The organism is Paenibacillus sp. FSL R7-0333 (genome assembly GCF_038000365.1).
GTDB lineage: Bacteria > Bacillota > Bacilli > Paenibacillales > Paenibacillaceae > Paenibacillus_AQ > Paenibacillus_AQ silagei.
The window spans coordinates 807,400-865,070 of the sequence record NZ_JBBOBZ010000001.1; the positions used below are offsets into that span (position 1 = coordinate 807,400).

The 57,671-nt window shown below is 53.4% G+C and carries 46 protein-coding genes, 1 pseudogene and 1 riboswitch (2 of these 48 only partly in view); of the genes and pseudogenes, 37 read left to right on the plus strand and 10 right to left on the minus strand.

Going from position 1 to position 57,671, the window contains the following annotated elements; all coding sequences use genetic code 11:
* On the minus strand, window positions 1-1,459 hold the 5' portion of the coding sequence (locus MKY86_RS03380; protein ID WP_076078979.1) for a beta-N-acetylhexosaminidase. It extends 473 nt beyond the left edge of the window; the window shows 1,459 of its 1,932 coding nt (coding positions 1-1,459); its start codon is at window positions 1,457-1,459; its stop codon lies off the left edge, out of view.
* Between the two features lie 84 nt (window positions 1,460-1,543).
* Here MKY86_RS03380 and MKY86_RS03385 point away from each other — a divergent pair, with 84 nt between their 5' ends.
* The 23 genes from MKY86_RS03385 (at window position 1,544) to MKY86_RS03495 (ending at window position 33,241) form a co-directional block, all read left to right on the plus strand.
* Entirely contained in the window at window positions 1,544-2,398 is an 855-nt protein-coding gene (locus tag MKY86_RS03385) for a helix-turn-helix transcriptional regulator (protein ID WP_076078980.1), read from the plus strand.
* Between the two features lie 840 nt (window positions 2,399-3,238).
* Entirely contained in the window at window positions 3,239-4,684 is a 1,446-nt protein-coding gene (locus tag MKY86_RS03390; protein ID WP_340826137.1) for a sensor histidine kinase, read from the plus strand.
* A gap of 23 nt (window positions 4,685-4,707) precedes the next feature.
* Window positions 4,708-5,343, plus strand: a complete 636-nt coding sequence (locus MKY86_RS03395) for a response regulator (protein ID WP_036693598.1) — start codon at window positions 4,708-4,710, stop codon at window positions 5,341-5,343.
* Window positions 5,344-6,124: 781 nt separating this feature from the next.
* The gene (locus MKY86_RS03400; RefSeq protein WP_076078982.1) at window positions 6,125-6,865 is read left to right on the plus strand and encodes a YveK family protein; all 741 of its coding nucleotides are present in this window, start codon (window positions 6,125-6,127) and stop codon (window positions 6,863-6,865) included.
* Window positions 6,849-7,490: a CpsD/CapB family tyrosine-protein kinase gene (locus MKY86_RS03405; protein WP_036723430.1), complete on the plus strand. Its 642-nt coding sequence runs from the start codon at window positions 6,849-6,851 to the stop codon at window positions 7,488-7,490. The genes MKY86_RS03400 and MKY86_RS03405 overlap by 17 nt, the downstream gene beginning before the upstream one ends.
* A gap of 46 nt (window positions 7,491-7,536) precedes the next feature.
* Window positions 7,537-8,427: a UTP--glucose-1-phosphate uridylyltransferase GalU gene (gene galU, locus MKY86_RS03410; protein WP_036723429.1), complete on the plus strand. Its 891-nt coding sequence runs from the start codon at window positions 7,537-7,539 to the stop codon at window positions 8,425-8,427.
* A 79-nt stretch (window positions 8,428-8,506) separates the two neighbouring features.
* Window positions 8,507-9,199: a sugar transferase gene (locus MKY86_RS03415; RefSeq protein ID WP_076078983.1), complete on the plus strand. Its 693-nt coding sequence runs from the start codon at window positions 8,507-8,509 to the stop codon at window positions 9,197-9,199.
* A gap of 24 nt (window positions 9,200-9,223) precedes the next feature.
* Window positions 9,224-10,159, plus strand: coding sequence for a glycosyltransferase (locus MKY86_RS03420; RefSeq protein ID WP_036723428.1), 936 nt, complete (start codon window positions 9,224-9,226; stop codon window positions 10,157-10,159).
* Between the two features lie 15 nt (window positions 10,160-10,174).
* A complete protein-coding gene (locus tag MKY86_RS03425; RefSeq protein WP_076078984.1) occupies window positions 10,175-11,521 on the plus strand; it encodes an O-antigen ligase family protein in 1,347 nt (448 codons plus the stop codon).
* Complete coding sequence (locus MKY86_RS03430; protein WP_076078985.1) at window positions 11,518-12,291, plus strand: WecB/TagA/CpsF family glycosyltransferase; 774 nt, start codon at window positions 11,518-11,520, stop codon at window positions 12,289-12,291. The genes MKY86_RS03425 and MKY86_RS03430 overlap by 4 nt, the downstream gene beginning before the upstream one ends.
* A 98-nt stretch (window positions 12,292-12,389) precedes the next feature.
* Window positions 12,390-13,820 carry an O-antigen ligase family protein gene (locus MKY86_RS03435; protein ID WP_143803708.1) on the plus strand — a complete coding sequence of 477 codons (1,431 nt, stop codon included), beginning with the start codon at window positions 12,390-12,392 and terminating at the stop codon, window positions 13,818-13,820.
* Complete coding sequence (locus tag MKY86_RS03440) at window positions 13,786-15,165, plus strand: oligosaccharide flippase family protein (protein WP_076078987.1); 1,380 nt, start codon at window positions 13,786-13,788, stop codon at window positions 15,163-15,165. The genes MKY86_RS03435 and MKY86_RS03440 overlap by 35 nt, the downstream gene beginning before the upstream one ends.
* Window positions 15,166-15,507: 342 nt before the next feature.
* On the plus strand, window positions 15,508-16,362 hold the full coding sequence (locus MKY86_RS03445; RefSeq protein WP_076078988.1) for a glycosyltransferase family 2 protein: 855 nt from the start codon (window positions 15,508-15,510) through the stop codon (window positions 16,360-16,362).
* The gene (locus MKY86_RS03450) at window positions 16,349-17,539 is read left to right on the plus strand and encodes a glycosyltransferase family 4 protein (protein WP_076078989.1); all 1,191 of its coding nucleotides are present in this window, start codon (window positions 16,349-16,351) and stop codon (window positions 17,537-17,539) included. Before MKY86_RS03445 ends, MKY86_RS03450 begins: the two co-directional genes overlap by 14 nt.
* Window positions 17,536-18,675, plus strand: a complete 1,140-nt coding sequence (locus tag MKY86_RS03455) for a glycosyltransferase family 4 protein (RefSeq protein WP_076078990.1) — start codon at window positions 17,536-17,538, stop codon at window positions 18,673-18,675. Before MKY86_RS03450 ends, MKY86_RS03455 begins: the two co-directional genes overlap by 4 nt.
* A gap of 101 nt (window positions 18,676-18,776) precedes the next feature.
* On the plus strand, window positions 18,777-19,877 hold the full coding sequence (locus MKY86_RS03460) for a glycosyltransferase (protein ID WP_076078991.1): 1,101 nt from the start codon (window positions 18,777-18,779) through the stop codon (window positions 19,875-19,877).
* A 4-nt stretch (window positions 19,878-19,881) separates the two neighbouring features.
* Window positions 19,882-21,222 (plus strand): UDP-glucose dehydrogenase family protein, encoded by a 1,341-nt coding sequence (locus MKY86_RS03465; protein WP_076078992.1) that lies wholly within the window; start codon window positions 19,882-19,884, stop codon window positions 21,220-21,222.
* Window positions 21,223-22,528: 1,306 nt separating this feature from the next.
* Window positions 22,529-23,902 (plus strand): sugar phosphate nucleotidyltransferase, encoded by a 1,374-nt coding sequence (locus MKY86_RS03470; RefSeq protein WP_076078995.1) that lies wholly within the window; start codon window positions 22,529-22,531, stop codon window positions 23,900-23,902.
* A 137-nt stretch (window positions 23,903-24,039) separates the two neighbouring features.
* A riboswitch (cyclic di-GMP riboswitch) is annotated at window positions 24,040-24,120 on the plus strand.
* Window positions 24,121-24,134: 14 nt separating this feature from the next.
* Complete coding sequence (locus tag MKY86_RS03475; RefSeq protein WP_340826156.1) at window positions 24,135-26,456, plus strand: PA14 domain-containing protein; 2,322 nt, start codon at window positions 24,135-24,137, stop codon at window positions 26,454-26,456.
* A gap of 195 nt (window positions 26,457-26,651) precedes the next feature.
* Window positions 26,652-28,172 (plus strand): glycosyl hydrolase, encoded by a 1,521-nt coding sequence (locus MKY86_RS03480; RefSeq protein ID WP_076078996.1) that lies wholly within the window; start codon window positions 26,652-26,654, stop codon window positions 28,170-28,172.
* Between the two features lie 72 nt (window positions 28,173-28,244).
* Window positions 28,245-30,929: a discoidin domain-containing protein gene (locus tag MKY86_RS03485; protein WP_083684965.1), complete on the plus strand. Its 2,685-nt coding sequence runs from the start codon at window positions 28,245-28,247 to the stop codon at window positions 30,927-30,929.
* A 130-nt stretch (window positions 30,930-31,059) separates the two neighbouring features.
* Window positions 31,060-32,538, plus strand: coding sequence for a potassium/proton antiporter (locus MKY86_RS03490; RefSeq protein ID WP_076078997.1), 1,479 nt, complete (start codon window positions 31,060-31,062; stop codon window positions 32,536-32,538).
* A gap of 247 nt (window positions 32,539-32,785) precedes the next feature.
* Window positions 32,786-33,241 (plus strand): Dps family protein, encoded by a 456-nt coding sequence (locus MKY86_RS03495; RefSeq protein ID WP_076078998.1) that lies wholly within the window; start codon window positions 32,786-32,788, stop codon window positions 33,239-33,241.
* 158 nt (window positions 33,242-33,399) lie between these two features.
* On the opposite strand, the gene MKY86_RS03500 is transcribed toward MKY86_RS03495, so the two are convergent.
* The 3 genes from MKY86_RS03500 to MKY86_RS03510 form a co-directional block, all read right to left on the minus strand.
* Window positions 33,400-34,851 (minus strand): IS1182 family transposase, encoded by a 1,452-nt coding sequence (locus tag MKY86_RS03500; protein ID WP_036726139.1) that lies wholly within the window; start codon window positions 34,849-34,851, stop codon window positions 33,400-33,402.
* 230 nt (window positions 34,852-35,081) lie between these two features.
* Window positions 35,082-35,786 (minus strand): AIM24 family protein, encoded by a 705-nt coding sequence (locus MKY86_RS03505; protein WP_076081008.1) that lies wholly within the window; start codon window positions 35,784-35,786, stop codon window positions 35,082-35,084.
* Window positions 35,787-35,798: 12 nt separating this feature from the next.
* Complete coding sequence (locus MKY86_RS03510) at window positions 35,799-36,290, minus strand: hypothetical protein (RefSeq protein WP_143803785.1); 492 nt, start codon at window positions 36,288-36,290, stop codon at window positions 35,799-35,801.
* Window positions 36,291-36,498: 208 nt separating this feature from the next.
* Between MKY86_RS03510 and MKY86_RS03515 the strand changes: the two genes are divergently transcribed.
* The 10 genes and pseudogenes from MKY86_RS03515 (at window position 36,499) to modB (ending at window position 43,877) form a co-directional block, all read left to right on the plus strand.
* Window positions 36,499-37,185 (plus strand): M50 family metallopeptidase, encoded by a 687-nt coding sequence (locus MKY86_RS03515; RefSeq protein WP_076081013.1) that lies wholly within the window; start codon window positions 36,499-36,501, stop codon window positions 37,183-37,185.
* A gap of 187 nt (window positions 37,186-37,372) precedes the next feature.
* Complete coding sequence (locus tag MKY86_RS03520; protein WP_076081015.1) at window positions 37,373-38,056, plus strand: hypothetical protein; 684 nt, start codon at window positions 37,373-37,375, stop codon at window positions 38,054-38,056.
* 233 nt (window positions 38,057-38,289) lie between these two features.
* On the plus strand, window positions 38,290-39,255 hold the full coding sequence (locus tag MKY86_RS03525) for a helix-turn-helix transcriptional regulator (protein ID WP_076081017.1): 966 nt from the start codon (window positions 38,290-38,292) through the stop codon (window positions 39,253-39,255).
* A 339-nt stretch (window positions 39,256-39,594) separates the two neighbouring features.
* Window positions 39,595-40,005, plus strand: a pseudogene (locus tag MKY86_RS03530) (ABC transporter permease); the annotation flags it as partial.
* A gap of 463 nt (window positions 40,006-40,468) precedes the next feature.
* Entirely contained in the window at window positions 40,469-41,023 is a 555-nt protein-coding gene (locus tag MKY86_RS03535) for an RNA polymerase sigma factor (RefSeq protein ID WP_083685401.1), read from the plus strand.
* Window positions 41,024-41,344 (plus strand): hypothetical protein, encoded by a 321-nt coding sequence (locus MKY86_RS03540; RefSeq protein ID WP_076081021.1) that lies wholly within the window; start codon window positions 41,024-41,026, stop codon window positions 41,342-41,344.
* Entirely contained in the window at window positions 41,322-41,699 is a 378-nt protein-coding gene (locus tag MKY86_RS03545; RefSeq protein ID WP_076081023.1) for a PLDc N-terminal domain-containing protein, read from the plus strand. The genes MKY86_RS03540 and MKY86_RS03545 overlap by 23 nt, the downstream gene beginning before the upstream one ends.
* A gap of 19 nt (window positions 41,700-41,718) precedes the next feature.
* Entirely contained in the window at window positions 41,719-42,099 is a 381-nt protein-coding gene (locus MKY86_RS03550) for a hypothetical protein (RefSeq protein ID WP_076081025.1), read from the plus strand.
* A 342-nt stretch (window positions 42,100-42,441) separates the two neighbouring features.
* Window positions 42,442-43,185 (plus strand): molybdate ABC transporter substrate-binding protein, encoded by a 744-nt coding sequence (modA, locus tag MKY86_RS03555; protein ID WP_340827762.1) that lies wholly within the window; start codon window positions 42,442-42,444, stop codon window positions 43,183-43,185.
* 29 nt (window positions 43,186-43,214) lie between these two features.
* Window positions 43,215-43,877 carry a molybdate ABC transporter permease subunit gene (gene modB, locus MKY86_RS03560; protein WP_076081029.1) on the plus strand — a complete coding sequence of 221 codons (663 nt, stop codon included), beginning with the start codon at window positions 43,215-43,217 and terminating at the stop codon, window positions 43,875-43,877.
* Window positions 43,878-44,246: 369 nt separating this feature from the next.
* On the opposite strand, the gene MKY86_RS03565 is transcribed toward modB, so the two are convergent.
* Together MKY86_RS03565 and MKY86_RS03570 are read right to left on the minus strand one after the other, a co-directional pair.
* Window positions 44,247-45,863: a helix-turn-helix domain-containing protein gene (locus tag MKY86_RS03565; RefSeq protein WP_076081031.1), complete on the minus strand. Its 1,617-nt coding sequence runs from the start codon at window positions 45,861-45,863 to the stop codon at window positions 44,247-44,249.
* Entirely contained in the window at window positions 45,850-47,655 is a 1,806-nt protein-coding gene (locus MKY86_RS03570; protein ID WP_076081033.1) for a sensor histidine kinase, read from the minus strand. The genes MKY86_RS03565 and MKY86_RS03570 overlap by 14 nt, the downstream gene beginning before the upstream one ends.
* 222 nt (window positions 47,656-47,877) lie before the next feature.
* Between MKY86_RS03570 and MKY86_RS03575 the strand changes: the two genes are divergently transcribed.
* From MKY86_RS03575 to MKY86_RS03590, 4 genes are all read left to right on the plus strand, one after another.
* On the plus strand, window positions 47,878-49,449 hold the full coding sequence (locus MKY86_RS03575; protein WP_340826172.1) for an extracellular solute-binding protein: 1,572 nt from the start codon (window positions 47,878-47,880) through the stop codon (window positions 49,447-49,449).
* A gap of 77 nt (window positions 49,450-49,526) precedes the next feature.
* Entirely contained in the window at window positions 49,527-50,435 is a 909-nt protein-coding gene (locus MKY86_RS03580; RefSeq protein WP_036723142.1) for an ABC transporter permease, read from the plus strand.
* A gap of 24 nt (window positions 50,436-50,459) precedes the next feature.
* Window positions 50,460-51,329, plus strand: a complete 870-nt coding sequence (locus MKY86_RS03585; RefSeq protein WP_076081038.1) for a carbohydrate ABC transporter permease — start codon at window positions 50,460-50,462, stop codon at window positions 51,327-51,329.
* Between the two features lie 49 nt (window positions 51,330-51,378).
* Window positions 51,379-53,583, plus strand: coding sequence for an alginate lyase family protein (locus tag MKY86_RS03590; protein ID WP_076081041.1), 2,205 nt, complete (start codon window positions 51,379-51,381; stop codon window positions 53,581-53,583).
* Between the two features lie 48 nt (window positions 53,584-53,631).
* Here MKY86_RS03590 and MKY86_RS03595 read toward each other — a convergent pair whose 3' ends face one another.
* From MKY86_RS03595 to MKY86_RS03610, 4 genes are all read right to left on the minus strand, one after another.
* Window positions 53,632-54,435: a (2Fe-2S)-binding protein gene (locus MKY86_RS03595; protein WP_143803790.1), complete on the minus strand. Its 804-nt coding sequence runs from the start codon at window positions 54,433-54,435 to the stop codon at window positions 53,632-53,634.
* Window positions 54,420-55,421, minus strand: a complete 1,002-nt coding sequence (locus MKY86_RS03600; protein ID WP_076081047.1) for an ABC transporter substrate-binding protein — start codon at window positions 55,419-55,421, stop codon at window positions 54,420-54,422. The genes MKY86_RS03595 and MKY86_RS03600 overlap by 16 nt, the downstream gene beginning before the upstream one ends.
* A gap of 81 nt (window positions 55,422-55,502) precedes the next feature.
* Complete coding sequence (locus MKY86_RS03605; RefSeq protein ID WP_076081050.1) at window positions 55,503-57,140, minus strand: AraC family transcriptional regulator; 1,638 nt, start codon at window positions 57,138-57,140, stop codon at window positions 55,503-55,505.
* Window positions 57,141-57,157: 17 nt separating this feature from the next.
* Window positions 57,158-57,671, minus strand: partial view of a substrate-binding domain-containing protein gene (locus tag MKY86_RS03610; RefSeq protein WP_076081053.1) — the 3' portion only. It continues 512 nt past the right edge of the window; only the last 514 of its 1,026 coding nucleotides appear in the window; the start codon falls outside the window, past its right edge; it ends in the stop codon at window positions 57,158-57,160.

Sequence of the window (57,671 nt, forward strand, 5' to 3'; positions counted from 1 at the left end):
CCAGATCTAGCAGCAATTGTCCGATGGTTCCTGAGCGGTCTTGGAAGACCGCCGTGTTCAGATAATGCGCCACATCCGCCTCCAGATTCCCCTCTACATTCCAGGCCAGTGCTGCCCCGTAGGCGAATCCGGCATAGCTGACCGGCAGCTGCTGCCAATGGCCGAAATCACCCCAGTCGGTAATCAGGTAGCCGATAGCGCCGTTTCTCTTGCCATGCACCGCAGCGCTGCGCAGATTGGCGAGCATGTTGTCGGTCCTGCCGGTGAGCGAGTTCCAGGAACTGGTTCCCGGACAGACATAGAACGGGATGCCTGCTTCTTTGAATTTGCGGGTATCCGCTTCAAAAGGATGAGCCGCGCTGTACCCCCATTCCATGGCGATGATATCCTTCGGCAGCCGGGGGATCAGCCCGGGATGCTGGATGATGATATCGCCCCAGAACTGCATGGTTTTGCCGCGCTGCTTGACCAGTCCGTGAATCTTCTGCAGGAAGGAGAGATACAGCTCGCCTTTGCCGGAAGACTCCGCCAGCGCCTGGCTTGCGCCAAGTCCCAGTTCATAAGTCTCATCGCAGCCGACATTGAACATCTCTGAGCTGAAGTAGGGAAGGAGGTCGTCATACATCGTGCCCAGAAGCTGCAATACCTCAGGGTCCTCCGTATGGAAGGTGCCGGGATGCATGAACAATCCTTCCGGGTATAAATCGCTATCATACATCTGATCCGGAAGCATGAAGCCTGCGGGGATCTCTGCCAGATGGTTGAACTCCGGCCGGGTCAGCCAGCCTTCCATATGGCCGAAGCTATTTTGATTAGGCACCAGCTCAATATACCGCTCGCGGCAGTAGGCATCCAGCAGCAGGATTTCATCGCCGGTGAGCGGAGTTTCCAGCTCCCATACCTGCGGGAAGGACTCGTAAGCAAACGGAGCTCCTTCTATATATAGCTGCAGCTGATTCAGCTTGAGGTCCGCCATGAGATCAATGATCCGGTATAGGGTATCCAGCGTGGGGATTTTGTTGCGGCTGATATCAAGCATGAGTCCTCTGGCCGCGAAATCCGGCTGATCGCAGATATGCAGATAAGGCAGCGTCCGGCCGCACTGCTGCAGGAGCTGCTTCAGCGTCGCCGCTGCATAATAAGCGCCTTGCGGGGAACCGTAAGCGGCAATTAGGCCTTCTTCGTTAATGTGCAGCTCATAAGCTCCTTCTGTAAGCTGTGCGTTATAGCGGAAGGTGCAAGCCGGAACTGTGGCAGACCGCTGCCCTATGGACAGAGGCAGACTGAGACGGACCACCTCGGAAGCGGTCTGTTGAAGCCTGCGGGCTGCGGGAAGGGCGGACAACTGGTCCTCACCGGTCAGCACAATGCTGCCCCGGGATGGAAGGTGGAACTGTCCTGCGGATACCGTGAGCATATGCGGCCGGGGAAAAAGCTGTAAGTGAACAACATCAGACATAGCGTGGACACCTCTTATTCATGTAGAATATGATCATCTTCATTATCAACATATCACTCCTGAACACATGGAGGAATGCAGTGTATGCCCAAGCTCATGGATTATATGATCAGCCCGTATCCAGTAAGAATTATTGATCCGAAGGTGGAGGCCGCCAGGCTGCGCCTGAAGTCGATCCGTGTCGGGCAAGCCGGCCATCTGCCGGGAAGAACGCTGTTTCGTTCGGGCGTCACCTTTGAACACTGGGCACTTGTATATATAGTCGCAGGAGGCGGAACTTATACGGAGAACGGAGGACCAGAGCAGCAGGTCCATGAGGGAAGCCTGTTTTTTTTCAGACCCGGTTATAGCTACAGCTTCGGACCGCCCCCAGGCGGGTATTGGGATGAATATTATATTAATTTTAGCGGAAGCCGTGTCACCGAATGGCTGGAAGCCGGAATGATTGCGGGTGGAGAGGTAACCCGGGGGGATAAGGCGGAAGGGCTGAAAGCGTCCTTTGAAAAGGTTCTGGCGTACATGGCCGGAGATGTTCCCGGTGATGCGGACCGGGCTGCGCTGCTGCTGGAGGAGATGCTGCTGGAATGCTCGCTGCAGCTCCAGGGCAGCCGCCGCCCGTGGCAGCAGGAAGCCATGCCGCTGATCCGGGAGGCGCTGAATGCCTGCATCTATGAGCAGCCGGATCTGCCGGGGATGGCTGAGCGCCTGCACCTGTCCATGTCTACACTCCGCCGCACCGTGCGGCGGAGCAGCGGGTACCCGCTGCATGAATATATCCACCGGCTGAAGATGGCCGAGGCCAAGCATTTGCTGCTGAATACCTCCCTGCAGGTGCAGGAGATAGCGGGAATGCTTCATTATAGGGATAGTTTTTATTTTTCAAGGCTATTCAAGAAATATATGGGCCTCTCCCCGCAGACCTGCCGGAATCATCTGTGACATAATAAACGACATAATTCTACTTTTTATCTTAAAAGTGTCTCTGAATAATGTCGTTTTTTGCAGATTTTTGTTGACACGCAGAAAAAAACAGTGCTATGCTCTAGATAATATTAGCAGTTCTAGAATAGTTCTTCTAGACTATGCCGGAGATGAGACTATTGAGAGAGTATTACTGCATCAGTTGCCGCAGTCTCCATAAGGTGGTAGGACCTAATCATACCTTGCGTATTTTGTCCACCGGGTATCATATCGTTGGCGAACAGCGCTATCAAATTTGTATATGTAATAATGCCAAGCTGGAGCAAGCTGTGACGGCGGTGACTGAATAGACTGTGCCGGGTGTACTCACCGGATAACCGAAGACTTCTCTTTTGAAGAGCCTGTCCCTGGAGGGAGAGGCTCTTTGTCATGCCCGGAGCCGGACTGGATAATTTTGCATACGCTATCATTTGAGAAGCTGGATAGAGTTGGTTAATTTTTCATGAAAAAAGAATAATTATACCCATTTTATTTTCAAAGTAAACGCTATCATTAGAAATCGAAACTTGTTATTGTGATTTTTCTCATGTATGATGCTTTTAAACATAGCTTAGAATAAACTCGAATTTTCCACAAACTGGAGAATAGGGTGGTGGGATGAACATTAAATTAACAGTCGAAGACCGTACGATCGCCTTTTTCAGAATCTTTTCTTTGTCCCTCACATCGTTTATGTACCTCATGGTTCCTGCGGGGCCTTCCGTAATATACAAATCCCTACTAATCATTGTGCTATTCTTATTTGCCCAACTATTCCCGTATTATTACCGGAGGTTCCATGCAAAAGCCCGTACTCTAATGCTGATGGTCAGTATGGAGACGGCACTCATTGCGGTGTTGATGTTATTTACTGGAGGATACGATAGTCCTTTTAAGCTATATGTACTGAATCCGGTGCTGTTTGCGGCGGGTGCGCTCTCTTTGTATTGTGCCTGGAGTCTGATCCTGGGTTATATTGCCATGGTGGCGGTATCGGGCTACATGGATGCCGGTTCTCCGGGTCTTACGATTGCTGAAATTATGCTTGCCAATGGTAACCTGTTTCTAGCCCTGGCTCTCGCGGTTATAGTTATGCAGATGGTTAAGGGGATAAAGCGGCAGCGGGAGGAAGCGAACGCGCGGACCAACGATACCATGGAGCATATCAAATCGCTTTATCACATCGTGGAAACATCAAGCCAGCATGACTTCATGAATATTGGCCAAGTCATTACCGACTATGTGGTCAAGCTTACCAAGCTGGAGAAGGCCCTGTTCTGGTTCGCCAAAAAAAGCGGTGAGCCTGCTCCGCAGAGCCGCCAGACGGGATGGCAGCATGAGGAGGAGCGCTTTCTGTTCATGGAGCTGGAGAAGCATGAGCATGAATGGAGGCTGCAGCGTGAACCGGTATTCAAGAGTATGCCGGGGATCGGCGACTTCCTGCTGATGCCGGTAAGAATGAGCACCCGGTTCGTCGGAATGATTGGCGTGAAGCTGGAGGCCTCGGAAGGGCTGGAGGGCCGCCGGTGGTACATCCAGCAACTGATGTTCCTGTCGGAGCTGAGTGCGATTATTCTTGAGCGCCACGAGCTGGGCGTGATCGAGAACCGGCTGATCATCACGAACGAGCAGAACCGGATAGCCGATGAGATGCACGACAGTGTCTCCCAGAGTCTTTTCGGCATCGTCTATGCGACCCACTCCCTGAAGCAGACCTGGCGCAAAATGTCTGAGCGGGAGCTGGAGGAGCAGATTGAGCTTATCCATGATTCAGCCACTAAGGTAGCCAAGGAGCTGCGGATTACCATCTACAGCCTCAGCTCCAAGAAGAGCGGCGGCCCGAGCTGGCTTGGGATGGTGCGCTCGCATCTGAAAAGCCTCTCCCGGCTTAATGATGTTGAGATTGAACTGAAAATAACGGGGGATGATTTCAGTCTCCCTTATCCTTACCACAAGGCACTCTTCCGGATTATCTCCGAAGCGACCGGCAACGCTATAAGACATGGTGCTGCCAGCCGGGTGGATGTAGAACTGTCGCTTAAGCCGAAATGGATTAGACTATCGATTGTCGACGATGGCATCGGTTTCGATGCAGATCTGATCTGGGCTGAATCCGAGGATCACTCAGGCGGACTGGGAATGAAGAATATGCAATATCTGGCACAGTCCCTTGGAGGCGATTTCCAGTTAACCAGCAGCGAGAACGCTGGAACCAGAATTTTAATCTCTATACCTGTCGGTGTGGCTGAACTGAAAAATGCATAAACTTTAGGCAGGAGGTCGTTCAAGTGAAAATCGTCATTGTTGATGATCACCCTTTGGTGAGAAGAGGATTGGCATCTGTGATATCGATGCAGTCTAATCTGCAGTTTGCCGGCGAAGCAACGAATGGCCAAGAAGCTCTTCTCGTGATTGAGGAGATACAGCCTGATCTTGTGCTGATTGATCTGAAGCTTGCCGATGAATCGGGCCTGGATATTATCAAGGAAGCCCGCGTGCGCGGATTCTCATGCAAGTTCATCCTGCTGACATCCTCAGCCAGCCGGGAAGATTTCCTGAAGGCGGAGGAAGTGCTGGTAGACGGTTATGTACTGAAGGAAGCTCTGCCTGAGGAATTGCTGTTTGCCATTCAACTGGTCCACAAGGGCAGGAAGTATTACGATCCCGGGCTGATGGAAGATAAGATGCGCATGAGCGGCAGCAGTCCGACGGATGAGCTTACACCCAAAGAGAAGGAAGTTCTGATCGAGCTGGGACAGGGGGCCTGCAACCGCGAGATTGCTTCACGCCTGTTCATCAGCGAATTCACCGTCAAGAAGCATGTCAGCCAGATTCTGGCGAAGCTGCAGGTGGCGGACCGGACGCAGGCGGCCTTATACGCCAATGCTGTCGGGCTTACCAAATATGAGATGTCATACGATTAATAATCATCCCTGTGAATGATCGGGGACGGAGCACGGACAATACTGTCCGTGTTTTTTTGCGTTCCGGGAAATCAAACCGAACACAATGGGCGGCTGTGAGGCCCACGGCCCGAATGTATGCGAAAAACAGCATACATTATGCTCGCAAGCAGGCCCACAGCCCAAATGTATGCGAAAAACAGCATACATTATGCTCGCAAGCAGGCCCACGGCCCAAATGTATGCGAAAAACAGCATACATTGTGCTCGCAAGCAGGCCCCGGCCCGAATGTATGCGAAAAACAACATACATTATGCTCACAAGCAGGCCCACGGCCCGAATGTATGCGAAAAACAGCATACATTGTGCTCGCAAGCAGACCCAAGGCCCGAATGTATGCGAAAAACAACATACATTATGCTCACAAGCAGGCCCACGGCCCGAATGTATGCGAAAAACAACATACATTATGCTCACAAGCAGGCCCACGGCCCGAATGTATGCGAAAAACAGCATACATTGTGCTGCCGCGGAATGTTGGCCCGAAGGTGCACCAGCAGCCTTCCCCCCCCCCCGGTTAGGTGATGTTGTGTCACCGGGGGTGTTAGTATTTTCCATGGATATGGTACTAAAGTATACCATTCACCCCCTCTTGCGGACCAAACGGGGTTACTCGAAAGTGAAGTGTAAAGTGATGCGAGGGGGCATGTGATAAATCCTGCGCGTTGTTAGAATAAAAGCAAGACATCTGAAACTTTCATGATTGCTTTCAAAACGAACACAAGCGGAAGGAGGGTTACTGTGGAAAAGACGATTCTGGATTACATTAACCTGATAAAGAAAAAATTATGGTTAATCATGGTATTTGTACTGATCTCCTGCGCCACCACCTTCTACGTCAGTAAAAACTTCGTTGCACCCGTCTACTCCGCCTCTGGACAGCTACTGGTCAACAATGTTGTGAATGTCCCCGAGAGCAATAATCTCAACGCACTGAACTTCAGTCTTAACCTCATCGAGAGCTATAAGGAAATCATGAAGTCGCCAACCATTATGAAGAGTGTGATTGCGGAGCATCCCGAGTTCGGTCTGACGGCGGGCCAACTGGCTGCCAAGCTGCAGATCAAATCCTCGGAGAAAAGCCAGGTGATTAATCTGACCGTGGAGGATAAGGATTACGGCACTGCAGCTACGATTGTAAACGCGGTTTCGCAGTCCTTCATCCGCAGCCTGCCGGCACTGATGAACCTGGATAATGTAACATTCCTGACTCCGGCTGATCCTGCAGCCCAGCCTCTGCCGGTCAACGGCGGGGTGACCATGAATATTCTGATCAGCTTCGTGGTGTCACTGATGGCAGCGGTCGGGATTATCCTGCTGATGGAGACGCTGAACGGTACGCTGAGAAACGAGAAGGAAGCGGAATTTGAGCTTGGCCTTCCGGTCATTGCCAGTATTCCGGCCATCCGCAAACGCGATTTCGGCAGTGCGGACAATGACAAGGCAAGAGTAGGGGAGGGCAAATATGTTACGGCTGAATAGAAGTCTAATCGCGGACATAAACCCGTCATCGCATGTCTCCGAATCCTTCCGCTCGCTGCGCACGTATATCCGCCAGCTCGGCTTGCTGAAGGGGCCAGGCGGACAGGTGCTGCTCTTCACTTCAGCGGAGAGCGGCGAAGGCAAGACCACCATTCTCTCCAATCTGGCCGTATCCTTCGTACAGGATGGCAAGAAGGTAGCGGTGGTGGATTGTAACCTGCGGAAGCCCGGCCTGCATAGCGTGTTCGATGTGGAAGGCAGCCAGGGGCTGGCAGCTTACTTAAGCGGCTACGAGGAAGCGAAGGACGTTCTGGTATACGGCAGCTTGGCGAATCTGGCGGTAATCCCTGCCGGAGTGAGTACAGTCAGTCCGCCGGATCTGCTCGGCAGCGAGAAGATGGCCGGGCTGCTTACAGAGCTGAAGGCAAGCTTCGATCTGATACTGCTGGATTCGCCGCAGGCGGTCGATTACAGCGATGCACGGATTCTGGCCCCGCTCTCGGATGGGGTGGTCATTGTCGCCAGACACGGCCGGACGAAGCGCGAAGCGCTCCGCAAGCTGAAGGGTCTCATGGAACAGACAGGTGTAAGGATTCTCGGAATAGCAATGAACCAGACCAAGTAGAACACCGAAGCGGCAATGTGAACGAAACTATTGGGAGGTATGTGTGATGAAAAAGGTAAAAAAGGTAATTATCCCGGCGGCCGGGTTAGGCACACGTTTCCTTCCGGCGACCAAGGCAATGCCCAAGGAAATGCTGCCTATTATCAACAAACCGACAATCCAGTATATCGTGGAGGAGGCCATTGCCTCCGGGATTGAAGACATCATCATTGTTACCGGTAAGGGAAAGCGGGCGATCGAGGATCATTTCGACAACGCCTTTGAGCTTGAATCCCGGCTGCTGGAGGACGGTAAGCTGGAGCTGCTCAAAGAGGTGCAGCGGTCCTCCAAGGTGGAAATTCACTACATCCGGCAAAAGGAACCCAAGGGTCTCGGCCACGCCGTATGGTGTGCCAGACGGTTCATCGGCGATGAGCCATTCGGCGTTATGCTCGGCGATGATATTGTAACCGGACAGGTCCCTTGCCTGAAGCAGCTGATCGACCAGTATGAGGAGACCCAGAACTCGGTAATCGGGGTACAGGTTATCCCGGATGAATTCACGAACCGCTACGGGATTATCGAGCCGGATCTGCAGGACGGGAAGCTCTACCGGGTGAACAACTTCGTGGAGAAGCCGGCACTTGGCACGGCGCCTTCCAATCTGGCAATCATGGGCCGCTATGTCTTTACCCCTAAGATCTTCAAGTATCTCGATCTACAGGAGAAGGGCGCGGGCGGTGAGATCCAGCTGACGGATGCCATTCAGAAGCTGAACCAGAGCGAACGTGTCTATGCTTATAACTTCGACGGTACCAGATATGATGTCGGCGAACGGCTCGGTTATATTTTGACCACACTGGAATTTGCCTTAGAGAGCGAGGATCTGCGTTATCAGGTCATGGATGCTATGGCGGAATGGTTAAAAAAAGCGGAACAGACCTCGGTCAGCAGCTGAGACGGTTCCCCGAAAGCGGGCGACACAAGCCGGAGTCAAGAAGTAAGGCTGCATAAACCTTTACGAGAAATGAGGAGAGATGAGCATGCAAAAACTGCCGGAAGACTATGAGGCCGTCCTGCCGAAACTTTACATGCTGCATTCGGGTGAAGAAAGCAAGGGAATGGAGTCCTATCTGGTCATGAAGCGGATCATCGACATCTTGTTCTCTGCCCTGGGGCTGCTGTTCCTGCTCCCGCTCTTCGCAGTGGTGGCTGTCCTGATTAAGCTGGAAGATCCGAAGGGCAAGGTGTTCTTCCGCCAAATGCGGGTCGGCAAGGACGAGAAGCTGTTCCCCATGTACAAGTTCAGATCCATGGTCGCTAATGCCGAGGAGCTGAAGGAGAGTCTCATGGCCTATAACGAAGTAAGCGGCGCGATGTTCAAGATCAAGAATGATCCCCGTATTACCCGGATTGGAAGATTCCTGCGCAAGACCAGTATTGATGAACTGCCGCAGCTCTGGAACGTGCTGATGGGGCATATGAGTCTGGTGGGTCCCCGTCCTCCGCTCGTTGAAGAGGTGGAGCAGTACACGGAATACGACAAGCAGCGGCTGATGGTAACCCCCGGCTGCACCGGCTACTGGCAGGTAAATGCCAGAAACAGCGTCGGCTTCGACGAGATGGTTCAGCTGGACCTCACGTATATCCACATGCGCAGCACGATGCTGGATCTGAAGATTATTGTCAAGACCGGCCTGATGCTGCTAGGTTCCAAAAATGCTTATTAAAAATATGGGAATTAGGTGATGCCGATGTTCGTACACGGAGATGGACCTGAGATTTCCATTATCATATGCACCTATAACCGGTCGGCGCTGCTGGTGAAGACTCTTCATTCGCTGCTGCCGCTGGAGAATTTGCACCAGGCCGAGATCATCGTCGTGGATAACCAGTCCACAGATGATACGGCGGCCGCCATTAAGGGGTTCATCGAAACCTATGGTGCGGATATGGATATCCGTTATCTGCTGGAGCCGGTTCAAGGGCTGTCAGCAGCCCGGAACACGGGGATTCTGGCTTCCAAATCGCAGCTCATCGCCTTCCTGGATGATGATGCGATCCCTTGCCGGACCTGGATTACAACCATTGTGGGCACCTTTGCGGATAAGCCCGAGGTGATGGCTATGGGCGGCAAGATTGCTCCGATCTTCGAGAGCAAGCGCCCGGATTGGCTGATCAAGCCGTTCGAGCTTCCTTATACGATTGTCGATCTGGGGAGCCGGATTAAAGAGTATCCGAAGCGGCTTCACCCTTGCGGGGCCAACATGGCGATGCGCAAGCCGGTATTCGATATCAGCCTGTTCCCGCTGGAGCTGGGCCGCAAGGGCGATTCGCTGCTCTCGGGTGAAGAGACCTGGCTGTTCAGCCAGCTGCAGCAGGAAGGGCATTCGATTCTCTATCATCCCGAGATGGCCGTGGATCATTTCGTTCCGGCGAACCGGCTGACGGAGGACTGGATCATGAAGCGGTATTACAGCCAAGGCATATCGAATGCTATGAAAAGTGAAGGAATGAAAGGGCATCTGCTGCTCCTGGGCAAGACAGGTGCCAAAGTCATCTACATCCTGGCAGATTCCGTTCTTTCCCGCAGTAAGGGAAGGAAGCTGCTGAATAAATGCCGGCTGGAGAGTATTCGCGGAACTCTTCATATGATTCTTAACCGGAAGAGGGAATCCGCAGCGGGGTGAGGGGAGGTACGCGCGATGACCCATTTTGAGTGGGGCTCCAAAATCAATAGTCTGCCATATGGAATGCTCTATCTCGTAACTGCACTGTTCCTGGGAACAGCCGTCATCTTCCAGCCGGTCATCGCAGTAGCGGCCGTATTCTTCATTCTGCTGCTGGTTGCCTCCCTGTCACGCCCTGAGCTGATCAGCTATTTCGTTCTGCTGACCACGGCGGTCTCGATTAACTTCTTGTACAGCGGGAGTATGTTCGGTATTGAGATCCTGTCGCTCTACAAGCTGGTGATTCTGATGCTGCTGGTGCCGTGTATTCTGGTTAATGGCCTGAGGTTCAAGCTCAGCCCTCCCTTATGGGCGATGCTGGTCCTGATTCTGCTCACCTTCAGCTTCTCCATCTGGCTGCCGGAGATGAGCACATCGATTGCGGTCAAAGCCTTCATCGGACTGTCTCTGCCCTTCGTACTTCTGTTGATCAACTGGAAGAAGGAGGTCGCCGAGAAGCAGATCCGGATCATTACCCTGCTGCCGCTGGTCAGCATGCTGATAGGCGTGGTGCTGCAAGCTGCGAATATACATTCACTGGTAGCCGTGGAGTTCACAGGTGCGGTGCGGGTGCAGGGGGCGAACATTCCGCCTCACCTGGCGATGCTGGCCTTCATGGGAGTAGCGATCGCGTTCATCGAGATCAAGCGCAGTCCGCAGTATACCCGGTTCAATTACATCATGCTGGGGCTGAATTTCTTCATTCTGGTGATTACAGGCACGCGCGGGCCGATTCTCGCCCTGGTCCTGATGGTGCTCTATTACTTCTATGATATCTCCCGCGCTTTTCTGAAGGGGAAGAAGAGATTTCTGATCCCGCTGCTGTGTTCACTGCTGGTCATCACCTCGGCAGTATACATGCAGCTCGACAACCTCAAGAAGCGCTCCTTCGAACGGACGACCGAGACGGGAATTGACCTGTCGGGGCGGGCGGAGGCCTGGGAGTACTTCCTGAACAAGGCGGCGGATTCGCCGGTTGCGGGGCGGGGGCTCGGAGCGGTAACGGTGGCGAATGACGGAACGCTCTACGGAGGGTTCGTGGTTCCACATAACGAATATATCCGCTTTTATTACGATGGGGGATACGTTGGTGCCATCCTGCTGCTGCTGTCCTTGCTCGCTGTGTTTCTAATGGTATACAGAGTTCTTTTGCCGGCGGTCAAACCTTATTTCCTGCTCTTTATTGCAGCATTTCTGATCTATTCTTTCACGGATAACACGCTGTCGACGGTCCAATTCATCATTCCGTTCTGTTGGTACCTGAACTGCCTGTATCGATCTTCACAGCTGGCCGATTCCCCACAAAAAGAAGTGATACGATGAACCAAGTGAACATGTTCGATGTCAATTTCGATAACTATGATTTCATGGACCTGCTGGATTATATCGACAGAACCATTCAGGAGAGGAACCAATCCTACATCCTGACCTGTAACGTCGACCATGTGATCAAGCTGCGCAAGGATAAAGAGTTCCGGGAAGTGTACTCCGAAGCAGGTGCCGTAGTCGCGGACGGGATGCCGATTATCTGGGCGTCCAAGATGCTCGGCAAGCCGCTGAAGCAAAAGGTGTCCGGCGCAGACCTGTTCAGCCGCCTGGGCAATGCGTTCGAGCAGAGGCAATACCGGTTGTTCTTCCTCGGTGCCGCCGAGGGTGTGGCAGAGCAGGCAACGAAGAATCTGAAGGCCGCCTTCCCGGGCATTAACGTAGTGGGCTGTTACTCTCCCTCCTACGGCTTCGAGCACAACGAAGAAGAGAACCGGCATATTATCCGGCTGCTGACCGAGAGCCAGCCCGATATCGTGTTCGTAGGGGTAGGCGCACCGAAGCAGGAGAAGTGGATCTACCGTCACTATACCTCCTATCAGGCGCCGGTCTCCATCGGCGTAGGTGCAACCTTCGACTTCCTGTCCGGCTCGGTGAAGCGGGCCCCGGATTTCATGCAGCGAACCGGCATGGAGTGGCTATGGAGACTTAGCCAGGAGCCGGGCCGGTTATGGAAAAGATACCTTGTCGACGATGCCCAGTTCCTGGTGCTGCTGCTCAAGGAGCTGCGCAAACGGGGCAAGGTGAAGAACAGCAGTACGGATTGAAGAAAGCGGCGAAAGACGGGAGGCAGGGAATGAAGATGCTAAGCAGAGATGAGAATAGTCTGAATCTTCCATCGGCACAAGCCGTGAAGTCGGCTGTAATGATGACCTTGATCTGCGCTTCGGCGCTGGCCCTGCCGCTTGCGATCGGCTTCGCCAGTGCGAACCTGAGCGCGTCGAACAGCCTGCAGGGCATCATTCTGGCAGGCATCCTCTTTCCGGCCTTGCTGCTGGCCTTGCTGAATACACGGATGCTCATCCCGTACACGCTGCTGATCTGGGCGGTTGCCCCGGAGCTGAGGCGGATTGCAGACTGGTACGAAGGCGTGTATCATTCCGTCTCTCTGCTCAGTCTGGCCCCGCTGCTGACCGGAGCGACCTTAGCTATTCCGGTGCTGCGGGAAATTCACCGGATTCGCAAGTCCTCCACCCGGATCATGTTGCTGTTCTCTATCGCACTGGCCTACGGCGCATTGATTGGTCTGGCGAAGAACGGCATCGGCTCGGTATACGATCTGGTGAATTACATCGTACCGCTGCTGCTGATTCCCTTCTTCGCGGTGACGCCGTTTAAGCCGAAGGATATCGACCGGCTGCTGTACGCTTTTGCCAATATTGCGGTACTGGTTGCGGTCTATGGGATCGTGCAGTATCTGACCGTTCCGCCTTGGGATGCCTTCTGGATGCGGAATGCCGATATGATCTCTATCGGGACCCCCTATCCGCTGGAGATCCGGGTCTTCTCGACCTTGAACTCCCCGGGTCCGGCTGCAACCTTCCTGGTCTTCGCTCTGGTGCCGATGATTCTGGAGAAAAGATGGCAGGGTACCCTGCGCTGGCTCGGTGTTCTGCTCGTAGTAGTCTGCCTGCTGACTACGCTCGTCCGGTCCGCATGGCTGGTCCTGCTGGTGATGCTGTTGGTCTACATCGCTTCCTCTCCCTCCAAGGGCAAATGGAAGACGCTGCTGCAGCTCGCATTCGTGGCAGCCGCGCTGTTCTGGATCGTGCCGAAGCTTCCTGGAGCAGAGGGGCTGGTGGCCCGGATGGAGACCCTGACCTCCGTGCAGGAGGATCATTCCTACAATGAACGCCTCAGCCTCTGGACCAACATGCTGCCGATGGTGGCAGGCAATCCGGTAGGGCAGGGGATCGGCAGTGTAGGCCAGGGCACCAAGCTTGGCAACGGCGGAGAGCTTGGGGAATACGGCAATATGGATAACGGCTTCATCGCGCTGCTGCTGACCTTCGGTGTACTCGGCGCATTGTTCTTCTTCGGAGCGCTCGGTGCGGTCATCAAGGAGATCGGCGCCAGAGTCACCCGCAGGAATGAACTTCAGCCTTACGCCAGACTGGCGCTGGCGGCGTGGATGGGAGCTGTAGCCAGCCTGATATCGGATAACGGCTTTCCCGGTCTTAAGGGGTATCTGATCTGGATGCTGATCGGACTTGGCCTCAGTGCCAAGGAGCTCACTCAAAGCAGAAAGAAGGGACTACCGCATGCAGCAGTCAAGCGCCAAATCACTACCCGCTAACCGGGTATGGTCCACCTTCCGGAGATTCACGAAGAGTAAGGACAATAGCTCGGCTGCTGTCAAAACGATGTTCGTCAGCGTGCTGATCCTGCTGGTCAATATGCTGACCGGCGTACTGACCGCCCGTTATCTCGGCCCGACCGGCCGGGGGGAGCAGACAGCGATGGTGAACTGGTCGCAGTTCCTGGCCTTCAGCATGAGCTTCGGCATTCCCTCGGCGCTGATCTATAACGCCAAGAAGAATCCGGAGGAAGCCGGGGTGCTGTACCGGATCGCCCTGCTGATCGGCCTGACATTCGGAACCATCGCCATGACAGTCGGGATACTCGTGCTGCCTTATTGGCTGGGGTCGTTCAGTCATGAGGTAGTGGTCTTCGCCCAGTGGTCGATGATTCTCTGCCCGCTGATTGTGGTGTCGCAGATCAACAACGCGGCCTTCCAGTTCAGAGGGGATTACAAGACCTTTAACTGGATGCGGTACCTGGTGCCGCTGCTGACGCTGGGGGCCATCGGTATTCTGATCCTGACCGGCTACATGAATCCTTATACAACTGCACTGGCCTATCTGGTCCCGTCGGTACCGCTGTTCATCGGGATGACTATCCTGCTGCTGCGGACCTACAAGGTCAAGCTCCGGGACTCCTATCTTAATTTCAAAAGATTGTTCACCTACGGTCTGGGCTCCTACGGGAACGACCTGCTTGGACAATTCTCGGTATACATAGACCAGATCATCATTGCCGGTTTACTGAGACCGGCAGATCTGGGGCTCTATGCGGTAGCGGTCAGCCTGTCGCGTATGGTGAACTTCTTCGCGAATTCGATTACGGTGGTGCTCTTCCCGAAGGCCTCCGAGATGTCGAAGGACGAAGCGGTCGCCCTTACGTTCAAGGCTTTCCGGATCAGTACTACCTGTACTCTGCTAGGCGCAGTGTTCCTGATGCTGGTAGCGCCCTTTGTCATCCCGCTGCTCTACGGCAAGGATTTCAATACCGCGCTTACCGTGTTCCGCCTGCTGCTGCTCGAAGTAACCATCAGCGGCGGGACGCTGATTCTGGCTCAGGTGTTCATGGCGCTGGGCAAGCCGAAGTTCGTATCCATCCTGCAGGGGGTCGGCCTGATCCTGGTGATTCCGCTGCTCTTCCTGCTGGTGCCGAAGTTCGGACTGTTCGGAGCCGGGGTGGCTATGCTCTCATCAGCTGTGCTGCGGTTCCTGTTCATTATTCTCAATATCAGGTACAACCTGAAGGTTAAGCTTCCGCGGCTGCTCATTAACGCCCAGGACCTTCAGTGGATGAAGACGACGATGAATTCGTATATCCGCAAGAAACCTATGGATGTGTAGAGGATGTCTAGGCATTTAAGGGTTTGATTCAAGTGTTTTGCTTATGAATCAAATGGTTTGTATTTGTTTCAGCGAGCAGAGACACGATGCGAGCCCCTATCTGCTTAAAAAACCATGGGAAGGTGCTTGGAGGAACGTAGAGAAAATTTGGAGCTGTAGGAGCGAATGCGTCCGCCTGAAAGCTTTTCGAAGAAAAGCTCGCATCGGAAGCATAAGCTGTCTTCTGATTTCTACCGCAGCTAGCGGTTCTAATCAGGAAATCTAAACACAACAGCGGCCGTAAGCCCAAACTTTTCTCGGAGCGACGACACACACCGGACCATCAGAAGGAGGATACCTATCATGGATTCAGTAACAAGCGTGCTTGGCGGCCGGGGAAGCTACCCGATCTCGGCGGTCATCATTGCCCAGGACGACGAAGTTCGGATATCCAAAGCCATTCAGTCCTGCCGGTTATTCGCCGATGAGGTGGTTGTAATCGACGGAGGAAGCACAGACGGGACCGTAGGGCTATCCGAGAGCCTGGGATGCCGGGTGTATGTCAACCCATGGCCCGGATATGCGAAGCAAAGGGAATTCGGAGTGGAACGTGCCATCCATGATTGGGTCTTCCTGATTGATACCGACGAAGTGGTCAGCGAGGAGCTGGCCCGGGATATCCTGGAGCGCAAGCCGGGACTGACCGATGCTACGGTGGCGTTCTCGCTGTACCGGATTGGCGACTTCCTCGGCAAATGGCTGGATAAAGGCGAGTATCTGGTGCGGCTGTATAACCGCAAGGAATACGGTATCCGCAACTCTCTGGTGCATGAGATGCCCGAGGTGTCCGAGGAACGGACGGTGAAGCTGAACGGAACGCTGTGGCATCAAGGCTTCCGCAGCATCAACGATCATGTCGCCCGGTTCAACAAATACACCGATCTGGAAGCAGAGAGTGCATTCGCCAGCGGCAAGCCGTTCAAGCTGAGCCACCTGCTGCTGCGGCCGCCGGCACGGTTCCTGCAGAAGTATTTCCTGCATGGCCTGTTCAAGAAAGGCATCTCGGGCTTCGCGGTATCCGTCTTCTGGGTGATGTATGAATTCATGGTCGGCTTCAAGCATTACGAATTGCACAGCGCAGGCAGGCTGGCCCGGCATAACGAAGCGGGTCAGGCCGAGCAGGAGAACAAGGGGGAGAGAAGCTATGTCGTACAATGACGGACTCAACATTATGACGACCGGCCTCAGCTGGCCCTCGTTACAGCCCGGAGGACTGAACACCTATTTCAAATCCGTGTGTGAGCAGCTCTCCACGCGGAATCAGGTGCATGCCCTGATCTGCAGCCAGGAAACGCCGGAGACGCCGAAGGAATTGATCATCCATAACGCCGGTGATCCGAAGGAGACGATCTGGAAGCGCAAGGATGCCTTCCAGCGCAAGGCGGCGTCCCTGATGGGAGATGGCAGCGGGCGGATAGATATCCTCTACACCCACTTCGCGCCTTACGGCATCGGGCCGGCGATTGAAGCGAAGAAGCGGGGCATTCCCGTCATCATGACCTTCCACGGCCCGTGGAACGAAGAGATGAAGATCGAAGGTCAAGGCATCAAGCATAAGGTCAAAACAACGATTGCCAAATCGATAGAACATAAGGCTTACAAGCTGGCGGACAAATTCATCGTCCTCAGCGAATACTTCCGTAACATGCTGCATGAACTGCACGGTGTGCCGCTGCATAAGATCACCGTTATTCCGGGAGCGGCCAATGTCGAGCGGTTCACACCCGCCCCCAATCGGCTGGCGGTCCGCCGGACGCTGAATCTGCCGGAAGGCGCAACAACCGTCCTGACGGTCCGCCGGCTGATGAACCGGATGGGGCTGCTGCAGCTGCTGGAAGCCTGGAAGCAGGTGGCAGAGCGGTTCCCGAATGCGATTCTGCTGATCGGGGGCAAGGGCCCGCTGCGCGGGGAGCTGGAAGAGCGGATTGCCGATTACGGGCTGGGCAACAAGGTCCGGCTGCTCGGGTACATTCCCGATCATGAGCTGGCCTCCTATTATCAGGCAGCCGACATGTTCGTCGTCCCTTCCCAGGCACTGGAAGGCTTCGGCCTGATCACCGTTGAAGCCTTGGCCTCGGGGCTGCCGGTGATGGCTACGCCGGTCGGCGGCAACAAGGAGATTCTCCAGGGCTTCCGTCCGGAGCTGCTGTTCAAGAGTGCGGCCAGCGAGGATATGGCGGAAGGCATGATTCATATGCTGAGCAACCGCAAGCTGCTGCCGGGCCGGGACGAATGCCGGAATCATGTGCTGGAGAAGTACACCTGGCAGCATGTAGGCGACAAGATTGAATCTGTATTCCTCGAAACCTTGGGAAAGGGTGTGAGCGTAGGATGATCAAAGTCGCTTATATCGACCACACCGCCAAATGGAGCGGGGGCGAGGTTGCCCTGTTCAACATCCTTACCAACATCGGTGAGCAGATTGAGCCGCTGGTGATCCTGGCGGAGGAAGGCACGCTTGCCGAACGTCTGCGGGAGAAGGGCATCGATGTCCGCATTATCCCGCTGGATGAGAGCATCCGCAGCCGCGGCCGCAATGCCGTGAATCTCGGGGCTCCGGCGGCTGCAATGAAGCTGCTGGCTTATGGCCGTAAGCTGGCTCCGCTGCTGAAGGAAGAGAAGGTGGATTGCGTGCATACCAATTCATTGAAATCGGCCTTCTACGGAGCAGTCGCTGCCAAAAAAGCGGGCGTGCCGCTGATCTGGCACATCCGGGATCACATCGGTGCGCCTTATCTGAAGCCGGTTGTCGCCAAGGCGATCCGGCTGCTGTCACGCCTGCTGCCGAACGGGGTCATTGCCAATTCCCACTCCACGCTGAATGCGCTGGAGCTGCCGCGCTCGAAGAAGACGCTGGTCGTCTACTCGGCGTTCGCCAAGGCGATCGGCGAAGGGATCGGCAAGCGGGATCAGAAGGACTTCAACGTTCTGCTGGTCGGACGGCTTGCCCACTGGAAAGGCCAGCATATTGTGCTGGAAGCAGCCAAGGCCTTCAAGCAGGACAGCCGGGTGAAGTTCTGGCTGGCCGGCGACGCCCTATTCGGGGAAGAGGAATACAAGCAGGAATTAATTGCGCAGATGCAGCAGGGGGACATCACCAATGTCAGCCTGCTGGGTCATGTAGATGATATACAAGGACTCATGAACCAAGCGGATCTGTTGATCCATACGTCGATTACCCCTGAGCCGTTCGGCCAGGTCATCGTCGAAGGCATGGCAGCCGGACTGCCGGTGATTGCCTCCAATGAAGGCGGACCGGTGGAGATCGTGGTTCCTGGTGAGACAGGACTGCTGATCCAGCCGGGAGATGCTACTGTACTTGCAGACTCCATCACCTGGATGCTGAACCATCCCGAAGAGCGTAGACGGATGGCGGACAATGGAATGAGACGGGTGAAAGAGCATTTTGTCATCGAGAACACGGTCAAGGATATTGTCGCTTACTACAAAGGTCTGCTGGCAGTTACCTGACCTTCCCGCCCCATAATGCTTAAGGCTTGCATCATATCTGTCTCTAGCCATGCGTGTACTGCTTAATGATGCTGCTCCATAAAACTTTGAGGATGATTCACATGAAAATTGCGATCGCGCACGATTATTTAATCCAGATGGGCGGGGCGGAACGGGTGGTTGAGGTTTTTCATCACATGTACCCGGAGGCTCCGATCTTCACAACGGTTTTTAACGGAAGCCGCCTGACCGATAACCTCAAAGATGCCGATATCCGGGCCTCCTGGCTGCAGAAGATTCCGGGAGTGAAGCGTAACTTCAAAGGGGTGCTCCCGCTCTACCCCATGGCTGTCCGCGATTTGGACTTCAGCGGGTATGATATCGTTCTTAGCTCGAGCAGCGCTTTTATGAAAAGCATCCAGGTGCCCGAGTCCACCTTCCATCTGTGCTACTGTCATACGCCGATGCGTTTTGCCTGGGACTATGACACGTACATGGAGCGGCAATCGAATTCCGGGTTATTCAAAAGACTGCTCAAGGTGTATATGCAGCGGCTCAAGAACTGGGATCAGCGCACCTCCAAAAATGTGAACCAGTTCGTCGCCAACTCCTCAGTCGTGAAGACGCGGATTCAGAATTATTACCACCGGGATTCCGATGTGATTTTCCCGCCGATCAATACGGCCCGCTTCACCAGCTCTACGAGCATCGGCGATTATTATCTGATTGTCTCGCGGCTGGTCTCCTACAAGCGGATCGATCTGGCGGTGGAGGCGTTTAACCGTAACGGGCTTAAGCTGTATATTGTCGGGGATGGACCGGACAGGAAGCGTCTGGAAGGCATGGCCAAGGGGAATGTATCGTTTCTGGGCCGGCTGGAGGATCAGGAAGTCACAGGGCTGATGTCCCAGTGCCGGGCGTTTGTTTTTCCCGGGGAAGAGGATTTCGGTATTACGCCGCTGGAGGCGAATGCCGCAGGAAGGCCGGTCATCGCCTATCAGGCTGGGGGAGCGCTCGACACGATTATTCCATACGTTAACGGCGTGTTTTTCCAGCATCAGGAAGTTGATGATTTGCTTAAGGCCATTGATGAGGTGGAGTCCTATGCGTGGGATATCGACCAGATTATGGGCCATGCACGCAAATTCGATGAGCAGGCGTTTATGGTTCAGTTCAAGCAGTATGTGGAACAGGCCTACGTCAATTTCCTAAAAGGAGGATGAAAGTATGAAACTCGCAGTGATTGGTACCGGCTATGTAGGACTTGTATCAGGCGTATGCTTTACCCTAAATGGAAATCATGTCATCTGTGTGGATAAGGATGAACAGAAGATCGAGAAGCTAAACCGGATGGAATCCCCTATCTATGAGCCGGGCATTGAAGCCCTGATCGAAATGAATCTGCGCGAGGGGCGGCTGAGCTTCTCGTCCGATCTTCAGGAGTCGGTCCGCCGCTCCGATATCGTCATTCTTGCTGTGGGTACACCTTCTCTGCCGGGCGGCGAAGCCGACCTGAGATATATCGAAGGGGCCGCTGCCGAGATTGCGCAGGCGATGGAAGGCTATAAGATCATTATGACCAAGTCGACCGTCCCTGTTGGAACCAATGAGCGCATCCGCCAGCTGATCTCCTCCCTCACGAATCATCCCTTCGATATCGTCTCTGCGCCTGAATTCCTCCGTGAAGGCTCTGCCATCCGCGACACGCTTCATCCCGACCGGATCGTAATCGGACTGGATAATCAGGCGCTTGAGCCGACCATGCGCGAGCTGCATAAGGGCTTCACAGAGAATGTATTCGTCACGGATATCCGCAGCGCCGAGATGATCAAATATGCCTCGAATGCTTTTCTGGCGACGAAGATCTCCTTCATTAATGAGATTGCCAACATTTGCGAAAAGGTAGGAGCGGATGTCACCGAAGTCGCAGGCGGCATGGGGATGGACCAGAGAATCGGTGCGACCTTCCTGCAGGCCGGTATCGGCTATGGCGGCTCCTGCTTCCCGAAGGATACCAATGCGCTGATCCAGATTGCCGGGAATGTGGATTATGAGTTCAAGTTGCTCAAATCCGTCGTTGAAGTCAATAAAGGCCAGCGCTTCATGATTATCTCCAAGCTCCATGAATCGCTCGGCAGCCTGCGCGGCGCGGTCATTGGCATCTGGGGGCTTGCCTTCAAGCCCAATACCGATGATGTCCGCGAAGCCCCGGCCCGTGAGATCGTCGAGGCGCTGGTCGCCGAGGGCGCCATCGTCAAGCTGTACGATCCCATCGCTGCCGAGAATTTCCGGCGCGAGTACGATCACCCGCAGCTCCGCTGGTGCGGACTGGCCGAAGAGGCAGCCGAAGGCAGCGATGCTGTCTGCCTGCTGACCGACTGGAGCCAGTTCAAGGAGATCAACCTGCACCAGCTTGCCGGAACCATGCGCCGCCAGGTGCTGATCGACGGCCGCAATGTCTACACCAAAGAGCAAATCGAAGGCACCGGCCTCGAATATATCTCCGTTGGTCGCCCGCAGATGGGCGGGCTTAGCGGATTCTCCGCCAGCGTGGCTGGCGCGGTCTAATCTCTCTGGCGGAGTGCGCCGGCAGTGGTCCGCACGGCGAATGAGAGGGATAAATCCCATTAAATGCGCCGAAAGCGGGCTGGACGGCGAAATGAGAGGGATAAATCCCATTGAATGCGCTGAAAGTGGGCTGGACGGCGAAATGAGAGGGATAAATCCCATTGAATGCGCTGAAAGTGGGCTGGACGGCGAAATGAGAGGGATAAATCCCATTAAATGCGCCGAAAGTGGGCTGGAAGCGGAAATGAAGAGCATAAGTGCCCCTGAATCTCGGGAAAGTTGGCTAAACGAGCAAATGAAGAGCATAAGTGCACCTGAATTCTCGAAAAGTTGGCTAAATGAGCGAATGAAGAGCACTAGTGCACCTGAATCCTCGAAAAGTTGGCTAAACGAGCAAATGAAGAGCATAAGTGCCCCTGAATCTCGGGAAAGTTGGCTAAACGAGCAAATGAAGAGCATAAGTGCACCTGAATTCTCGAAAAGTTGGCTAAACGAGCAAATGAGGAGCACAAGTGCACCTGATTTCTCGGATGTTGGCCAAATGGAGGAAATGAGGAGCACAAGTGCACCTGAATTCCGGGAAAGTTGGCTAAATGAGCGAATGAGGAGCACAAGTGCACCTGAATCCCGGGAAAGTTGGCTAAACGAGCAAATGAAGAGCACTAGTGCACCTGATTTCTCGGATGTTGGCCAAATGGAGGAAATGAGGAGCACTAGTGCCTAGTACTTAACTAACTAGCTTCTGCCGCCGCGAACTTGTGCGGCGAGCCCTTGGCACAAGAGTCTTGAATCTCGATCTTGAATTCCATTGTCTTGGAACTCTTGTTCTCTCCAGCCGCTAGGTCAGCGGCAACGCCTTGGAACAAGCGGCACTTAAGAGTCTTTGAGTCTTTGAGTCTTTGAGTCTTTGAGTCTCTGAGCCTTTGAATCTTTCGCCGCTGCAACAGCAGCGGCAACCAGGCTACCACTGCTGCCGCGCAAGCATAGCGGCATCCTGGCCCCTTGCCGCTACAACAAGCGGCAAGATCGGATCTTTAGCCGGGAGCTTCGCCTGCGGGCGAAGCGGATGTAAAAGCACAGCCTGTTATGAAATGGAGCGGAGAGGAATTTTGGAGCTGTAGGAGCGTTAGCGTCCGCCTTTGTATTTGGATTTCTACCGCGAGGAGCGGTTCTAATCAGGAAATCCAAATACAACAGCGGCCGTAAGCCCAAAATTCCTTGCAGCGACCCTCATAACAGGCGGGTTTTTACCACACAGCTCCGCAACAAGAAATACCCAATAACAATACGATATGGAGGGTTCACTATGAAACTAGTACTTCTATCAGGCGGCTCCGGCAAGCGGCTCTGGCCGTTGTCCAATGATTCACGCTCCAAGCAATTTCTGAAGGTACTGGCAAGCCCGGCAGGTGAACCGGAATCAATGGTACAACGGGTATGGAGACAGCTGGAGGAGAACGGCATGGCCGGGTCCTCGTATCTGGCGACCGGGCGCAGCCAGGTGGAGATGATCCAGAGCCAGCTCGGCAGCGGGGTGCCGATCATCGTGGAGCCGGAACGGCGGGATACCTTCCCGGCTATTGCGCTGACGGCGGCCTACCTGTATTCCATCGCGGGGGTGTCCCCAAGCGAGACCGTGGCGATTCTGCCGGTGGACCCATACGTGGAATCCTCCTTTTTCGAAACGGTGCTGCAGCTGGAGAACACCATGCTGGTGAGCGGGGCGAACCTGGCGCTGATGGGCGTAGTTCCCGAGCATGCTTCGGAGAAATACGGCTACATTATTCCAACGGGCGCAGATGCGGGAGCGAATGGTTACCTGCAAGTGAGCCACTTCCAGGAGAAACCGGACCGTGTGCAGGCCGAGGAGCTGATCGGCAAGGGGGCGCTCTGGAACTGCGGAGTGTTCGCCTTCCGTCTGGGTTACCTGCTGGATATCCTGCAGCGCAAAGGGCTGCCGCTCAATTACGAGGAGCTGCAGAAGCAGTATAAGCTGCTGTCCTCGATTAGCTTCGATTACGAAGTGGTGGAGAAAGAAGAGAACATCGTCGTGCAGCCTTACGCTGGATTCTGGAAAGACCTGGGCACCTGGAATACGCTGACCGAGGAAATGACCAGTAACCATGTGGGCAAAGGATTCATCACTGCTGACTCCGAAGGCACCTGCCTCATTAACGAGCTGGATATTCCAATCACGGTAATCGGGGCGAAGGATCTGATTATCGCCGCCAGCCCGGACGGCATTCTGGTGACGCACAAGGCCGAGAGTCCGCGGATCAAGGAAGTGCTGAAGACTTTTGAACAAAGACCGATGTACGAAGAGCGCCGCTGGGGCCACTACAAGGTGATCGATTATGTGAAATATGACGAAGGCAACGAGGTGCTGACCAAGCGGATTTTCATAGGCGAGGGTAAAAATATCAGCTATCAGCTGCATCACAAACGCAGTGAAATCTGGACCTTCGTCAGCGGGGAAGCCAGCATTGTCATCAATGAGAAGATGCATACGGTGAAGGCGGGAGATGTGGTAAGGATACCGGAAGGAACCAAGCATGCCATTCTTGCTCTTACCGATGTGGAGTTCATTGAGGTGCAGACGGGGTCGGAGCTGGTAGAGGAAGACAATATCCGTATTACCCTGGACTGGGAGGATATCGATCTACATCAGTTCATTTCGTAGGTATAACTTATCTATTTAACCAATTGTTACAATTTTAAATCAGGCATTTAGAACTATTTTTCAGACAAAATTTGTTTTTACTCTACATTAAATTTGCATATCGACGATACTTACGGTAAGAGGGATTGATCCTTCCAAAACGACAATGGCAAACCTAATCGAAAGATAGGGACGCAAAGCTATAGGGCCTTCGCAAGAGTGGCAGCCTGGCTACCGAAAGGAAGAGAATATTGTGAAAACTTACCGTAAGTCTCGTTTGCTCTGCGCTGTGCTGTCGCTGGCCGTGGTATTGTCTGCTGTACCCGTGGGACTGGGAATCGCCCCGTCCACTGTCAAGGCTGCTTCCTCTACAGGAGCGCCCGTGAACCCTAATGCCTCAGCCGAGGCGGTCAAGCTGCTGAACAGTCTCTATGGGATCTCCGGGAACGGAATCATTACAGGGCAGCATGACTATTTCGAAAGTCCGGATGAGCTGAGCAACAAGCTGAAGGGAACAAGCGGACAATACGCCGCACTGCATGGTTATGAGCTTGGAGCAATCGGTGGACAGAGCGAGAGCGGAGTAGCTGCACAACGCAAAAATATCGTCTGGAGTGCAACGAACTGGTCCAGAGCGGGCGGCATTGTCGCCATGACCTTCCACCAGAATCTGCCGGGCACCAAGTACGAATGGTCCAATGTGCAGAAGCCAATCACTCAGGCACAATTCAACAAATACGTAACTCCAGGGACACCAGAGTATAATGCGCTGATCACCGATCTGGATAAAGTAGCTGTCTCTCTGAAAAGTCTGCGGGATGCTAAGGTTCCGATCCTCTGGAGACCGTACCATGAAATGAACGGCGGCTGGTTCTGGTGGGGCAAGAAAGACAACTTCACTGCACTATGGAATATTATGTATGACCGGTTCGTGAACGTTCACCAGTTAAATAATCTGATTTGGGTATGGAACCCGAATGCGCCGAATGCCAACTCTGATCCCTATGCACGGACCTATCCGGGCGCGGACAGAGTGGATGTGCTGGCAGCAGATATATATAATAACGACTACTCCAATAAATATCATGATGATCTGACCAGCCTGGCTGGCGGCAAACCGATCGGCATCGGCGAGAACGGCGAAATGCCGAACATCTCGAAGCTGAAGCTGACCCAGCAGAATTACGTGTTCATGATGAACTGGGGAAAGATGCTCTATGAGAATAACAGCACGGCTACGATCAAGAATTTTATGAATGACAGCTACACACTGACCCGTGACCAATATAAGGCCTGGTCTGCTCCGGCGGCGGCTCCTAAGCCAACGGCAACGCCAACGCCTACCGCAACGCCTACCGCAACGCAGACTGCAACACCAACGCCGACTGTAACACCAACGCAGACTGCAACACCGACACCAACGGCAACACCAACCGTTGCGCCGATTCCGAAGCCGGTCCCAACCTCCGGTAATACGGAGAGTAAGCCTGCCCAGAATGGCTTGCTTGGTGAATACTTCAAGAACATGACGCTCTCGGGGACACCGGTTATGGTGCGTACCGATGATGTCATCAGCTTCAATTGGCGTCAGAGTACTCCTAATACCGCACTCGGCGCGGATTACTTCTCGATCCGCTGGACCGGCCAGATTAAGCCCGCTTACAGCGAGACCTATCAGTTCTATACTACATCGGATGATGGTATCCGCCTGTGGGTGAACGGCACAGCAGTCATTGACAGCTGGGTCAAGCAGAGCGGAACTGCCCGCACAGGAAGTATAGCCTTGACTGCCGGGCAACTGTACGATATCAAGGTAGAGTATTACGAGAATGCAGGCGATGCGAATGTTCATCTGATGTGGCAGAGCCCCAGCCAGGTGAAGGGAACCGTACCTGCAAGTGCGCTTTTCTCCAGAGCAGGCAACACATCCATACCTGCTCCGGCTGCAACAGCAGTACCGACAACGGTACCAGCAGCGACAGCAACGCCGGCACCAGTAACGACACCAATGCCAACACCAGCACCAACACTGACGCCAGCACCGACACCAACGCCAACACCGGTGCCTACGCCGACAGCGGTTCCTGTTCCCGTTCCTTCTCCTACAGCAACACCGGCGGATCCGCCGGTAGAAGTTCCTGCTGCCAATGGACTGTACGCGGAATACTTCAATAACATAACGCTATCGGGCGAACCCGCTGTAGTGCGTACCGATGCTGTGCTTGATTTCAACTGGCGCCAAGGCACGCCGGATGCCGCTATCGGCATAGACTTCTTCTCTGTCCGCTGGAGCGGAAAGATGAAGCCACTCTACACGGAGACTTATCAGATCTACACCACTTCCGATGACGGTATCCGCGTACGGGTGAACGGTGAGCTTGTGATTGACAGCTGGGTGAAGCAGAGCGGCACCGAACGCATGGGCAGCATCAGCCTGACCGCAGGCGAGCTGTATGATATTCAGGTAGAGTATTATGAGAATCAAGGGGATGCAAAAGCGCGGCTGATGTGGCAGAGTCCAAGCCAGGCCAAAGGAACCATTCCGGCAAGCGCGTTGTTCCTCCCGTCCGCTTAGTAAGCTCATAAGGTCCGCAGCTGTGTTCAACATTGGCGCTGTTACTGGTTAAGACGTTACAATTATAAATCCTGTAAGCCACTCTTAATGGCCCTGCTTACCAGCAGGGCTACTAAGCTATAGAAAGGCAGACAATCCGGCAGGTGTAACCTCCGGGGCCCTGCCGGAGAGTGTGGCTGAAGAAAGGAGATTACATTGAACACTTACCATAAGTACAGGCTATATACAACTATTTTTCCTCTAATCCTTATCCTTTCATTGCTTCCATGGGGGGAAGGGCGCAGTCTGCCCGCAGCCGCCAAGGTTACAGCACCTGCCGCCCCCGCTCCCATACAGCCCATTAATCCTTCGGCCTCCAAGGAGGCTTCCGCACTGTTAAGCTATCTCAGTAATCTCAGCGGCAAGGGGATGATATCCGGCCAGCATGATTACCTGGAGAGCCCCGATGAATTTAATAATAAGCTCCGCACCACAACCGGCCGCTATGCCGTTCTGCATGGCTATGAGCTGGGAGCCATAGGCAACCAGTCCAAGGAGACCATTGCCAAGCAGCGTCAGGCTGTCGTGGACAGCGCCATCCGTTGGCATGAGGGCGGCGGTATTGTCGCCATGACCTTTCATCAGAATCTGCCGGGAACCGCGCCGGTATGGACCAATGTGCAGAAGCCGCTGAGCCAGAGTCAATTCAAGCTGTATGTCACTCCCGGAACGCCGCAGTACAAAGCCCTGGTCGCTGAGCTGGATGAAGTGGCCAAGTATCTGGGCGAGTTGCGCGATGCCGGAGTTCCGGTGTTATGGCGGCCCTATCATGAGATGAACGGCGGCTGGTTCTGGTGGGGGCAGAAGGATGAATTCGCGAAGCTCTGGGACCTGGTCTATGACCGCATGGTGAATACGCATAAGCTGAATAATCTGCTGTGGGTATGGAATCCGAATGCTCCCAACAAGTCGTCTGAGCCGTATGCCGCCTATTTTCCCGGCATCGCTAAGGTGGATATTCTGGCCGCCGACATTTATGACAATGATTTCAAGCAGTCTTATTATGACAGCCTCCTGAAGCTGGCGGGCGGCAAACCGATCGGAATCGGGGAGAGCGGAGAGCTTCCAGACCCTGTCATCATGTCTCAAAAACAAAGCAAATGGGTATATACGATGACATGGGGCAAGATGCTGGTTGAGAATAACCCGACCGTGAAAATTCAAAGCTTCATGAACCATAAATACACGGTATCGCGGGAGGATTACAAGCTCGCGGGGGGTGCCAAAACGCATGCGGCGGCTGTAAGCTCAAGGAACGGCCTGAGAGGCCAGTATTATGGCAATATGGACCTGTCCGGCACACCGCTGCTTACCCGTAACGACAGCACCCTTCAATTCAACTGGCATGGCAATTCACCGGCTCCCGGCCTTCCCAAGGATGCATTCTCGGTACGCTGGACCGGGACCCTTAAGCCTCTCTACAGTGAAAAGTATACGTTCACCGCTTCTTCGGATGACGGCATCCGCGTATGGATCGGCGGCAAGCTCCTGATCGACAGCTGGAAGAACCAGAGCAGTGCGAGCAAGGAGGGCAGCATCACGCTCTCTGCGGGTACCCCCTACGCCATCAAGGTGGAGTATTACGAGAACCGCGGGGATGCCAGCGTCAGTCTGATGTGGAGGAGCCAGAGCCAGAAGCAGATGATTATTCCCCAGAGTGCGCTGACGCTTCCTTAAGGAAGCCCCCGCAGAAGAAGTGTGACGTAACCGGTACAGCATAGAATTCCGGAAGAAAGCGAGGACAAGGGAATGAGGACTAGAGTTCAAAAGAAACCCAGTAAATATCTCCACAGGCTACTAAAATTTGCAGCATTGATCATCTTGATTCTGTTGTCCGTCTCTGTCTTCGGAGATTACGGGACGAAGGACGGTGAAGATGATGTGGATCTGTCTTCATTGTCGGCGGCCAAGGATGCCGGTCCTGAGATGCCGGAAGGAACTGTTCTATGGAAGCTTGGCAAGCATGACGGCTCTGCCGGTGAGTTCAAGGCGGCAGGTTCAAACGGGGTGAAGAAGACGCTCAGCATAGCTTCAACTACTGCTAAGTCGGCAGAGCTGAAGTCACTGCCCTCCGGCCTGCACGGGGAGACCAACCCGGAGCTGCGGATTCAGTATGAGCTGGATAAGATCCCGGAGCACGGGGTCTTATTTCGCGTGAGCATTATCGATGCTTACAAATCCGTTCCCCAGATGAGCGTGTTCTCCAACCGTCAGCTCTCAGGCATTATTCAGATCGCCGGGATTGCCGGAACAGGCAGCAAATACGACTTCCGCAAAACCTATGAGCTGTACATTCCCAAAGAGCAGCTCATCAGCGGCACCAACGAGCTGACGCTGCGGACGGCCAGGGGAATCTATTCCTCAGAGGCTGAGGATAAGTACAACTGGTGGACCTGGGATAATCTGAGTCTGGAGGCGCTGAAGTCTCCGATTAAGGAGCCGATTCACGGCAGCTATACGCTGACGGGGACGGTGGTGAATAACAAGCAGTTTTATTTTGACGAGGGGGCGGTTACGCATCTGCCCTATATTATGAAGTGGCTGGGCGTAGCCTATAGCGGCAATATCATGCGGACCAGCTGTGCCAGCGATGTGGGCCGCTCGTGTGAGAATATGGAGGAGTATTACAAGGTCCTGAAGGATTACAATATGCAGGCCGTAGCGCTCTATCTCTACACAGGCGATATCAAGCTGAAGGCGGACGGATCGCTGCCCGAGGATGCCGAGAAGAAGCTGACGGAATATTTCCAGAAGTACAGCCCGTACTTCCAGTATTACGAGGTGGATAACGAACCGGGTCTGTTCAACCGTTCCAAAGCGGTCAATCTGGCCATAGCCGGGTGGCTGAACAGCAAGGGTAAGACGATCGCACCGCATCTGCAGACGGTTGCACCCGGATGGGCCTACTGGCCGGGCTACAGCGAAGACTCGTGCGGCAATCAGAAGGGGCCGGTGAAGCAGTGCGGAGACCCCGACGGCTGGGAACGCGATCCGAAGCAGCGCGATGAGCTTGAAGCGGTAACGGATCTGACGAATGGCCATTCTTATGGGGATTCCTATATTTTCGGACAGGGCGGGAGCTTCACGGAGAACCTGAAGACCTTCGGGGGCTCGCTAGACGGCCTTAGCAAAAAAATGCTCGCCACCGAGTTCGGCACCTCGGACTCCCATGTGGACGCGTATCAATATGGGGCCAAGGAGCGGACTTCAGCGGTGTTCGACCGGATTATGCGGGCACATATCGGCTATGCCGAGATGTTCGTGCAGCATGCCGCCTTTTTCAAAAATTTCAGCCTGTTCAAATACGGCTTCAATCTGGAGGATCATGATCCGGCGGCTACAGAGATCTACTACACCAAGGAAGGCGAAGAATCCCGCGTCAGTATCATGCGCAGGCTGGATCTGGCTTATGCTACACACGGCGCTCCGCTGACCTACCAGATCAGCAATAAGGAGGAGCTGAAGGATAAGCTGGTCTACGTAAGAGCAGTGGACACCTCCACGCTTGAGCCGCTGGCGGGCAGCAAGGCGACATCCAACAAGGTGCTGGTGAACTTCGTCAATTTCGAGGAGACCGAGCAGACCGTTAAGGTTAAGATCACTATGCCGAAGAAAACGGTGTACGAAGGAGAACGGTTCGGCAAGGGCGATACTTATGCGGAGGCCCGCAGTTATGTAACCGGCAGAGCCGCTTCGCCGGAGCTGGAATTCACGGAGACGCTGGCTCCGGGAGAAGGCGTGCAGTACATTCTGGAGCCTTCCTCCGAGGTGGCGGATACGGCGCCTCAGGGCCTGAAGGCGACTGCTGTCAAGGGATTATCGATGCATCTGAACTGGCTGGAAGCCCCCGGAGCAAGCTATGAAGTGCTCCGGGCGGACGGCCCGGACGAGAAGCTGAAGGTCATCGCTACAGCAGTGAAGGGAACGGAGTACAACGACAGCAAGCTGAAGGAAGGCACACTTTATACTTATGCTGTAAGAGTGTCCGGCTCTGGTGTGATGTCAGAGAAGACACAGATTACAGCAACCGGACTTGTCCCGCTGGACCGGGCAGGCTGGAAGGTGACGTCCAGTGTGAGTAAGGAGGCTTCCAATCCGGCAGGTGCCATTGACGGAGACCGGCGGACCCGCTGGGATACGGTCAAGCATCAGGCTTCGGGGGAGTACTTCCAGATTGATCTGGGCGCAGAACATACGGTAGAAGCTATAGATATGGATTACCCTTTATCGCCATATGATTATCCGCGCGGCTACACTGTCCACGTATCGGAGGATGCCAAGAGCTGGAGACAGGTCGCAGCGGGCAAAGGCCAGCTGGAGAAGACCAAGATTACGTTTGCTCCGGTCAAGACCCGGCATATCAAGATTACCCAGACAGGCTCCGGAGGCAACTACTGGTCCATTCAGGAGCTGCAGGTGTATTCAAGAGAATGAAGGACGGCATAATAACCTCCGTGGAATTCAGCCCACCGGGGTTTTTTTCTATCTAACGAATCATACACATACTATAAAATACATGGGGCTAAGGCGAATACCCGCTCCCGGGAAAGGTGTGAACCGGTTCATGACTCATCTTGCAGATCAAATCATCCTGCTGCTGGCGGCTTTGCTGCTGATCGCCGTGCTCTCCACCAAATTCTCCACCCGTTTTGGCATGCCTGCCCTGGTCCTGTTTATTGCAGCCGGCATGGTCCTCAGCCATTTTATTTATTTCAACAATGCTTCGCTCACGCAGATTGCCGGCATTTTTGCCCTGGTGGTGATTCTGTTTGAGGGCGGGATGCAGACGAGCATGAAGGATATTCGCCCGATTCTGAAGCCGGCGTTGTCGCTGGCTACACTCGGAGTGCTGCTGACTGCGGTGATCGTTGGTGTTTTTGCCAAATTTATACTCGGGGTGCCCTGGGCGGAGAGCTTCCTGTTCGGGGCCATTGTCGGCTCCACAGATGCGGCGGCAGTATTCTCCGTGCTGGGCGGCAAAAATATCGACAAACGGCTGACCTCGACGCTTGAAGCCGAATCCGGCAGCAATGATCCGATGGCTGTATTCCTTACCGTGTCGCTGATTGAATGGGTGCAGCACCCGGATACCGCAGTCTGGAGCCTGGTGCTGTCGTTCTTCTGGGAGATGGGGGTAGGGCTGCTGGTCGGGATCATCATCGGCAAGCTGGCAGTGTATCTGATTAACCGGATCAATCTGGACTCCACCGGGCTGTATCCAGTCATGGCGGTAGGCTTCGCAGTTCTGACTTACGGAGTCTCGGCTATGGTGCACAGCAGCGGACTGCTTGCCGTCTATGTCATGGGGCTGGTGCTGGGGAATTCCGAGCTGGTGTACCACCGCACCATTATGAATTTCAGTCATGGCTTTGCCTGGATGATGCAGATTGCCATGTTCATTCTGCTCGGAATGCTGGTCTTCCCGCAGGAGCTGGCGGCTGTGGCTTGGCAGGGGCTGCTGCTGTCCGTCATCCTGATGGCCCTGGCAAGGCCGCTCGGCGTATTCCTCAGCCTGCTATTGTCCCGGTTCTCCTTCCGTGAAAAGACACTGATCTCCTGGGCCGGGCTCCGGGGAGCCGTCCCGATTGTCCTGGCGACCTACCCGCTGCTCGCGGGGCTGCCGCATGGCAGGCTGTTCTTCAATGTCGTATTCTTCGTTGTTCTGACCTCGGCAGTGATTCAGGGAACAACCATTTCACCCCTGGCCTCGCGGCTGAGGCTGGTGGGGCGTGAGCAGGCGTCCCAGCCATCCTTGATGGAGCTTGTCGCGCTAGGGAAGACTGATTCCGAATTCAATCATATCGGAATCGACCGGCAGATGGCGATATCCGGCATGCAGATTGCAGAGATCGGCCTGCCGGACGATATTCTGTTCACGGCCATTATACGGAACAAGACCATCGTGACGCCGCATGGCAGCACGGTGATTGAGCCCGGAGATACGGTATATGTGCTTAGCCCCAAGAGCAAGCGGGAGGAGATGCGTGCCATCTTCCGCAGCGGACTGGGACGGGCGGCAGAGACGGATATCCCTACGGTATAAGGGACATCCTACGGGAGGATGTAAGCTTCTCTTCCGGTTCGGGTGATTTATGTCAATCCATGTGCTTTTGCAGAGATGTGATTCAAATTATAGGATAGCCTCCCGGAGGAGTGCTAGAATGTGCAGTACATCAAGGATGCGGGACATTAGATTGCAATACAGTAAAAAGTGTGTTAAATTGTATATAGATTTAGAACGAGTCTAAATACAATATATTGTAGAATACACATTCCGGGAGGTTATTTAAATGAGTACACAAGTTAACAGCCACACTGCACTGCATGCTGTTCTGAACCGTCAGACCGCGAACTGGACGTTGCTGGGAGTGAAGCTGCATCACTACCACTGGTATGTCAGCGGAACCCAATTCTTCACCCTGCATGAGAAATTCGAAGAGCTGTACAATGAAGCTGCGGGTTATGTGGATGAGCTGGCTGAGCGGCTGCTCGCCATCGGCGGACGTCCTGCTTCTACGATGGCAGAGTACCTGAAGCTCTCCAGCCTGAAGGAAGCTGCCGGCGGTGAGAGCGCCAAGGAAATGGTGGCACAGCTGGTTCAAGACTTCGCTGCCGTAGCTGAAGAGCTGAAGCAGGGCATTACTAGCGCAGAGGAGGTCAGCGACCAGCCTACCGCCGATCTGCTGATCGGAATCCGGACAAGTGTAGAGAAGACAGCCTGGATGCTGAACGCTTATCTGGCGTAACTCCGGCATCGGACATATAAAAGAGCGCCCGCGTTATACAGAGGCCACTGAAAAACTAGCCTTTCTTAGAAAAAGTAAAAAAACGTATTTAAAAGACGACGTTATTCGGTTTCTCCGAATGGACGTCGTCTTTTTCTTACCTATTTCTTCAACTTTGGTTACTCCATGAGTTTCAATATTCGTTTTAAATTAACAGTGAATATCGCCATGGCTCCTTGAATCTCCATGCCAACTAAACCCGTGGAAGATGCAACATCGTACCCGTGTCTGTGTTTGAGTTCGCTATTCTTGGCTTCTATTTTGTAGCGCTCTTTCGCTTTGACCTTAAAGGGTTCACTTTCCTGAAACACAGCTTGCTTGGCATGTTCGTTGCTCTTTATACTTACCGAGTAGGTCTTACTCCGAGCGCCTTCTGTGTAGCACCCTTCCTTTAAAGGACATCGCTTACACTTTTCAATATCATAAAAGTAGGTATCCTTTTGGTTTTTGCCCTGTCCCTTTTTGCCTTGCCGTGCTCTTCGAATGGCCAGATGCCCGGCTCTGCAGACATACATACCCGCATCTTTATTAAAATCGAATTCGTCTTCTTTTCTTCGGTTTCCTTGCGTAATCTGTGGATGTAATTTGGCCACAAGTTCAATGCCCTGCTCCGTACTGTAAGCAATATTGTCTTTTTCTGAATAGGCCTTGTCTCCAATGACTGTCTCTACGCTCATGCCCGCAGCTTTGCTCTTTTCAATAAGAGTTTGCAATTCCTTCCCGTCGTTTCGTTCTCCCGTGGTAATGGTCGCTGCCGTAATGATTCGCTCTTCACTCATCGCGATATGGGTCTTGTACCCGAAAAATGAGGAATCTGCGCTTTTGTGGCCTACTTTGGCATCTGGATCAGTAGAAGTCTGCAACTGTTCGACATCGTCAGCGACGGTTTCTTTCAATAGATTGAAGGGTTCTTTGACCTTGGGGAGTCCGGTAAAACGTCCGTCCTTTTCAATGACCTCAATGAGATCTTGGCAGTACCCGATTTCATCTTCCAGTACATTCGTAACGGGCTTCACTGGAAAGGAACTTTTCATAGATTCATCTAAGGCATAGATTGCTTTTCGTACCTTTTTGGAACGTTCTCGCAGCAACTCTTGCGGACTTTTTTGGGTATAGCGGGCTTTGGTGTGGGTAGCATCGACAATAATGGATTTGCTGCGAATGATTCCTTGCTGAATGGCAATCTCCACCGTTTTACCAATGAGTATATCGAGCAACTTCATATCTTTCAGCCGCAACTTACGAAATTTGCTCAGTAAACTAGAATCAATAACCTCTTCCTCTGGCGCCATATGTAGAAAAAACTTGAACGACAAATCGGTTTTGGTGCGTTCCACAAGATCGCCGTCAGACAAGTCATAAATGGATTTAAGCAGTAGATATTTAAACATTCGGACCGGGTCTACCGCGGTTCGTCCATTATCTTGGCAATACCTTTCGTTTAGTTCCTCATAAACAAAGCTGAAGTCCACCAACTCGTCCATGCGCCGCAACAAGTTATCTTTTGGAATGAGTATATTGTAAAGTTCGATATACGGGCTCAAGATAAAACTTTGCTGCTTAGGAAGCATGAAGACCACCAGCCTTTGATTTAATTCTTTAATTGTATCGAAAAAAAGAGACATTCTTTGTGTCGAATGTCTCTTTCAGTTCTTTATGGACTTTTTCAGTGGCCTCCGTTATACATGCGGGCGCTCTTTGCTTAAAATATAAGAATTTATATGTTGCACACAATAACTTATCCTTCTATTTCTCGCTGAAACGGTACCGTCCTTTAAAAGGACGGCAATGCCGTTTCCACTTACTTAATAAATACACCGCCGAAGGGCAGGGCTTCCCGCAGGAAGCGTTTGATAATACCGTCTTCATTATTGTCGCGCTCGAAGCGTCTGCTCTGGCGTCCGGCCTGGAACAGCACAGGCCCATGGCCGGTCATCTTCCAGTGATAGCTCATATGCTGGCTGGCGAGGTGGTTGCCGTACACCGTCAGCTCAAGCTTGGCATTCTCGGGATAAGCGATAATACTGCCGGCATCGACATAGAGCGGATCGAAGGGATGCAGCTCGGCTTCGCAGACCGTGCCCTCCGTGAGAATGCCGATGCTGCCGCGGCCGGAGAATTTGACCTTGACGATATCCCGGGTAATCAGCATATTCTTCATGCTCAGCACTCTTGTCTGCATCGTGACGCCCTTGCTGTAGAAGAAGAGGTGCCTGAAGTCGTAGAGCAGATCGCTTTTGCTGTCGAGCTGGATGGTCTTGACCCGGTAGCCGGGCGGCAGCGCGGCTGTGAACCGGCAAGGGCCGATCAGATCCGCCCGGATCAGCTTGCGCTTGCGGTACATGCCCTTCACATCCATGAACCGGTCGGCCCGTCCCGCCGAAGGGCCCTGGTAAGCAATAATCTGCTGCGGATGCAGCACATGGACCTCCTCGTTCTCCTGAACGGTAAAAGCAACCGCCTGTCCGCTGCCGCTGTCGCCTTCATCCTGAATGTCAATGTTCATTCTTCATCCTCCTTAACGCAGCCGGTCGCTTCTTCTGGAGCGGTACCGCATCGTGAAGCGCAGCACCCGGATCAGCAGGAAGTAGCCCAGCAGAAGAGCAATCCCGGAGATGACCGTCACCTTGATCCGGTTGAAGTAGTTCTCTCTCGCCGTGCGGTCATTTTTCAGTTCGTCCACGACCTGGCTGAGCTGGCGGTTCTGCTCCTGCAGGGCAGCATTCTGGGACTGATACGTCTGCATTTGCTGCAGGCTGTCCGTCAGCTGCTCCTTGGCTTCACCGAGATCCTCCTTCGTCTGCTGAAGCTCTTCTGCAGTCTTCTGGTAACTCTCCTGCAGCTTGGTGACTTCTCCGGGAAGCTCCGAGAAGCTCTGTATTCCATTGTATATATCATTCAGATAATTGGCCTTGGCCTCGGGGGCAGGCCAAGTGAGAGTAAGGCCAAGCATAAGCAGGGAAGAACCCAGCAGCCTCAGCATCACTCCTGTTACCCGTCTTTTCATCAACTGATCACCACCTGTTAGAGCTAATTGTCCTCCTATTTTATCATAGCTGCTTGCTGTTTGAACAACCCGGGCGGCTGTAGGCATAATTACCCTTTGTGTCTATGGAGAGAACCAAGAGGTAATACAGTGTTAAGGCAGGGATGGTTTCCATAATATTGAGTGTCGCTGCAAATTAACGTATACTGTGAACGGAAAGGGGCTGTATTCAATGAATAGATGGCTCAAAACACTGTTGTTCCTGGCGGGCTCCGCCCTGTTGACCCGGTTTATTCCGTTCTCCTCCTTATTCCGTAATCTGGATACCATGTTCCATGAATTCGGCCACGCGCTGATGACTCTGCTGCTCTCCGGCAATGTGCTGCGCATTGAGCTGTATTCTGATCACAGCGGTGTGACCTATTCGGCGATTGCTGCCGGAGGCAAGGCGATCCTGGTGTCGCTGGCGGGTTATCCTCTGGCTTCACTGTTCGCGTTGCTGCTCTTCTATTTCTATAGTAGAGATAAGCGGGAATGGGGGCTTGTTCTGACCAGCCTGGTCGCGCTGATTATGCTTGTGCTGTATGTACGGGGCGGCTTCGGGATGATCTGGCTAAGCGGCTTCATTCTGCTGAATGCTGCGATGCTGTTCCTCTGGCCGAAGGTCAGCAAGGTGTACTATCTGTTTCTTGCGTTCCTGACCCTGGAGGAGTCTGTGATGGGGACCTTATTCCTGGTCTATGCTTCCGTCGTGACGCCTTCCCGGGCAGGGGACGCGGCGAATCTGGCCAGATTGACCATTTTACCGGCCCCTGTGTGGTCACTCCTGTTCTTCCTCTTGGCATTGCTGTGTGCAACCTGGGCCCTTGGGCTGTTCTTCCGGCATGAGAAGGCGGGCAGACGGGTCCGATTGATGTAATGCGTAAAACTTTGTTCGTCATATTTTGACAAAAGAATAGACTTTCATAAAGAGGCAATCACCTTTTGGGGTAGGTTGGCTCTTTTTTTGTCGATATTATAGGACCGAACATACATTCCATGACAAGGAGTTGTCCGCCAATATTGGTACATTAATAGAAGACCCAAATTAAGAAAGAGGTGGAAATATGCAAGCAAGTATTCAGACGTTGTTTACATGGAGCCAGGAGCGTATTTTGGCAGGCGGTGCCAAGAAAATAGTGCTGCTCGTGGAGTGGAAGGGAGCGCTACAAGGGGAGGATTCCCGCAAGAAGAGCCGCAAGGTGGTAGCCCGGGATATTGAGCTGCGTGTCTGGCTCGAAAGTCATGTCAAGGTAACAGGATGTTACGGCTGTAGTGCAGAAGAAGGAGAGGGGAGGTCACTGCTCCTGAAGCTAGGCAAAATCCATTCCGGGCAGCGCAGGTACATCGCCCTGGAATTCATGATGGCTGGTATGCCTGCAGGCATACATGAAGCCCTCTGGCTGCAATGGCAATACAAGCAGCCTACGGTGGAACGTATCCGCGAGCTGCCGCTCAAGAAGCTGGGAATCGAATATTCCCATCATACCGGCCTGCTGGGGGCCAACTCCTGCTTCCATGTGGAGAAGCATCTGGCGCTGCTGCAGACAGAGGCGCTAATCGCGGAAGCCCAGGAGGCCCGGATGAAGAACAAGCCTGAGGTACCCGCAGATATTCTTCGCAGGCAGGCCGATCAACTACTCCTGATGGCTGCCCGCTCCGGGGATATGCAGCTGCTCAGAGAAGCGGAAGCGCTGTATAAAAGACTGGAGGCAGAGCATCTGCCGCTCAGCAGGATAGGAATGAGATAATTGCTGGGAAGCTGCGTAGATAGAATAGGAATTACCCATACATAGGGCTCAAATATAGAATCACACTCGGCGGAGCAGATAAAGAAATGCGTAATATCTAAATGTGGTAACATAGTAAAATAGTTCTATTATATTTTCTTATCTCGGTTATTACATCCTTGGTTATAGATATATATAACTAGTTTATTTAAAAATAATGGGTCTATTTTACCATAAGTCAAGGAGAACTGAATATGACAGACCGATTGATCCGGCTGATGCGCATCATTACGCTAGTTCAAGCCAAACCGGGAATTCTGGCCCGTGAGCTGGCGGAACGATGCGGCAACAGCGAGAGAACGATTTATCGGGATATGGATGCGCTCAGTGCCATGCATATCCCCATTACTCATATGGGACATGGCAAGGGGTATGCTTTTATCGGTAATTTCGCGCTGTACCCCTTGGATTGGTCAGAAGAGGAAGAAGAGGCTTTTTCACAGTTGCGCAGTATTATGGCGGAGATCAAACCTTTGCTGCCCCCGAGCTTTGAAGACGCATACGAGAAAGTGATGGCTGCAGATTATAAGCAAAAGGCAGAAAGGGAAGAAACAATGGAGCGTACGAAAAAGGAAGCCGGGCCAAACTGGACGGAAAGCAGCAGATCTCAGGGAGACCAGCCTCTCTTTCTGACCGACATTCTTGATGCCGTAATGAAGCAGAGAAGCATACAGGCCGACTATAGTGAGAATGCCTACGAAGAAAAAGGTATCCGGATTGATCCCTATTGCCTGGTCCCGCTAGAGAATCGTTTTCACCTGATTGGTTTCTGTCACCGCTTCGGGATCATCCGCACCTTTCATATTAACGGCTTCTCCAGTGTCAATCCGCTGGACAGGTGGTTCTCCAAAGACCAGTTCGATCTGCAGTCCTTCATGGAGCAGAAATGGTCCCTGGAACAGGACAGCCTGCAGGTTGAATTCAGAGTCAAATTCTCGCAGCGGATGATGGAACGGCTGAAGCAGGAGGAGATGTTTGTAAAGCCGAGCAGGGTGGACCGCCAGAACCGCAGCCTGCATTTTAAGGTCGCTGTGGAGCAGGATATCGGCTTCGTTCATTGGATTATGAAATACAAGGAAGAGGCTGAGATTATGGAGCCGCTATATTACCGGGATGTGCTGAAGCAACAACTGGAGAAGTGGCTGTCGCTATATAAATAACGATAGGTATATTTCCCCACACTTTTATGCTCTGATATATTCATACAAAATTCATAGGGTTAGTTATATGCATAAATTTTCCTTGCCTAGATAGGACATCCATAGTAAAGTTATACATTAAATAACAGTAATATGTATTTAAAGTTAATTAGATTACTTATTATGTTAGGTATTAGTTAATATATCTAACTTTTTAAATAGTTTTCCTGACCAGGCATTTGACCTTCGTTCAATTTTAACAGAAAAGAGGGAGAGACTTGATCCAGCCGATTCTGAGCATTGAGAACCTGCATACCCACTTTTTAACGGACCGCGGTGAGGTTCCGGAAGTGGATGGTGCTCTACGCGATTGCCATCGTCAACATTCCGACCTACGGCCGGCTGGTCCGGGCCAAGGGGCTGAGCCTGAAGTCCGAGGAGTACATTACGGCGGCCAGGGCCATCGGGATGAAGAACGGGCGGATTCTGTTCAGCCACATCCTGCCGAACAGCCTGACGCCGATCATTGTTCAAGGCACTCTTGGCGTCGCGACAGCCATCATTGAAGCCGCTGCCCTGGGCTTCCTTGGACTGGGCGCTCAGCCGCCCGACCCGGAATGGGGCAAGATGCTATCGGATTCCCGCCAGTTTATCCAGAAGGCCCCCTGGACCGTAGTGTTCCCGGGTCTGTCCATCATGCTGACCGTCCTCGGCTTCAACCTGATGGGCGACGGCCTGCGGGATGTGCTGGACCCGCGGATGAAGAACTGAATCTGAATAGAAGGTATTCGCAAGGGCTGTCCCAAGCCATATCAATGGCTGCTTGGGACAGCCCTTTATTTTAACAGAAGGTGGTTTACTGTTGGAAGGCGCGAGGATGCTTCACCTGTTAGGATGATGTTGTTCAAATATAGTTAGTTGTAGAATGTACACTTAAAAACAGCAAAAAAGCATAGCTTCATCTTTTAACTGTATTCTGTACAACTAAATCTGCCTACTTAGCTGATAACCGGGAGAAGGATGCTTTTTAAATGTCCGAAATACAACTAAACGTGGAAATGGTTATGAATAGGACATTTTAGTTGTACAAAGTGCAATTAAGCCAAACCACCTCCTATCCTCGGGTCAGGGCTATTTTCAAATTTCATTAACTTTTTCTAAAAATAACCTTGTGAATTTTCGAACAATATCTGGGATGCTTCGTAATGTAGGTTGAAAGGGCGGCGGGGAACAGATGATGACCGACAAACAGCTCGTTGAAGGATGCAAGTCCGGTCAACAGGAGCATCTTGAGTTTCTCATTGTCAGGTATAGGGATGATTTATACCGGTTCTGCCGCCATCTTACCTTGAACCGGCAGGATGCGGAGGATTTGTTCCAGGAGGTATGGGTACGTGTGCTCCGCAAGCTGGAGAAGTATGATGCGGAGCGTCCCTTTAAGCCTTGGCTGTTCCAGGTGGCCTTCAACATGTACCGTGACCGCTACCGGAAGTGGAAAAGCGTGTATGCCCTTTGGACCTGGTTGTCCTCGGATGCGGAGCTTATACATATTAGAGACCCGGCTCCACTGGCAGAAGAGGATCTGCTGCGGCATGAGGAGCACCGGTTCCTGGAGGAATGCCTGCGGAGTCTGCCCAAACGTTACCTTGCCCCTCTTGTACTGTATTACTATGAGGAGTTCAGCTATGAGGGCATAGCGGAGGTGCTGGGAGTTCCCCTCGGAACTGTCAAATCCCGATTGAATCATGGCAAGAAGCTGCTGCACAAGCTAATGAAGGAGATGAACTAAATGAAGGAGTCCGGAGACGAAGACCGGCTGCTGACGGAATATTTCAATCTGCCGCTCACGTCATCATCAGAGCTTGTCTCTAATACGATTCAGCGGATACAAGGGCGCAGGACAATGGGCGCACTTTCCATTTTAATGGCCCTGCAATGGCTGATATTCATGGTGCTGGGACTGTACTTCCTGGCTGGTCCGGCTGCCCTGCAATGGAAGATCAGCATGGGGCTGCTGTTCATTCTGTCTCCAATGGTCGCCGGAACATTGCTGTTGTACAGTACTATGGGAGGCGGGAGAGGGTCTTATGAAAGTTCACTTAACCGTTGAAAAATATGTTTTTTGGGCGCTTACAGCAACCATCCTGGTAAGCTGTATTGCGCTGGGGTACGCTATAAGCCCCTATATGGGCGAGTTTATGGAGGAGAATCTGACCTGGCTCATCGTGATAAGCCTGTTGGCCCTGCTGTTCCTGGGGCTGAATGTGCTAATCGCGGTATTCATTTATAAAGATGCCTCGCGGCGGCGGATGAATGCCTGGCTGTGGGTGACTGCGGTCATCTATATCCCTAATTTCATCGGTCTGATCCTGTATCTCCTGGCAAGGAAACAGCATCACATTCACATAGCATCTAATGCAGGCAATGAGGGTATCCGTTGTCCGCATTGCGGCCATCTAATCTAAACCGGGGAGTGTTGGGAATATGAAGAATAAATGGATGAAACTGGGGATTTTGATCGTCATGGCGTCGGTGCTGCTGACTTCCTGTGACAAGAAAATAATGTACGTCGGGTCCAGCACGAAGAGCAAAATAAGCGGCTCCTACAAGCTTTTTACGGGCACAGAGGAGAAGAAGCTGAGCATGAAAAGCGGTGAAACGATCAGCATCGATTACAAATCCAAGGTGGAAAAGGGCCAGCTGTCCATGAAGTTATACGGGCCGGATAATGAGGTGCTTACTGAACTGGCAACCAATGAATCAGGTACCGAGAAGGTGGAAGCCGGGAAGGACGGGAAATACCGGATTGAAATCAAGGGGGAAGATGCCAAGGGAAGCTTCAAGATTGCCTTCAAGGTCGAATAACAGGAACTGTGAGAAGATTATTGCGAATAGCCCTAGAAATGGCCTCTTCCCTATACACTATACAATAGGGCGGGGTTTTTTTAGCGTGCGGCTAGGGTTATCCCTATTTTATTAGAATTTATATGTTTTGGGGTCCCCGCAAAGTACCTGAGTCATCATCGAAGCTAAAGCCGCACTTTGTGGGGGTGTTTTGATACTAATTATAACTAAACATATACAAACATAATCAAATGCATTGTATAATTCGATTTAACTTGCTAGAATATGATCAAAATAAAGAATAGTGATGGGGAGGTATGGAGTGTGCTGAAGAAGTGGTTAGCGGGATTGTTGGTGCTGCTTATGGTGGCGGGCGTGTCGGCGGGTTCAGCAGGAGATGTTGAGGCGGCAGTGAAGAAGACGGAGATTATTGTCTCCGCAGCAGCGAGTCTGCAGGATAGTCTGGACAAGATTGCTGTACAGTATGAGAAGCAGCATCCTGAGATTAAGCTGGTGTTCAATTATGGCGCCTCAGGTACGCTACAGAAGCAGATTGAGCAGGGGGCACCGGCCGACTTGTTCTTCTCGGCAGGCGATAAGCAGATGAACGCGTTGGTGGATAAAGGGCTGATCGCTGACCACAAGGCGCTACTGAAGAATCAATTGGTCGTCGTGGTTCCTTCTGATTCGAACACGAAGCTTACAACTATTACTGACCTTACCGCTTCAGCCTTCAAAAAGGTAGCCGTAGGCCAGCCTGAATCGGTACCGGCCGGACAATACGCTCAGCAGTCCTTGACCGCGAAGAAGGTATGGGATACGCTGCAAAGCAAGCTGGTCTTCGCCAAGGATGTCCGCCAGGTGCTGTCCTATGTGGAGACAGGCAATGCAGATGCCGGGTTCGTCTACAAGACGGACGCTTTAACCTCGAAGAAGGTGAAGATCGCCCTGACGGTGGGCGGCCATGTGCACAAGGCGATTAACTATCCGGTGGGTATTGTTAAGGATTCGAAGCATCAGGCGGAGGCCAAAGCCTTCTACAGCTATGTGCAGACTGCTGCGGCCAGCTCGGTCTTCACCGGCTACGGCTTTCAATTAGCGAAATAAGTAACTTCTATTAGATAGGGTGAAAAGAGATGGAGATCAATTGGAGCGACTTTTTCGCCCCGGTCTGGCTGTCCATCAAGATTGCGGTATTGACCAGTATCATCGTGTTCCTGTTGGCCATGCTGGCAGCCAGGAAGATGGCGGGGCGCAGGTTCTTCGGACATAATCTGGTAGAGACCGTGTTGCTGCTGCCGCTGGTGCTGCCGCCAACCGTGGTCGGCTTCGTCCTGCTGGTCTTCCTCGGGCGGCGCAGCTGGATCGGCAGGCTGTATGAACAGTTCACAGAGCAGACGATTCTGTTCACCTGGGGGGCAGCGGTCATTGCCGCAGTCGTGGTGGCTTTTCCGCTGGTATACCGCACGGTCAAGGCAGGCTTCGAGGGGGTAGAGAAGGACCTTGAGGATGCAGCACGTGCGCAGGGAGCCAGCGAGCTTCAGGTGCTGCGCTATGTGACCCTGCCGCTGGCCGGGCGTTCGCTGGCTGCCGGTTATGTCCTCGGCTTCGCCCGAGGGCTGGGCGAATTCGGGGCAACGATTATGGTGGCGGGTAATATTCCGGGCCGCACCCAGACCGTGCCTACCGCGATCTATGTGGCGGTGGATGGCGGCAACATGACGCTGGCCTGGATGTGGGTCGGCTCGATCATTGTGATCTCCATGCTTATGCTGATGTTCGTGAACCGCCGTTCCTGACGGATGATTACAGGTTAACAAGAGCAACCCCCGTCCTCACCAGATTTCCTGTGAAGGCGGGGGTTGTTTACGGTAAACCGGACACAACCAGACAGCCGCTGGCCCATGGACCAAATGTAATCGAAAAACCGACTACAATTAGACGGAAGACGGCGCGTAAGGCAAATGTAATCGAAAAACCGAACACAATAGGACCGGGAGCGGCGCGTAAGCCAAATGTAATCGAAAAACCGACTACAATTGGACGGAAGACGGCGCGTAAGCCAATGTAATCGAAAAACCGACTACAATAGGACGGAGGACGGCGCGTAGGCCAAATGTAATCGAAAAACCGACCACAATCGGCCAGCCGACGGCCCATAGTCCAATTTATATGCTGTGTGTTCCCTGCCGGCGGTAATCCGAGGGGGAGACGCCGGTCTCCTTCTTGAAGATCCGGTTGAAGGACCGGTAATTCTCGAAGCCGATGGATTCGGAGATTTCGAAGGTTTTGTGGTCGGTGGTGAGCAGCAGCAGCTTGGCCTGTTCGATCCGCAGGCGGGTCAGGTATTGGACAAAGCTCTCGCCGACGGCCTTCTTGAACATGGAACTGAAGTAGGGCACGCTGTAATTGATCGAAGCGGCCAGCTCCTCCAGCTTGTAGGGATAGCTGAGATCTTCGCGCATCTGTTGAATGATACGTGTGATGGAGGCATCGATCTTCCGGCCGCCCTCCTGAAGCTGCTGAAGCTTGCGGAAATGATCGCAGGTGATCTCATGTACAGCGTTGAATGTCTGGCACAGCTCGATTTGTACACGCAGCTCTGCTTCAAGATCCGCCCCGCCTTCCGCCCCAATAACGTTATGGCTCATATCCAGAAAGACTCGCAGATATAGGGACTTGATCTGCTCCGGGTCCCAGGCTTGCTCCATCGCCTGACGGTGCAGGGATTGGCGCTCCTGCTCCAGAGCCGCCGTGCTGAGATGCGGCTCCAGCAGTGCTTTCTTCAGCACCTTGCTCCAGAAGCGGCTCTGCGGCTCAGGAATCCGCTGGAAGCTGGAGAGCTGCCCCCACTCCCCAATGCCGATAAGCTCATTGCAGCGGTAAAAGAACGGATACGGCGCCGAAGCCAGCAGCTTCAGTGCCTCCGGCCGGTCCTCCAGTCCCTGTTCGAAGCTGCACAGCAGGGCGATGCAGCTCATCCGGAGATTCGCGGCCAAGGATTCCAGCACCTGCTCCAGGAAGCGGGGTCTCTCCGTCTTGAAGCTGTCGGTATACAGGGCAAGGAACCGCCCTTTGTCGAGGGCGATAACCTTATGCGGGCCTATGCTGCCGAGCAGCTCCTTCAGCACGTTCACCCCGGCGAATTGCCACAGCTTCAACTCCTCCAGCTGGTCGATCGGGAAGCGCAGGGAGTTGCGGTCCAGCTCCAGCAGCAGGGTCATGAAGCCCTGGCCGTGAAGCGGAAGCTGCGAGTCCGCAAGACTGTGCAGCCACTTGGCTTCCGCCGCCGGGCTGCGCAGCATTTCCAGGAACAGGCTCTGCTCGATCTCCAATTCGCTCAGGCGGACCTGCTGCTCCAGCTGCAGATAATTGTCTCTCGTCTCGCCGCGTGAATCCGCCAGGACCGCCAGCTCCTCCATCGTCCGGGTCAGCAGTCCCGGATCGGAGAGGCAGTCATCCTTAATCAGATAGGAGGCGGCCTTCAGATGAATGGCCTGCTGGGCATAGTGGAAGTCCTGATGGCAGGTCAGGATAATGATCTGCGGCGCACGTACCCCGCTCCGTTCAATCTCGCGCAGCATCTCCAGCCCGTTCATGCCCGGCATCGTAATGTCGGTGACGATCAGCTCCGGCTTATGCTTCAGGAACAGCTCCAGCCCGTCCCGGCCATCCTCGGCTTCACCGACAAGGGTGAACAGGTCTGCGCGCTCCTCAATGAAATGCCGGAAGACGGTTCTTGCCGGAATCTCGTCCTCCACAAGGACAACTCTATAGTGATTCATGATGTTCCTCCTTAATCAGAACGTTCCCGGATGGCAGCAGCATGCGGATGGTCAAGCCTTCACCCGGAGCGCTTGTGAGCAGGATCTGTGTCTCCGCCCCGAACAGCAGCTTCATGCGCATCCATACATTCTGCAGTCCGATGTTCTCGGCAGACTCTTCCTGCTGGAGATGGAGCTGCAGCTTCCTCAGATCAGCCTCTTCCAGACCGTTCCCGTCATCCTCGACTTGTACAATAATATGGCTCCCGCCGGGACTTCTGTATACGCGCACACGGATATGCCCTTCCGGTGCCTTACGCGGGAGAATGCCGTGGAACACGGAGTTCTCAATCAGCGGCTGCAGACCCAGCTTCGGAATCATCATGCCCCGCAGCGGCTCCTCAATCTCAGCCTCCAGATGAATCTGGCATTTGTAGCGCATATTCAGCAGCCCGACATAATCCGCCAGATAATCAAGCTCCTGCTGGAGCTGCACCGTCTGCTCGAAATTCTCCATGGAATACCGCAGCAAGGCCACCAGCCTTCCCATCAGGGAGTTGATCTTCTCATAATCCTTCATCATGGCGAACATACGGATCGTATTGAGGGTATTGTACATGAAATGGGGGTTGATCTGCGATTGCAGCGCCCGGATCTCCAGCTTGCGCTTCAGATCCTCCGAATCATGCAGGTCTGCCAGCAGATCCTGTATGCGGACAGCCATGGTATTGAGCATCCGGCCCAGATCCCCTATTTCATTATTGGCGAAATGGGTGACTCGGGCATCGAAATTCCCTTTTTTCAGAGCATCGACCTGCCGCTTCACAGCCTGTAGAGGCCGGTAGAGCTGATACCCGAAGCCGACCACACAGAGCGCCCCCAGACAGACCAGAATCAGCAGAAAATAAGTGACCGTCCGGCGGATAATCTCGGCGCTGGCCGTCAGCTCCTTGGACGGAATCTCCGAGAGCACGATCCACTTGTCGTAGGTGGAGGTCTGTTTGACAGAGACTATTGAGGAGCCAGCCGCGAACTGATCCGGGTGCTTCAGCTCCTTCCAGCGCTTCAGAATCTCCTGCACCCGCTGCGTATCCGCCTGCTTCTCCAGCTTGCTGGTTGTGGCAATGGTCAGGCCGTCTTCCGTCAGCAGGGAGATAGAGCCCTCGCTCCCAAGCTGAATATTCTCAATCTGCTGCTGGTATTGGCTATTATTCATGGAGATCAGCAGCACGCCCTTCAGGTCCTTATATAAGTCGAAGGGAACGCGTGAGATATAATAGGTAGACGAATTCAGAATAGCCAGCTCAGGCAGTGAGTGCTTGTCCAGAAAAAGATTCGGCCGTCCCGAAGCCAGATACGCTTCAATCAGCGGCCGGTACGGGGACTCCTCCAGCATGGCCGGGGCTTCCGTGGAGGAGAGGACCTCTCCTGTAACGGCGGAATAGACCTGTAGGCCCTCCACATTCCCGATGATGGCGGACGCGCCGCTGAGCACGGAGATCAGATCCTTTTTGCGGACCACCTCTTCAAAATATTGGGCCGAAGGCGATACCAGCGCGCTCTGAATGGACGAGATCCGCGAATATTGCTCGCTGAGCTCCCGCAGCCGGGTCATGGTTAATTCAATCCGGTCCACGACCTGATTGACGAGCTGGGCATTCAGGCGGTTCACCTGCTGCTCCACCGTCGTGCTGGATACGCTTACAGAGATGAAGGACAGCACAATCAGCGGAACCACCGAGATGGCGAACATGACCACAATCATCTTAATGTAGAAGCTCCGCCGCAAAAAGCTGAAAAAGGGTGAATTCATAGCGTCACATCCGTTAAGGGTTTTGGACTATGGATACCGGGCAGGCTATCCTAAACAGATTATAGTACATTGGCGGACATGGAGATACCTGCGGACCGGCAAATCTTAAAAATGGTGACACTTTGGCTGGAATCCGGCATGTTCTTAAGCTCCGGCGTCTTCTATAATCCAAAGTGTAAGCACGATGTAAACGCAATCAATACAAGCAAATGGGGGATGACAATGAATATTACAAAAAAGCTTGTACCGCTTGTAGCTTCGGCGGCGTTGATGGTAACTGCACTGGCGGGCTGCGGCGGCGGCAATAATTCTGCGGCAGGCAGCACAGCGGCACCGGAAGGCAGTACACCAAGCGGTGAGGCTAGCAAGCCGGCCAGCATCAAGGCCATGACCATTCTGTTCGGCAATCCGCCGGAGATGACGAACAACAAGGCGCTGGAGGATCTGGAGAAGCGCGGCAATGTAGATCTGAACGTAACCTTCGTGCCATCCGAAGCCTATACGGACAAGCTCTCTGTGGCGGTATCGGCCGGAGATTCCTATGACCTGCTGCTGATGGATGGCGGCAAGGACGATAAATTCAACAACCTGGTGAAAATGGGCGCTTTTCATGACCTGACCCCTTACCTTGCGAAGACCAAGAATATAAGTCAGATTGATGAGGTGGTCTGGAACGGTGCCAAAATTGACGGCAAATCCTACGGGATTCCCCGGCCGCGCGGTCTTTACGGCGGAGGCGAAGCCAATATTCTGATCCGCAAGGACTGGCTGGATAAATATAATCTGTCGGTTCCGAAGACCATGGATGAGCTGACGAATGCGCTTGCGGTGTTCAAGGAGAAGGACCCGGCAGGCGGCGGCAAAACCATACCGTTCACGATCTACGGTTCTGACGGTGTGAATAGCCCCGGGCCGTTCTCGGGTGTCCTCCCGATCCAGTATGCCTTTGGCATTCCTAATGTGTGGAAGCTGGACGGCGACAACGTGGTCCGTGATTTCCAGACGCCTGAATACAAGGCATTCCTGGAGTGGCTGAGAGATTCCTGGAGCAAGGGCCTGATCGACAAGGATGCGCCGGTATTGAAGAACCAGGGGCAGGCGCGGAGTAAGTTCCTTGCGGGCACAGCGGGTGCTTTTGTCGGGAATGTCAGTGATATTGTAGAGACCAACGTAGAAAAGCTGAAGCAGACGGACCCGAAGGCCGAAATCGCGATTGTCGATGTGCTTGAAGGCGCGAACGGACAGAAGGGTGCTTCTGTACTCTCCGGGTACTACGGACTGTGGGCGGTTCCAAGCTCCGTACCGGAGGATAAGGTGCAGCAGATTGTAGACTTCCTTGACTTCACGGCCTCCGAAGAGAATGTAGCGTTCTCCAAAGCGGGAGTCACCGGCATCCATTCCAGCGATTTCAAGAATGGGGTTGCGGTGCAGACCGAGGAGCAGAAGAAGCAGTATGAGCTCGATAAGCCGAACAATTTCATCCTGGAGAACCGTGCAGATCCATATGTATACGCCAACTCCAAGGAGCCGGACATCCTGGCGCTGCAAAAGACAACTCTCGATACGATCAGCAAGATCGGGGTGGAGAATCCGTTCCTCAGCTACAACTCACAGTACGCCAGCAAGAATCCGGACAGCTATAAGAAAATGAGTGCGGTCATGACGAAGTATGTGCTGGGCGAGGGAGCCTGGGAGGATGTGCAGAAGGAGATTGATACCTGGACTAAGGGTCCGGGCGAGCAGATCACCAAGGAACTGCTGGACCAATATCACGCAGAGCATTCCACGAAGTAATACAACAACACTATATACAGAGGCAAAGGAGGGGCTTTCCCCTTTCTTTTGCCCATTTGGATAAGGAGGTTTAGCCTGTGCAAAGAGCTTTACGACCCAAACGGTTTCATCAGCTATGGCCCTTTTACTTACTGGCAGCACCGGGTATTCTCTACTTTCTCACCTTTCATTACATTCCGATGACAGGACTCATTCTGGCCTTCAAGGAATACAGCCCGTTCAAGGGCATGATGGACAGTCCCTGGGTGGGGCTGGATAATTTCAGACAGTTTTTCGGAACCTCCGATTTCTATATGTTGCTGAAAAATACGCTGCTGATCAGTCTGCTGAATCTGATCATTTATTTTCCCTTCACGATCCTCCTGTCGCTGCTTCTGAATGAAGTGCGGCTTAAGGTGTTCAAGCGTGTCTCGCAGACCATCGTATATCTGCCCCATTTTCTCTCCTGGGTCGTGATTTACGGGATTACGATTTCTTTCTTCGGGCCTTCGGGCGTCATTAACCATTACCTCGGCCAATGGTTCGACGGCAGCGCTAACTTCCTGGTCAGCAACGAATGGTTCCGGCCGCTGGTCATCTTCCAGTCGATCTGGAAGGATGCAGGCTGGGGCACGATTATCTTCCTGGCGGCACTGGCGGGGATTAACCCTGAGCAGTATGAAGCAGCCAAGGTGGATGGAGCAAGCCGATTGCAGAGCATCTGGCATATCACCCTCCCCGGCATCAAAGGGACCATCGTGATTCTGCTGTTGCTCCGTCTGGGCTCCTCGATGGACTCCAACTTCATGCAGATCTTCCTGATGACCAATAGCCTTAACCTGGATGTCTCCAATGTCTTCGATCTGTTCGTCTACCATGTCGGTCTGGAGCAATTCAATTACAGCTTCGCGATTACCGTAGGCATGTTCAAATCCGTTGCCAGTCTGATCCTGGTCCTCGGGGCCAATTATGCGGCGAAGCTGCTGGGTGAGGAAGGCATATTCTAGAACAAGAACAGGAGTGGAGAGGTTATGAAGCTTAAGGCAACCTGGTTTGACACCATTATTGTAGTCATGATTTGCTTAATCAGCTTGCTGGTTATTCTGCCTTTTCTATATATTATTGCGGTCTCTTTCAGTCCGCCGGGAGATTCTATGGCCGGGAATTTCTTCATCTGGCCCAAGCACTGGACACTGGATGCTTATAGCTATCTGCTGAATGCGAATACGTTCCTGACCTCTGTCAAGAATTCTGTCATTATCACGGCGATGGGAACGGTGCTCAGCCTGTTTGTCTCCATTACACTGGCCTATGCCCTGTCGAAGAAATTTCTGCCCGGACGCCGGATCATGCTGCTGGTTATTTTCTTCACGATGATCTTCCATGGGGGCATGATTCCGAACTATCTGGTCGTCAAAAATCTGGGTCTGATCGATTCTTACTGGGCGGTAGTGCTTCCGGCAGCCTCCAGTGCCTTCAATATTATGGTCATCCGCTCCTTCTTCCAGAGCCTGCCCGAGAGTCTGGACGAAGCAGCCAGAATTGACGGGGCCGGGGAATTCAGAATTCTCTACTCGATCGTGCTGCCGCTGTCCAAACCGATTATCGCCACCTTCACCCTGTTTTTCATGGTGCAGTTCTGGAATGAGTTCTTCTCGGCGGTCATCTATCTGAATGATACCTCGCGCTGGCCGATTCAACCGCTCCTGCGGCAGATGGTGGCAATCAGCGCCTCCAATATCTCGGCAGAGGCAGCGGTAGATGCTTCGCTTGCGGCCAACCTTGGACCCAATGTCCAGAATGCGGCCATTTTGCTGGCGATGCTGCCTATCGTCATAGTGTACCCGTTCCTGCAGAAGTATTTTGCCAAGGGAGCCATGCTTGGTTCGATTAAGGAATAGACTTTAGGCGGAGAGATCCGCGAATATAAAGGTGATGATAGAATTGACTATGGGATATAAAGATCTGCGCCACAATCCCGCATATACGAAGCCGCAGCTGGCTGCCGGGGAGTTCTTAAGCACAATGCTGGACTTGACCAGACCGGAGCTTGCTGAGGTAGCTGCGAAGCTGGACGTAGGCGATGTCCCCGGTGCACGGGATGCTTATTTAGAAGTCATTGCAGCGGGTAACAACGGGAGATATTACTTTGAGGTGAAGGATGTTCCCAAGCTTCGGGCGTACGCCGCCAGCCATTACAGCGGGGAGGAAGAGGCGCAGCAGGATATTGCCGAGGCGGACCGGATTGTGGAGGGGGATATTCCCCTGTTCAAAGGGAAAAGAGTGCTCTTCCGGCACGGAAGCTATGACTGGAACAGCTGGCTGTTCGACAGCTCGCAGTATCAGCTGCATCTGACCCGGTTCGTCTACGTGAAGCGCCTGTCCAGAGCCTATGCGCTGACCGGGGATGATAAATACGCCAGATGCTTCAATGATATGATCAGCCATTTCATTGACGACAACCCTATGCCGGTGGATGGTACCTTCCGGGCGGAGCATTGTAGCTGGGACCCCCTCTCCGCCGGTGTGCGGATGTTCATGCTGCCGGAAGCCTTCATTACCTTCTTCAGCTCCCCGGCCTTCGAGCCTGAGGTGAAGCTGAAGCTGATTCAGTCCTTCCAGCAGCACGGGGATTACGTCCGTAAATATCATGCCAGCGGCGGCAACCATGTCTGCATGCAGCTCCGGGGGCTGACTCAGACGGCGCTGCTGCTGCCGGAGCTGAAGGATTCCGCCGCATGGCTGGAATACGCCGGACGTAAGCTGCCGGGCTATATCCTTGAGAACGTCTACCCCGACGGGGTACAGTTCGAGGGCAGCCCGAATTACCACCTGATCGTCATGCGTGAGCTGTATGAGCTGGTGGTTCTTTACCAGAAGCTCGGCATCGATGCCGGAGAATACCGGGAGACGCTGGAGAAGATGTATGTCGTCACGATGCATCTGCTGGCCCCGGACGGGCAGCTGGTCAAGTTCGGCGATACCGATGTTCAGGTCGTCAGCGAGCTGCGTGGTGTCATGAGCCTGGGCGCTTACCTGTATCAGCGGGGAGACTTCAAAGCGCTGGGGCATGAGCGGCTGCCGTTCTCCCTGCTGTGGAGAATCGGGCCGGAGGCTGCAGCGGAGTATGATCAGCTGAAGGCCGTCGAGCCGGCGGAGACGGCAGCCTGCTTCCCGGCAGGCGGTTATGTGACCTCGCGCCAGGGCTGGAGCCCTAACGACATGTACATGGCGATGCGTGCAGGCGTCGGGATCGGCGGGCATGCGCATTCCGATGCGCTCAGCCTGGTGCTCTACGCCGGAGGACGCGAGCTGCTGGCGGATTCGGGTATGGGCTTGTTTGAGTGGAACAAGGAACGAAAATATACAGTCTCGACCCGTGCCCATAACACTGTGGTTGTCGACGGGCAGGACCAGCATGTCCGCAGCTTCCACTGGAATACACCGCCTACGGCGAGCTGCAGAATCTGGGATACACAGTTCAATGAAGCATATGACTACACCTTTGCGAGCCAGTACGGATATACCCGGTACGAAGATCCGGTGGTCCACTCCCGCAAGGTGCTGTTCGTCAAGAACAGCTATTGGCTGATCGTGGATCTGTTCGAAGCCAAAGGGCAGCACCGTTATGAGCAGTTCTTCCACCTGCCGCCGGGTGCAGCGGGCTACGATGCTCTCAGCGGGGACGTTGTCTCCCAACTGGAGGGGGCTAATCTGCTGCTGAAGCCGCTGCCCTCCGGGCTGGCCGACGACCGGCTGACGCTGGAGCAGGGCCTGATCTTCAAGCAAGGTCACTACCATGAGAGTCCGGTCATGAAGCGTTCCCTTACCCTAACCGGCAGTGCAGCCATCGTCACCCTGGCGGTTCCGTTCGGGGCAGCGAAGCTGCAGATGCATGCAGAACGGCTGCCTGTGCGGCAGCATGGGGAACTGCTCTCAGTGCAGGAGGCCACCGCGCTGCGTATCGTCATGGAGGACCGGGTGGATGACATCTGCCTTTACCATAAGAGTGTCGATGTCACGAGCTACCTCGACCATACCGGCAATATGATCTCTGAAGCGCTGCTGCCCCGCAAGACGGAGCCGGAAGGCATTGCGTTTGCCGGAGACAGCTATAACCAGGATGTTATTGTCATTAGTGGTCTTAGAGAATAGCAGAGCAGAACTAAGCAACGCCCATCCTGAACCGGGGATGGGCGTTGCTTAGTTGTCCAATATATTGTATCTCTCTTCCGGTGATAGCTTGGGGCAAGTGCTGCAATACTCTCCGGCATCAGGCCCAATCTTGATCCGGTAGGCTAGGCAGCAATGCCTGCGCAGATATAATGAATGGCCGCACAGCTTCGGATGCTCATACCGCCGGAACCGCATGGATAATTCATCCGGCTTCTCCGGCTGAAGCAGGGTAGTATAATCCTGGCTGATGATCCGGCCCCGATCCTCAGAGTCCCAGAGTCCCTTGTCCGTATGCAGTCTTTCATACACGTTATGCAAATTATGCGCAATCAGCGACCACATGATCTTCTCCTTAGCTCCCGTATACCCTGATACAGCCTGGAGCACCTGCCGTAAATGTGCCAGCAGGCGATCTATATAGCCGGAAAGGCAGGCTTGACGAACTTCCGAAGGGTTATCAGGCCATTTGTCCGTGGCTGCCGTCTCCGCTTCATAATGCATCATTCCTGCATCCGTTAGCCTGAACCGTAAAGCGCCGGGCAGCAGAGAGAGCGGGGTATCGAAGAGAGTGATGGAAGCGGCCAGTCCCATGATCAACACCGAGTACCTTTTGGCAAACAAAGTTCCGACCACAATTCCTCCAGGCTCCCCAAGCTGGAGTGATTGCTGCCCGATAATTAACGGGAGCTTCGCCTCGTCCAATAGATCTTCTGTACTGTAAGGAAAAGAATGATCCCGCTTCTCCGTGACCGTCACGGCAAAATGCTGCTGCATGAAATCTTGTATCCACTGGCTGCTAAAAGGTATAACCTCACTCATTGCTCTAGCCATGCCATGATTTCATCAATAATTTCACCCCGGCCGATCACTCCCCAGCCCTTAAAGAGCCAGAAGGAATCGGTCTCATGAACCTTTCCTCCCTGTACGGCAGGGATGTTCTTCCAGAGTGCGCTGGCCTGCATGTTGTCCAGGAAATCGCGGGCATTGGAATCCACCTCAAGGACGATAAAGTCTGCCCCCAGCTCCGGTATTTTCTCCAAGGATAAATCTGCTCTTTGCTCTTCCGGCGTAAGTGCGGCAGGTTCGAACCCGAGATCCTGGTAGAGTAATGCATTGGTTGGATGACCTTGCTTTGCGTACACTTGGAGTGTCTTCTCCCGTACACGGAGGTAGGCGAGTTTTTTGTTGTCCAGCGCTTTGATTTTCTCACTGGCCTGGACCGTTTTCTGTTCCAGTTCGGCAATTTTTTCCTTCGCCACATCCGTCTTGTCATACATCTCGGCAATGGTTAGCAGATCCTTGGTCCAAAAGGAAGTATCGTCGCCATAATCAAGCCATTCATTTCCAAGAACGATGGTAGGGGCGATTTTGTTCAGTTGCTCATACTTATTCTCGGCCGTCCGGCTCTCAATAAGAATCACATCCGGATCAAGCAAGGTAATGGCCTCAAGGTTGGGATTATCCGCCGAACCTACAGTTTGTACCCCCTGCAGCTTGTCAGCCATATAGGGAAGATACTCTCCTCCGTACCGGACCTCGGTGTTCACACCGGAGGGCTTCTCTCCGATAGTCAACAGATGATCTATGAACTCTGCCGAGAGAACAACGATTTTTTCGATTTTGGCCGGAATCACGGCTTCTCCCTTAAGGTGGGCAATCGTGCGTGTGCCCGGTTCCGCAGCCCCCTGATCGCTGGTTTGGGAAGCGGCGGGACTCTGTTCTTCGGAGGCCGGTTGTCCCGCTGTATTGCTGCAAGCGGCCAGTATCAGCAGCAGAACGGCAAGGAGCATGACCTGGATGGATTTCATTCGATTCATTTATTTCTCGTCTCCTTTGTGTAATAGATAATAATAATCATTATCATTATGATAGGAGATCGATACATGTTTTTCAATGGATTATAACCCTTTGTTGGCGTGGATAATTCTATCGTCCAGCGTTCCTATCCGGGATGCAACATACGACATGGCCCACTTTCTGCCTGAGGGTCCGAGTGTTTTGAACAACAGATCTCCGGCATCGAATACCCGGGACTGCTTCACTGCATCCAGTGAAGACCATTCTTTGGACGAGAGCAGTGCTTCCAGCCGTTGTCTCGATTCCAGGGTAGGGTCCGCAGCCAAAAAAATGGTTCCCGGGTTATACCCAGGAAGCTCATGAATCTCGAAATCCATTGATTCAGTCTGCTCACGGGTTGAGGGGGGCGGACTCAGTCCAAGATCTTGGTATAGCAGAGTTCCTGTCTGATTGGAGGCGCCGTACAAGCGGTAGAATTCAGAGCTGACTCTGATAAAAGAAACCGTGGGCAGTACATTCTGTGCTTCCAGCCGTGATCTAAGGAGGTGCTTCTGCTCTGCGTAGCGGTTCATCCAGTCGTCAGCCTGCTGCTCTCTGCCCAGAATACGGGACAACCGGGACAACTGCTGCTCCACATGATCGGTATGCTTAAGGACAACCGTGGGTGCGATGGACTCCAGCAACTCGCCTGGTAACAGCCGGTCGCTCCCGATAATCAGATCAGGCCTCACCCGTGCCAGCTCTTCATAATTCAACCGGGAACCGTTCAGGCGGACAATGTCCTGCTCCAGCACACCCGGGTGGGGGAGGCTGTAATTTCTTGACACCCGTTCCCGGTAAGACAGCGCAGCCACTGGCGTCAGGCCAAGTGTCATCAGGTAATCATCCAGACCATAGTAGAGAACAGCAATACGGATATGATTGTTTTTGAGGTAGCTGGCCGGTGCCACGCCTTCCGATTTTTTGAACACCCGGCTGAAATAATGCTCGTCCTTATAGCCCACTTCCTTGGCGATCTGCTTGACACGTTCGGAAGAGAAGAGCAGCTGCTTAGCCCTTTTTATCCGTTCCTCCAGCAAATAGGCCATAGGTGTCTTTTCTGTAAGCTGCTTGAACGCTCTGATGAAATGATTGGTGCTTAAGCCTGCCATTAGAGCCAGTTGCCCAACTTTAAGCTCTTGGTTGTAGTTGTTCTTCATGTGGGCAAGCACAATATCCATCCCTACAGCCTTGTCCTGATCAATATGCTTACTTGGTTGAAGCAGCAACGCGAGCAGCCGCTGCAGCCGGTACTTGGCATGCATGATATCCTCCGGGTTACGGGTGCGGTGAGAGGAGGTCATTTGCCGGGTGATCTCTGCAGCCCGTGGATGGCCGGGTGCTTCAAGCTTCCCGTTAACCGGAAATACCGGAGGATGGAGCTCCTGGTGCCTGTGATCCTTACGAAGCTGTATACAGGAGAAGAAAATGATCATATAACGCAGCGGTTCTGCCGTCAGCGCTTTGCCTTCCACTGAAGTTTCGGGCAACAACAAAAAGAGGTCTCCTTTATTCGCCGTAAGCAGCCCCCCATTTAGGATAATCTGCCCCTTACCTTCTGTTACATAACACAGGGCATGGTGGTGAAGGGTCCTTCGGGGCAAAGCTTCCCCTTCTGCCAATCTTCCGTAATAGCTGTGTACGCTTGAAAAAAACAAGCGCTCCAGCCTGAATGCTGCCTGCGGTATTGTGGATAACATGCGTTCCTCCTCTGGTTTCAAGTCTCGTAAATAATATTGCCCGTCTCGCTCAGGTCATAGCTGTGAATCGAGCTTAGCTCACTGCGGAAGGCCTCCGAGCGCAGAATATTCAGAATGGCGTTAATCCAGGCTTCATTCTCCGGCTTCTTCACCATGACCAGATCGTAGCGCTCCCGGATCAGCGGAATGAAGTCGATGCCGTCAATGATTCTGGCGGCTTTCTCGGTGCCGATGCCCACATCCGCCCCGCCTCTTGCCACCAGGCTGGCTACTGCCAGATGGCTGTTCTCTTCATTAATGTATCCGTTCAAGCGGGAGGACGGAATTCCATGCAGGCGCAGCTGTTCATCCAGCAGCACCCGGGCGCCGGAGCCGCGCTCACGGTTAATCAGCGTTAGCCCGTCCTGCCGGAGATCCCCCCAACTGCGGATGCCTAGCGGATTGCCCTTCTGAACATAGAAGCCTGCGCTGCGTGTTAGCAGATGCACTACAATATAGGAGAAGCCTACGAGCAGCTTGCGGATATAGGGC

Excerpts from the sequence above, each read along its gene's own strand:
- MKY86_RS03520 (WP_076081015.1), top strand. The coding sequence starts at position 37,373 with ATGCAAGCAAGTATTCAGACGTTGTTTACATGGAGCCAGGAGCGTATT.
- MKY86_RS03385 (WP_076078980.1), top strand. The coding sequence starts at position 1,544 with ATGCCCAAGCTCATGGATTATATGATCAGCCCGTATCCAGTAAGAATT.
- MKY86_RS03440 (WP_076078987.1), top strand. The coding sequence starts at position 13,786 with ATGCAGCAGTCAAGCGCCAAATCACTACCCGCTAACCGGGTATGGTCC.
- MKY86_RS03415 (WP_076078983.1), top strand. The coding sequence starts at position 8,507 with ATGAGCATGCAAAAACTGCCGGAAGACTATGAGGCCGTCCTGCCGAAA.
- MKY86_RS03450 (WP_076078989.1), top strand. The coding sequence starts at position 16,349 with ATGTCGTACAATGACGGACTCAACATTATGACGACCGGCCTCAGCTGG.
- MKY86_RS03435 (WP_143803708.1), top strand. The coding sequence starts at position 12,390 with ATGATGACCTTGATCTGCGCTTCGGCGCTGGCCCTGCCGCTTGCGATC.
- MKY86_RS03445 (WP_076078988.1), top strand. The coding sequence starts at position 15,508 with ATGGATTCAGTAACAAGCGTGCTTGGCGGCCGGGGAAGCTACCCGATC.
- modA (WP_340827762.1), top strand. The coding sequence starts at position 42,442 with ATGGTGGCGGGCGTGTCGGCGGGTTCAGCAGGAGATGTTGAGGCGGCA.
- MKY86_RS03550 (WP_076081025.1), top strand. The coding sequence starts at position 41,719 with ATGAAGAATAAATGGATGAAACTGGGGATTTTGATCGTCATGGCGTCG.
- MKY86_RS03600 (WP_076081047.1), bottom strand. The coding sequence starts at position 55,421 with ATGAATCGAATGAAATCCATCCAGGTCATGCTCCTTGCCGTTCTGCTG.
- MKY86_RS03455 (WP_076078990.1), top strand. The coding sequence starts at position 17,536 with ATGATCAAAGTCGCTTATATCGACCACACCGCCAAATGGAGCGGGGGC.
- MKY86_RS03525 (WP_076081017.1), top strand. The coding sequence starts at position 38,290 with ATGACAGACCGATTGATCCGGCTGATGCGCATCATTACGCTAGTTCAA.
- MKY86_RS03430 (WP_076078985.1), top strand. The coding sequence starts at position 11,518 with ATGAACCAAGTGAACATGTTCGATGTCAATTTCGATAACTATGATTTC.
- MKY86_RS03420 (WP_036723428.1), top strand. The coding sequence starts at position 9,224 with ATGTTCGTACACGGAGATGGACCTGAGATTTCCATTATCATATGCACC.
- MKY86_RS03585 (WP_076081038.1), top strand. The coding sequence starts at position 50,460 with ATGAAGCTTAAGGCAACCTGGTTTGACACCATTATTGTAGTCATGATT.
- MKY86_RS03500 (WP_036726139.1), bottom strand. The coding sequence starts at position 34,851 with ATGCTTCCTAAGCAGCAAAGTTTTATCTTGAGCCCGTATATCGAACTT.
- MKY86_RS03535 (WP_083685401.1), top strand. The coding sequence starts at position 40,469 with ATGATGACCGACAAACAGCTCGTTGAAGGATGCAAGTCCGGTCAACAG.
- MKY86_RS03390 (WP_340826137.1), top strand. The coding sequence starts at position 3,239 with ATGCTGATGGTCAGTATGGAGACGGCACTCATTGCGGTGTTGATGTTA.
- MKY86_RS03515 (WP_076081013.1), top strand. The coding sequence starts at position 36,499 with ATGAATAGATGGCTCAAAACACTGTTGTTCCTGGCGGGCTCCGCCCTG.
- MKY86_RS03545 (WP_076081023.1), top strand. The coding sequence starts at position 41,322 with ATGAAAGTTCACTTAACCGTTGAAAAATATGTTTTTTGGGCGCTTACA.
- MKY86_RS03470 (WP_076078995.1), top strand. The coding sequence starts at position 22,529 with ATGAAACTAGTACTTCTATCAGGCGGCTCCGGCAAGCGGCTCTGGCCG.
- MKY86_RS03485 (WP_083684965.1), top strand. The coding sequence starts at position 28,245 with ATGAGGACTAGAGTTCAAAAGAAACCCAGTAAATATCTCCACAGGCTA.
- MKY86_RS03505 (WP_076081008.1), bottom strand. The coding sequence starts at position 35,786 with ATGAACATTGACATTCAGGATGAAGGCGACAGCGGCAGCGGACAGGCG.
- MKY86_RS03575 (WP_340826172.1), top strand. The coding sequence starts at position 47,878 with ATGAATATTACAAAAAAGCTTGTACCGCTTGTAGCTTCGGCGGCGTTG.
- MKY86_RS03460 (WP_076078991.1), top strand. The coding sequence starts at position 18,777 with ATGAAAATTGCGATCGCGCACGATTATTTAATCCAGATGGGCGGGGCG.
- modB (WP_076081029.1), top strand. The coding sequence starts at position 43,215 with ATGGAGATCAATTGGAGCGACTTTTTCGCCCCGGTCTGGCTGTCCATC.
- galU (WP_036723429.1), top strand. The coding sequence starts at position 7,537 with ATGAAAAAGGTAAAAAAGGTAATTATCCCGGCGGCCGGGTTAGGCACA.
- MKY86_RS03465 (WP_076078992.1), top strand. The coding sequence starts at position 19,882 with ATGAAACTCGCAGTGATTGGTACCGGCTATGTAGGACTTGTATCAGGC.
- MKY86_RS03405 (WP_036723430.1), top strand. The coding sequence starts at position 6,849 with ATGTTACGGCTGAATAGAAGTCTAATCGCGGACATAAACCCGTCATCG.
- MKY86_RS03425 (WP_076078984.1), top strand. The coding sequence starts at position 10,175 with ATGACCCATTTTGAGTGGGGCTCCAAAATCAATAGTCTGCCATATGGA.
- MKY86_RS03570 (WP_076081033.1), bottom strand. The coding sequence starts at position 47,655 with ATGAATTCACCCTTTTTCAGCTTTTTGCGGCGGAGCTTCTACATTAAG.
- MKY86_RS03540 (WP_076081021.1), top strand. The coding sequence starts at position 41,024 with ATGAAGGAGTCCGGAGACGAAGACCGGCTGCTGACGGAATATTTCAAT.
- MKY86_RS03490 (WP_076078997.1), top strand. The coding sequence starts at position 31,060 with ATGACTCATCTTGCAGATCAAATCATCCTGCTGCTGGCGGCTTTGCTG.
- MKY86_RS03605 (WP_076081050.1), bottom strand. The coding sequence starts at position 57,140 with ATGTTATCCACAATACCGCAGGCAGCATTCAGGCTGGAGCGCTTGTTT.
- MKY86_RS03590 (WP_076081041.1), top strand. The coding sequence starts at position 51,379 with ATGGGATATAAAGATCTGCGCCACAATCCCGCATATACGAAGCCGCAG.
- MKY86_RS03595 (WP_143803790.1), bottom strand. The coding sequence starts at position 54,435 with ATGGCTAGAGCAATGAGTGAGGTTATACCTTTTAGCAGCCAGTGGATA.
- MKY86_RS03495 (WP_076078998.1), top strand. The coding sequence starts at position 32,786 with ATGAGTACACAAGTTAACAGCCACACTGCACTGCATGCTGTTCTGAAC.
- MKY86_RS03565 (WP_076081031.1), bottom strand. The coding sequence starts at position 45,863 with ATGAATCACTATAGAGTTGTCCTTGTGGAGGACGAGATTCCGGCAAGA.